Annotated in this window: 56 protein-coding genes and 2 pseudogenes (1 of these 58 running past the window's edge); 27 read left to right on the top strand and 31 right to left on the bottom strand. The window is 53.3% G+C overall.

Going from position 1 to position 56966, the window contains the following annotated elements; translation table 11 throughout:
* Positions 1-731, bottom strand: the start of a protein-coding gene (uvrC, locus tag ABSE13_RS03520; protein WP_424027108.1) for an excinuclease ABC subunit UvrC. The gene continues 859 nt to the left of window position 1, outside the view; only the first 731 of its 1590 coding nucleotides appear in the window; it begins with the start codon at positions 729-731; the stop codon falls past the left edge of the window.
* 326 nt (positions 732-1057) lie between these two features.
* Here uvrC and ABSE13_RS03515 point away from each other — a divergent pair, with 326 nt between their 5' ends.
* A complete protein-coding gene (locus ABSE13_RS03515) occupies positions 1058-1348 on the top strand; it encodes a tetratricopeptide repeat protein (RefSeq protein WP_424027107.1) in 291 nt (96 codons plus the stop codon).
* A gap of 140 nt (positions 1349-1488) precedes the next feature.
* Here the strand turns inward: ABSE13_RS03515 and uvrA are convergent, their stop codons facing one another.
* Complete coding sequence (gene uvrA, locus ABSE13_RS03510; RefSeq protein WP_424027106.1) at positions 1489-4296, bottom strand: excinuclease ABC subunit UvrA; 2808 nt, start codon at positions 4294-4296, stop codon at positions 1489-1491.
* 231 nt (positions 4297-4527) lie between these two features.
* On the opposite strand from uvrA, the gene ABSE13_RS03505 reads away from it, so the two are divergent.
* Positions 4528-6462, top strand: coding sequence for a hypothetical protein (locus ABSE13_RS03505; RefSeq protein WP_424027105.1), 1935 nt, complete (start codon positions 4528-4530; stop codon positions 6460-6462).
* A 186-nt stretch (positions 6463-6648) separates the two neighbouring features.
* Here ABSE13_RS03505 and ABSE13_RS03500 read toward each other — a convergent pair whose 3' ends face one another.
* Both ABSE13_RS03500 and ABSE13_RS03495 read right to left on the bottom strand, forming a co-directional pair.
* Positions 6649-6930, bottom strand: a complete 282-nt coding sequence (locus tag ABSE13_RS03500; RefSeq protein ID WP_424027104.1) for a hypothetical protein — start codon at positions 6928-6930, stop codon at positions 6649-6651.
* Position 6931: 1 nt separating this feature from the next.
* Positions 6932-7987 carry a hypothetical protein gene (locus ABSE13_RS03495; RefSeq protein ID WP_424027103.1) on the bottom strand — a complete coding sequence of 352 codons (1056 nt, stop codon included), beginning with the start codon at positions 7985-7987 and terminating at the stop codon, positions 6932-6934.
* Between the two features lie 383 nt (positions 7988-8370).
* On the opposite strand from ABSE13_RS03495, the gene ABSE13_RS03490 reads away from it, so the two are divergent.
* Positions 8371-9405, top strand: a complete 1035-nt coding sequence (locus ABSE13_RS03490; protein ID WP_424027102.1) for an alpha/beta fold hydrolase — start codon at positions 8371-8373, stop codon at positions 9403-9405.
* A gap of 934 nt (positions 9406-10339) precedes the next feature.
* Here ABSE13_RS03490 and ABSE13_RS03485 read toward each other — a convergent pair.
* Positions 10340-10894 (bottom strand): DUF3795 domain-containing protein, encoded by a 555-nt coding sequence (locus ABSE13_RS03485; protein ID WP_424027101.1) that lies wholly within the window; start codon positions 10892-10894, stop codon positions 10340-10342.
* Between the two features lie 522 nt (positions 10895-11416).
* Between ABSE13_RS03485 and ABSE13_RS03480 the strand changes: the two genes are divergently transcribed.
* Both ABSE13_RS03480 and ABSE13_RS03475 read left to right on the top strand, forming a co-directional pair.
* Positions 11417-11617, top strand: coding sequence for a hypothetical protein (locus ABSE13_RS03480; RefSeq protein WP_424027100.1), 201 nt, complete (start codon positions 11417-11419; stop codon positions 11615-11617).
* Positions 11614-11904: a type II toxin-antitoxin system RelE family toxin gene (locus ABSE13_RS03475; protein WP_424027099.1), complete on the top strand. Its 291-nt coding sequence runs from the start codon at positions 11614-11616 to the stop codon at positions 11902-11904. The genes ABSE13_RS03480 and ABSE13_RS03475 overlap by 4 nt, the downstream gene beginning before the upstream one ends.
* Positions 11905-12039: 135 nt before the next feature.
* On the opposite strand, the gene ABSE13_RS03470 is transcribed toward ABSE13_RS03475, so the two are convergent.
* A complete protein-coding gene (locus ABSE13_RS03470; RefSeq protein ID WP_424027098.1) occupies positions 12040-12696 on the bottom strand; it encodes a hypothetical protein in 657 nt (218 codons plus the stop codon).
* 188 nt (positions 12697-12884) lie between these two features.
* On the opposite strand from ABSE13_RS03470, the gene ABSE13_RS03465 reads away from it, so the two are divergent.
* Complete coding sequence (locus ABSE13_RS03465; RefSeq protein ID WP_424027097.1) at positions 12885-13370, top strand: winged helix-turn-helix domain-containing protein; 486 nt, start codon at positions 12885-12887, stop codon at positions 13368-13370.
* Between the two features lie 290 nt (positions 13371-13660).
* Here the strand turns inward: ABSE13_RS03465 and ABSE13_RS03460 are convergent, their stop codons facing one another.
* A complete protein-coding gene (locus tag ABSE13_RS03460) occupies positions 13661-15328 on the bottom strand; it encodes an SPFH domain-containing protein (protein WP_424027096.1) in 1668 nt (555 codons plus the stop codon).
* Between the two features lie 624 nt (positions 15329-15952).
* On the opposite strand from ABSE13_RS03460, the gene ABSE13_RS03455 reads away from it, so the two are divergent.
* Together ABSE13_RS03455 and ABSE13_RS03450 are read left to right on the top strand one after the other, a co-directional pair.
* Positions 15953-16138: a tautomerase family protein gene (locus tag ABSE13_RS03455; protein WP_424027095.1), complete on the top strand. Its 186-nt coding sequence runs from the start codon at positions 15953-15955 to the stop codon at positions 16136-16138.
* A gap of 78 nt (positions 16139-16216) precedes the next feature.
* Positions 16217-16738, top strand: coding sequence for a hypothetical protein (locus ABSE13_RS03450; protein ID WP_424027094.1), 522 nt, complete (start codon positions 16217-16219; stop codon positions 16736-16738).
* A gap of 4 nt (positions 16739-16742) precedes the next feature.
* Here the strand turns inward: ABSE13_RS03450 and ABSE13_RS03445 are convergent, their stop codons facing one another.
* Positions 16743-17936 carry a hypothetical protein gene (locus ABSE13_RS03445; protein ID WP_424027093.1) on the bottom strand — a complete coding sequence of 398 codons (1194 nt, stop codon included), beginning with the start codon at positions 17934-17936 and terminating at the stop codon, positions 16743-16745.
* A 165-nt stretch (positions 17937-18101) separates the two neighbouring features.
* Here ABSE13_RS03445 and ABSE13_RS03440 point away from each other — a divergent pair, with 165 nt between their 5' ends.
* From ABSE13_RS03440 to ABSE13_RS03430, 3 genes are all read left to right on the top strand, one after another.
* Positions 18102-18683: an RDD family protein gene (locus tag ABSE13_RS03440; protein ID WP_424027092.1), complete on the top strand. Its 582-nt coding sequence runs from the start codon at positions 18102-18104 to the stop codon at positions 18681-18683.
* Positions 18684-18771: 88 nt separating this feature from the next.
* Positions 18772-19140: a HEAT repeat domain-containing protein gene (locus tag ABSE13_RS03435; protein ID WP_424027091.1), complete on the top strand. Its 369-nt coding sequence runs from the start codon at positions 18772-18774 to the stop codon at positions 19138-19140.
* Between the two features lie 56 nt (positions 19141-19196).
* Entirely contained in the window at positions 19197-19760 is a 564-nt protein-coding gene (locus ABSE13_RS03430; RefSeq protein ID WP_424027090.1) for a hypothetical protein, read from the top strand.
* Positions 19761-19994: 234 nt separating this feature from the next.
* Here ABSE13_RS03430 and ABSE13_RS03425 read toward each other — a convergent pair whose 3' ends face one another.
* Positions 19995-20534, bottom strand: a complete 540-nt coding sequence (locus tag ABSE13_RS03425; RefSeq protein WP_424027089.1) for an archaemetzincin family Zn-dependent metalloprotease — start codon at positions 20532-20534, stop codon at positions 19995-19997.
* Positions 20535-20551: 17 nt separating this feature from the next.
* Here ABSE13_RS03425 and ABSE13_RS03420 point away from each other — a divergent pair, with 17 nt between their 5' ends.
* Complete coding sequence (locus ABSE13_RS03420; protein WP_424027088.1) at positions 20552-20971, top strand: UPF0146 family protein; 420 nt, start codon at positions 20552-20554, stop codon at positions 20969-20971.
* On the opposite strand, the gene ABSE13_RS03415 is transcribed toward ABSE13_RS03420, so the two are convergent.
* Entirely contained in the window at positions 20948-22378 is a 1431-nt protein-coding gene (locus ABSE13_RS03415; RefSeq protein ID WP_424027087.1) for a replication factor C large subunit, read from the bottom strand. The genes ABSE13_RS03420 and ABSE13_RS03415 overlap by 24 nt on opposite strands.
* 145 nt (positions 22379-22523) lie before the next feature.
* Here ABSE13_RS03415 and ABSE13_RS03410 point away from each other — a divergent pair, with 145 nt between their 5' ends.
* The 3 genes from ABSE13_RS03410 to ABSE13_RS03400 all read left to right on the top strand — a co-directional run bounded on the left by ABSE13_RS03410 (position 22524) and on the right by ABSE13_RS03400 (position 24689).
* Positions 22524-23537: a methanogenesis marker 2 protein gene (locus tag ABSE13_RS03410; protein ID WP_424027086.1), complete on the top strand. Its 1014-nt coding sequence runs from the start codon at positions 22524-22526 to the stop codon at positions 23535-23537.
* Positions 23522-24286, top strand: coding sequence for a methanogenesis marker protein Mmp4/MtxX (gene mtxX, locus ABSE13_RS03405; RefSeq protein ID WP_424027085.1), 765 nt, complete (start codon positions 23522-23524; stop codon positions 24284-24286). The genes ABSE13_RS03410 and mtxX overlap by 16 nt, the downstream gene beginning before the upstream one ends.
* A 196-nt stretch (positions 24287-24482) precedes the next feature.
* The gene (locus ABSE13_RS03400; RefSeq protein WP_292544835.1) at positions 24483-24689 is read left to right on the top strand and encodes a histone family protein; all 207 of its coding nucleotides are present in this window, start codon (positions 24483-24485) and stop codon (positions 24687-24689) included.
* An 84-nt stretch (positions 24690-24773) separates the two neighbouring features.
* Here the strand turns inward: ABSE13_RS03400 and hisB are convergent, their stop codons facing one another.
* The 20 genes and pseudogenes from hisB to ABSE13_RS03300 all read right to left on the bottom strand — a co-directional run bounded on the left by hisB (position 24774) and on the right by ABSE13_RS03300 (position 43889).
* A complete protein-coding gene (gene hisB / locus ABSE13_RS03395) occupies positions 24774-25355 on the bottom strand; it encodes an imidazoleglycerol-phosphate dehydratase HisB (RefSeq protein WP_424027084.1) in 582 nt (193 codons plus the stop codon).
* Positions 25352-26062: a 1-(5-phosphoribosyl)-5-[(5-phosphoribosylamino)methylideneamino]imidazole-4-carboxamide isomerase gene (hisA, locus tag ABSE13_RS03390; RefSeq protein WP_424027083.1), complete on the bottom strand. Its 711-nt coding sequence runs from the start codon at positions 26060-26062 to the stop codon at positions 25352-25354. The genes hisB and hisA overlap by 4 nt, the downstream gene beginning before the upstream one ends.
* Before the next feature lie 5 nt (positions 26063-26067).
* Entirely contained in the window at positions 26068-26988 is a 921-nt protein-coding gene (gene hisG / locus ABSE13_RS03385; protein ID WP_424027082.1) for an ATP phosphoribosyltransferase, read from the bottom strand.
* Positions 26989-26995: 7 nt separating this feature from the next.
* The gene (locus tag ABSE13_RS03380) at positions 26996-28198 is read right to left on the bottom strand and encodes a methionine adenosyltransferase (RefSeq protein WP_424027081.1); all 1203 of its coding nucleotides are present in this window, start codon (positions 28196-28198) and stop codon (positions 26996-26998) included.
* Positions 28199-28464: 266 nt separating this feature from the next.
* Complete coding sequence (locus ABSE13_RS03375; RefSeq protein WP_424027246.1) at positions 28465-29730, bottom strand: zinc ribbon domain-containing protein; 1266 nt, start codon at positions 29728-29730, stop codon at positions 28465-28467.
* A gap of 72 nt (positions 29731-29802) precedes the next feature.
* A pseudogene (locus ABSE13_RS03370) lies at positions 29803-29862 on the bottom strand (zinc-ribbon domain-containing protein); the annotation flags it as partial.
* Between the two features lie 126 nt (positions 29863-29988).
* Positions 29989-31362, bottom strand: a complete 1374-nt coding sequence (locus tag ABSE13_RS03365) for a hypothetical protein (protein ID WP_424027080.1) — start codon at positions 31360-31362, stop codon at positions 29989-29991.
* Between the two features lie 144 nt (positions 31363-31506).
* Positions 31507-33216, bottom strand: a complete 1710-nt coding sequence (locus tag ABSE13_RS03360) for a histidine kinase N-terminal 7TM domain-containing protein (protein WP_424027079.1) — start codon at positions 33214-33216, stop codon at positions 31507-31509.
* A gap of 437 nt (positions 33217-33653) precedes the next feature.
* Positions 33654-34532, bottom strand: a complete 879-nt coding sequence (gene sucD, locus ABSE13_RS03355) for a succinate--CoA ligase subunit alpha (protein ID WP_424027078.1) — start codon at positions 34530-34532, stop codon at positions 33654-33656.
* Positions 34529-35614: a succinate--CoA ligase subunit beta gene (locus ABSE13_RS03350; RefSeq protein WP_424027077.1), complete on the bottom strand. Its 1086-nt coding sequence runs from the start codon at positions 35612-35614 to the stop codon at positions 34529-34531. The genes sucD and ABSE13_RS03350 overlap by 4 nt, the downstream gene beginning before the upstream one ends.
* Positions 35611-36147 carry a 2-oxoacid:acceptor oxidoreductase family protein gene (locus tag ABSE13_RS03345; protein WP_424027076.1) on the bottom strand — a complete coding sequence of 179 codons (537 nt, stop codon included), beginning with the start codon at positions 36145-36147 and terminating at the stop codon, positions 35611-35613. The genes ABSE13_RS03350 and ABSE13_RS03345 overlap by 4 nt, the downstream gene beginning before the upstream one ends.
* The gene (locus tag ABSE13_RS03340; RefSeq protein ID WP_424027075.1) at positions 36144-36932 is read right to left on the bottom strand and encodes a thiamine pyrophosphate-dependent enzyme; all 789 of its coding nucleotides are present in this window, start codon (positions 36930-36932) and stop codon (positions 36144-36146) included. The genes ABSE13_RS03345 and ABSE13_RS03340 overlap by 4 nt, the downstream gene beginning before the upstream one ends.
* Entirely contained in the window at positions 36929-38029 is a 1101-nt protein-coding gene (locus ABSE13_RS03335) for a 2-oxoacid:acceptor oxidoreductase subunit alpha (protein ID WP_424027074.1), read from the bottom strand. Before ABSE13_RS03335 ends, ABSE13_RS03340 begins: the two co-directional genes overlap by 4 nt.
* Positions 38026-38298 (bottom strand): 4Fe-4S dicluster domain-containing protein, encoded by a 273-nt coding sequence (locus ABSE13_RS03330; protein ID WP_424027073.1) that lies wholly within the window; start codon positions 38296-38298, stop codon positions 38026-38028. The genes ABSE13_RS03335 and ABSE13_RS03330 overlap by 4 nt, the downstream gene beginning before the upstream one ends.
* A 66-nt stretch (positions 38299-38364) precedes the next feature.
* A complete protein-coding gene (locus ABSE13_RS03325) occupies positions 38365-38931 on the bottom strand; it encodes a FumA C-terminus/TtdB family hydratase beta subunit (protein ID WP_424027072.1) in 567 nt (188 codons plus the stop codon).
* Positions 38928-39758 carry a fumarate hydratase gene (locus ABSE13_RS03320; protein ID WP_424027071.1) on the bottom strand — a complete coding sequence of 277 codons (831 nt, stop codon included), beginning with the start codon at positions 39756-39758 and terminating at the stop codon, positions 38928-38930. Before ABSE13_RS03320 ends, ABSE13_RS03325 begins: the two co-directional genes overlap by 4 nt.
* 455 nt (positions 39759-40213) lie before the next feature.
* Positions 40214-40954: a 50S ribosomal protein L16 gene (locus tag ABSE13_RS03315; protein ID WP_424027070.1), complete on the bottom strand. Its 741-nt coding sequence runs from the start codon at positions 40952-40954 to the stop codon at positions 40214-40216.
* 121 nt (positions 40955-41075) lie between these two features.
* Positions 41076-41837 (bottom strand): ABC transporter ATP-binding protein, encoded by a 762-nt coding sequence (locus ABSE13_RS03310; protein WP_424027069.1) that lies wholly within the window; start codon positions 41835-41837, stop codon positions 41076-41078.
* Entirely contained in the window at positions 41834-42601 is a 768-nt protein-coding gene (locus tag ABSE13_RS03305) for an ABC transporter permease (protein WP_424027068.1), read from the bottom strand. Before ABSE13_RS03305 ends, ABSE13_RS03310 begins: the two co-directional genes overlap by 4 nt.
* Before the next feature lie 31 nt (positions 42602-42632).
* Positions 42633-43889: an ABC transporter substrate-binding protein gene (locus ABSE13_RS03300; protein WP_424027067.1), complete on the bottom strand. Its 1257-nt coding sequence runs from the start codon at positions 43887-43889 to the stop codon at positions 42633-42635.
* Between the two features lie 198 nt (positions 43890-44087).
* Between ABSE13_RS03300 and ABSE13_RS03295 the strand changes: the two genes are divergently transcribed.
* The 12 genes from ABSE13_RS03295 to ABSE13_RS03240 all read left to right on the top strand — a co-directional run bounded on the left by ABSE13_RS03295 (position 44088) and on the right by ABSE13_RS03240 (position 55279).
* Positions 44088-44621: a helix-turn-helix domain-containing protein gene (locus ABSE13_RS03295; RefSeq protein WP_424027066.1), complete on the top strand. Its 534-nt coding sequence runs from the start codon at positions 44088-44090 to the stop codon at positions 44619-44621.
* Between the two features lie 47 nt (positions 44622-44668).
* Positions 44669-46150 (top strand): argininosuccinate lyase, encoded by a 1482-nt coding sequence (gene argH / locus ABSE13_RS03290; RefSeq protein ID WP_424027065.1) that lies wholly within the window; start codon positions 44669-44671, stop codon positions 46148-46150.
* A complete protein-coding gene (gatD, locus tag ABSE13_RS03285; protein ID WP_424027245.1) occupies positions 46147-47385 on the top strand; it encodes a Glu-tRNA(Gln) amidotransferase subunit GatD in 1239 nt (412 codons plus the stop codon). Before argH ends, gatD begins: the two co-directional genes overlap by 4 nt.
* A complete protein-coding gene (gatE, locus tag ABSE13_RS03280; RefSeq protein ID WP_424027064.1) occupies positions 47375-49228 on the top strand; it encodes a Glu-tRNA(Gln) amidotransferase subunit GatE in 1854 nt (617 codons plus the stop codon). Before gatD ends, gatE begins: the two co-directional genes overlap by 11 nt.
* Positions 49229-49314: 86 nt before the next feature.
* Complete coding sequence (locus ABSE13_RS03275) at positions 49315-49635, top strand: DUF5350 domain-containing protein (protein WP_424027063.1); 321 nt, start codon at positions 49315-49317, stop codon at positions 49633-49635.
* 131 nt (positions 49636-49766) lie between these two features.
* On the top strand, positions 49767-50123 hold the full coding sequence (locus tag ABSE13_RS03270; RefSeq protein ID WP_424027062.1) for a hypothetical protein: 357 nt from the start codon (positions 49767-49769) through the stop codon (positions 50121-50123).
* Positions 50110-50637, top strand: coding sequence for a nitroreductase family protein (locus ABSE13_RS03265; protein WP_424027061.1), 528 nt, complete (start codon positions 50110-50112; stop codon positions 50635-50637). Before ABSE13_RS03270 ends, ABSE13_RS03265 begins: the two co-directional genes overlap by 14 nt.
* 11 nt (positions 50638-50648) lie before the next feature.
* Positions 50649-50987 (top strand): DUF555 domain-containing protein, encoded by a 339-nt coding sequence (locus ABSE13_RS03260; protein ID WP_424027060.1) that lies wholly within the window; start codon positions 50649-50651, stop codon positions 50985-50987.
* Entirely contained in the window at positions 50984-51889 is a 906-nt protein-coding gene (locus ABSE13_RS03255) for a carbohydrate kinase family protein (RefSeq protein WP_424027059.1), read from the top strand. The genes ABSE13_RS03260 and ABSE13_RS03255 overlap by 4 nt, the downstream gene beginning before the upstream one ends.
* Positions 51886-52542 (top strand): diphthine--ammonia ligase, encoded by a 657-nt coding sequence (locus ABSE13_RS03250; protein ID WP_424027058.1) that lies wholly within the window; start codon positions 51886-51888, stop codon positions 52540-52542. Before ABSE13_RS03255 ends, ABSE13_RS03250 begins: the two co-directional genes overlap by 4 nt.
* Complete coding sequence (locus ABSE13_RS03245) at positions 52542-54350, top strand: DUF2070 family protein (RefSeq protein ID WP_424027057.1); 1809 nt, start codon at positions 52542-52544, stop codon at positions 54348-54350. Before ABSE13_RS03250 ends, ABSE13_RS03245 begins: the two co-directional genes overlap by 1 nt.
* 176 nt (positions 54351-54526) lie before the next feature.
* Positions 54527-55279, top strand: a complete 753-nt coding sequence (locus ABSE13_RS03240) for a zinc ribbon domain-containing protein (protein WP_424027056.1) — start codon at positions 54527-54529, stop codon at positions 55277-55279.
* A gap of 518 nt (positions 55280-55797) precedes the next feature.
* Here the strand turns inward: ABSE13_RS03240 and ABSE13_RS03235 are convergent.
* Positions 55798-56966 (bottom strand): annotated as a pseudogene (locus tag ABSE13_RS03235) (aldo/keto reductase); the annotation flags it as partial.

The raw sequence follows: 56966 nt of genomic DNA, 5'->3' as shown, positions 1-56966 counted from the left end.
ACATCCTGATCGTTCTCTTTGGGCCGTTCGACATTCTGCCGTTCGGTAAGGTGGGATATCGCGGTGATCTGGTTGCGGAGAGCCAGGGATTTTTCAAACTCCTGGCGGGCCGAATAGTCCGCCATCTCTTCTTTCAGGGAGACGAGCAGCTCACCCGCTCTGCCTTTCAGCACTTCAGCCGCCCGCTCCACCTGCTTCTGGTAGTTCTCCTCGCTAATCTCGCCGATGCACGGGGCGCTGCAGGTATGCATGTGGTGCCGGAGGCAGGCACGTTTTGGCAGTTTCCTGCAGGAACGCAGGAGGAAGATACGTTTGATGATCCGAATGAGGGAGTCGCGCTCCGCGGCGGAGACAAACGGCCCGAAATACGTGGCATCTCCCTTGGCGCCCATGCGCCTCGCGATACCGATACGGGGGAACGGTTCACGCGTGAGTTCGATATAGGCGTACCGCTTTGCATCCTTGAGATCGATATTGTATTTCGGCTGGTGTTTTTTTATGAGATTATTTTCCAGGAGCAGCGCTTCGGTCTCGGTATTGGTCACCATCACGCTGATACGTGCGATGGCGGCAACGAGGCGACGGGTCTTGGGGTCGTGATCCTTTTTCTGGAAGTAACTGCTCACCCTTTTTTTGAGATTTTTTGCCTTGCCGATATAGATGATCGCGCCCTCCTTGTCGAGAAAGAGGTAGCAGCCAGGGTTACCTGGCAGGGTAGCGGTATCGAACATTCCTGTAGGAGAGTCTCTCCCGCCAGCTATTAAGGGATAAGCATAGCTCATACAAAGGAAATGAAGACAGGGGCCTTCATCGCCATTGGACCGTCGTTATCCTGATGATATTTGAACAGGGTATCGGGATACCTGTGATGAAGACAACGCAACCGCTACGTGGAGACTACCGGGGGGGTCCTATAAAAGGAACGAACAAAATCAGATTTGGAGGGGAGCAATGATACTGCATTTTAACGCCGTGATGCGAATAATTAAATAATTCGGAATATATCCATATTCTTCTACTGAGTTTTCCTCCACCAGATCATGGAGGGGGATGTCTTATGGAATGGCTTTATGCACGGGGAATCCCGATTGAGGCCCAGTTCTTATACCGAAAAGCGCTGGATCTTTCCAAACGGGGAAATGATGAGTCTGCGTTAAAATACCTGATGCAGGCTGTCGTTATTGCCCCTAAGTATGCAAGGGCATTTTTTGAGATGGGAAACTGCCTTGCACGCCTGGGAAGGTTCCGCGAGGCCCGGGAGAAATACGAGCGTGCAAGCCACATCGATCCCGGGCTTTCCGGATCCGAAAAAGCAGGGAGGGTGAAGGGACCGGATGCAGGTACGTGATGAGCGCAAAACCCGGGCGTACCAGTCTTTGCATCTGCGATGACTGATTTGAGAGGCCGCCAGGCTTCGAGTCGGTTTGCACGCAGGGCATCATTTTTTTTAGTGAATCATCGGCAGCAAAAACTGGGGAAAAAATTCCCTCACTTCGTGGCAAGGATCGGCTTGAGGAACTCTCCCGTGTAGCTCCCCTTCGTCCCTGCCACTTTCTCCGGTGTCCCGGCCGCGATGATCTCCCCACCGGCATCGCCGCCCTCGGGCCCGATGTCGATGAGGTGATCGGCGGATTTGACCACGTCGAGGTTGTGCTCGATCACGATCACGGTGTTGCCCTTCTCGACGAGATCGTCGAGCACCTTGATCAGTTTCTTCGTATCGTCGAAGTGGAGCCCGGTCGTCGGTTCGTCCAGGAGGTAGAGGGTCCTGCCCGTCGCACGCTTCGCAAGCTCGCGGGTGAGTTTGATCCGCTGCGCCTCGCCACCCGAGAGGGTGGTCGAACTCTGGCCGAGCTTGATGTAGTCGAGGCCGACCCTTGACAAGGTCTCGAGTTTCGTCCGGATGGACGGGATGTTCTCGAAGTGCTTCATCGCTTCTTCGACACTCATATCGAGGACGTCGGCGATCGACTTGCCCTTGTACAGTACCTCCAGCGTCTCCCGGTTGTACCGCTTGCCCTTGCACTCCTCGCACTCGATATACACATCGGGGAGGAAGTTCATCTCGATCTTGATGAGGCCGTCGCCCTCGCACGCCTCGCACCGGCCGCCCCGGATGTTGAAGGAGAACCGGCCGGGCGCAAATCCCCGCATCTTCGCCTCCTTGGTCCCGGCAAAGACCGTGCGGATCTCGTCGAAGACTTTTGTGTAGGTCGCGGGGTTGGACCGGGGGGTCTTCCCGATCGGGGACTGGTCGATCACGATCACCTTATCGATCTCGGCGTCGAAGACGATCTTGTCGTGCTTCCCGGCCTGCTCCCGGGACTTGTTGATGATCTGCATCATGCCCTTGTAGAGGGTCTCGTACACGAGCGTAGACTTCCCGCTGCCCGAGACACCGGTGACGACCGTGAGGAGGCCGATCGGGAACTTCGCGGTGATGTTCTTCAGGTTATTCTCCTTGCAGCCTTTGATCGTGATGTACTGTTTCGGGGCCCGGCGCTTTTTCGGCACATCAATCTGCTTTGCCCCGGAGAGGTACTGGCCGGTCAGGGACTTTTTGTTCTTCTCGATCTGCTTCGGGTTGCCTTCCGCAACAACGTCGCCGCCGTGCATCCCGGCCCCGGGGCCCATGTCGATGACGTGCTCTGCGGACCGGATCATGTCCTCGTCATGCTCTACCACGAGGACCGTGTTCCCGAGGTCGCGGAGCATCCGTAGGGTCTCGATCAGTTTCCGGTTGTCGCGCTGGTGGAGACCGATGGAGGGCTCGTCGAGGACGTAGAGGACGCCCATCAGGTTCGAGCCGATCTGGGTGGCGAGCCGGATCCGCTGGGCTTCCCCGCCGGAGAGGGTCCCGGCGTTCCGGGAGAGCGTGAGATACCCGAGACCGACTTTTTCCAGGAAGTCGAGCCGGGACTGGATCTCCTTGATGATCTGGTGTGCGATCTCCCGCTCCTTGTCGGTCAGTTTCAGGGTCCGGAACCAAGTGGCGCTGCCCGAGACCGGCATGTCGGTGACACCGATGATGGACTTCCCGTCGATCCGGACCGCGAGCACCTTGTCCTTGAGCCGCTTGCCGTTACAGGCCGGGCAGGGAGAGACCCGCATGTAGCCTTCGAGCTCGCGTTTCCGCCAGTCCGACTGGGTTTGGGCATAGAGCCGTGCGGTCTGGGGGAGGAGGCCTTCCCATTCCCCGGTGTGCGACCACTCGGCATCGCCGCCTTTCATGCTCATCGAGAACTTCATCCGCCGGTCCGATCCGTACATCAGGGCATTGTACTGCTCTTCCGTAAGATCCTTGATCGGCGTGAGGGCCGAGAAACCATAGTTCTTCGCGAGGGTCGCGAGGTACTGCCCCCGGAACCCGTCCATCGGGTTGCGGTACGGGGCAACGGCACCGTCGGCCAGGCACCGGTCCTTGTCCGGGATGATCAGGTCCGGGTCGAACTCCATCTTCACCCCGAGCCCGTGACACTCCTCGCAGGCCCCGAACGGGCTGTTGAACGAGAACATCCGGGGCTGGAGTTCCTCGAACGCCATCCCGCAGACCGGGCAGGCCATGAGGGACGAGTACGTGGACTCCTTCCCCTCTTCGTCCGCGACGAGCACGAGCCCCCCGGACTTCTTCAGGCAGTTCTCCACCGCCTCGGCGAGCCGGGACCGGTCTGAGGCATCGAGCCGGTCGATGACGATCTCGATGTCCTGCATCTTGTACCGGTCGAGTTTGATCTCCTCGTCGGTCCGGATGATCTTCCCGTTGACCCGGACCCGGGTGAACCCTTCCTTGTTGAGATCCTTGAGGAGCTGCTGGTACGTCCCCTTCTTCTGCCGGACAATGGGGGCGAGGACCGTGACCTGGCCCGGGTGCTCGGCCGCAATCTGGTCGGCGATCTTATCGGGCGTCTGGGCCGCGATGGGAATATTGTGCTCAGGACAGAACGGCGTCCCGATCCGGGCATAGAGGAGACGGAGGTAATCGTAGATCTCGGTGACGGTCCCGACCGTGGACCGGGGATTCTTGGAGGTAGTCTTCTGCTCGATGGAGATTGCAGGCGAGAGCCCCTCGATGGAGTCCACGTCCGGTTTCTGCATGATGCCGAGGAACTGCCGGGCGTACGAGGAGAGGGACTCCACGTACCGGCGCTGCCCTTCCGCATAGAGCGTGTCGAACGCGAGCGTGGATTTGCCGGAGCCGGAGACGCCGGTGATGACAACGAGCTTGTCCCGGGGGATCGTGACGCTGATATTTTTGAGGTTGTGCTGGCGGGCACCTTTGATGATGATATCTTTCATTGTAGGTGCTGAGACAGTTTGACGTGGGGTATTAAAGAGGTGAGGATTGTGCTATGTGAAAGTGTGAGGGACTTTCTCACGGCAATTTACTAAAGCCCGAATTTATCGACAAAAAATTCATTAACCCCTAGGCTTGCATATTTTGGGCTTTTAGCAAATAATCTGAACACTTTCACATTTAAAAAATGCATATATTTATGCTTTGATAATCCAATTTTGATTTGACCTCCGATGAAATCCATGAAACAAAGTCAAAAAGTAAGAACTGCTTTTGATTCCATATTACGTACTGATTACATTTCAATTGACAATATTGAACAAATGAAAAATTTGGATAAATATTACATCGATTTTTACAACAATATTGGAGGTTTGCTTCAAAAACAGGGCAATTTTATTTCTGGGAGAAGGGGGACTGGAAAAACTGCTTTACTTTATCGAGGATATTATGAATGCCTAAAAACAATATCCCCAAAACTGGATGAGCGAAGTCCTTTTTTTAATAATGAAGATAAAATCCTTCCAATATTTATTAACCTGACAACCTGCAATGAACTGCTTGATCCCAATAATGATCAAAAATTATTGGAGATTCATTTTATAAGACAAATTATTGAAAATTTAAAACGACAACTAAATTTTATTTTTGATGACACTTTTTTAAGGGTATTTAAAAAAGAAAATCCTGCTCTTCAAGATCTCGATTATATTGAGCAGTTATTGATAAAGGGTATACCAATTAAGCATTCTTCACTTTATTCGGTCGAAGATACAGAAACTAGTTCTAAGAATAGTTCAGTTGACGTAAGTCTTAGTATTAGTGACGCCCAATTAGGTGGAAAACAAAAAGAGACAAACAAATTAGAGAAAACAACAAAAAAGGATGAAATACGTGGTTTAAATGTCCAAGAGTTTTTAAATAAAATTAATGATATCCGAAAAAAAGCAAAAATTGACTGCATCTACATTTTTATTGATGAATTTTCAGATATGAATACTGAAACACAAGAAAAATTTTCAAATCTTTTAAAAAATTTTTTGGGATCGAAAAACGAACTTTTTTTTAAGATAGGGACCATCACTGATCGCTATACATTTGGCAATAAAATAATAACCGGTAGAGATATTTTCCCTATTTCTTTAGATTTTAATGAATATGTTGAAAGATATGGTGGCGCGGTTACAGCAGTTAAACAAACACAACGTTTTGCTGAACAAGTGGTATCAAAACGATTGGAGATTTTTTGCCCTGAATTGAAGTTTTCTGACGTATTTAGTATAAAAGAAGATCTTGTATATCAAAGAATTTCATTAGAAGTAGTGGGTGTCCCAAGAACAATCGGGCTAATTTTACAAAACGCTTGGATTCAATGTCAGAATGTTGATACTATTGATAAAAAAATCGGTATTGCCGAGCTTAATTATGGAATCAGAACTGCTCGAAAGACGTATTATAAACAATTTGAAGGAGCTGTGAAAAAGGGCCTAATACCGGAATTTTACATGGATCTTTGGAATGATCTTTTAGGGAAAGCTATAGCAGAAAAAAATAAAAATGCTGCGAGACCGTCAAGTCATTTCATGATCAATCCAGAAAAGAAACATTATTTGAATATTTATTGTGAAAATTTTTTAATTCATTTTTTGGAAGAGAACCGAACCGCAAAATATGGCGGAAAGTTTAATTTATACTGCATAGATTACGATTTTTGCACTGAATATAATATTAAATTTGCTGAGTTGAGAGATGAATTTTCATCACAGCGTTTTGTTTATGATGATATTTTGAGTAAGTATGATCCATATTTCACAAAAGATAGGATAAAATCTTACAAATGTCCAAAATGTGGCAATATTTACGATGAGAATCAACTTGGGGAATATTCAGTAAAAAGATGCATTCAAGACGATGAAAAATTAATTGAAATAATTCATAAATCCTCACCAACATTAATGGAGGAATATACTGAAGTTGAAACAAAGATTATAGGAATGATCACATCACTAAAACGAGAAGAAGCTATGACCGCAAAAGAAATTGCGGATGCTGTTGGCTGTAATAAACAAAAAGTGGCCGTTTGGGGATCACTTGTGTTAGTAAAAAAACAAATGATTAATACTTTTAAAGAAAAGGGAAAAAATCGATACTATTCTAGTGATTCATAATTTTACCTTTCGTTCGCCTTTGTGCCCACTGTTACGGTGAAACTAGACTGAAATTCCTGGCCCGTCAATCAAAATAGAGGGGCGGATCCGCAGCACTCATATGTTTCGGCCCGTCAATACAATTTCTCTACAGTGCCATCGATTCTGGAAAATTACGAGGGTCTAATCCGACCCGGGCCTGAGTTTTTAAATCAAACTTTTTTGTTTATAGATTTCAATCAAATTTTCTTCCAAAAGAGGACATTTCACCAGTTCAACAAAATCATTTTTTTCTAGTTTGAGCTGATCCGCCATTCGACCTATAAGATAATCATTAAGATCGCCAGGATTATGACTCATTTTTGTATAGATTGTGGATTTTTTCCCGTTAAAGTAAAAATAATAGAAGATGTGTTTTCTATCTCGTTCATCTTTGAACCCCTTTTTTAGGAAAGAACGATGTGCTTTTTGGCCTTTAAGGGAAACCATTTTACTCTCCAATTATTTTTTTAAGGACTTTCCTAAACTCTATTGCTGGCTTGGTTAAATTGGAAACATCTTCTTGTACGTAGCCCTTCCACAACATCCCCATTTGTTCCTGAATATCCTCAACAGCTAGATTAAAAACGCCATTAATTGCAAAAATGTTGAACACTTTGCTATCGACAATATATTTGCTTTCGATCTTATCGTAATTTACGTTGAGGACGATATCAGATTTTAAATTGACAAATTTATCATCAATTTTAATTTGTTGGATGGAAATTGTCTTGATGCCCCTTATCGCCAATTCCGATTCGAGTAAAATAGTATTTGCATCCGCCATCATGCCAGAAATGGACACAAAGTTTCCTGTATTAGATCTTACAACCTCTTCAATTTCAGGTTTATATTTACAAAAGATCTTTCCATCGGGCGTTTCAATCTGACAGGAATGTTTTTTGGTAACGTTTAATTCCACTAATCTACCAGAAATTGTTCGTTCTGATTGGGTTATCTCTCGTTCCAAAGCTTGTTTGATTTTCGGTTTTCTCTTTGGATTCAACTCACGAAGATTGTTATCCTCTATTTTACCGATGCCAATTTTGACATCATATTTTGAATTTTCGTCTGGCCATATTTCATCAACCTCTGACAGAATATGATATCGTCTACCTTCATCTGAGATTACTGGTGAAAGATCCGGATAAATATTATCCCTTTGTCGAACAATCTCAAAAACGTCATTTGTTTTTAGTATGGCTCTCTCTCCTAATGTTTTTCCTATATCAGGAAACGGAAGTGCAGTTTGGGTTTGACTAAGACCAACGATTGCATCGCTGCTGTTAATAGTCATTTTCTTTAAAACAAGTTCGCAATTTTCTACAATAAACCCGGGATATCTACCAGCATGCCGGCAATCGTCCTCATTTATATCTTCACAAATTTGATATAGAATATTTTGAAGATTTTGGAAATAAGATGCAATAAGAGTTATAGGTACATCTTTGCTGTCTTCATCTTTAGATTTGATATAAATTCTAATTTGGCGACTTTCGTTTTGCATTGGCTCGCTCGGTGAAATTAATATAAGTACGTATATTCAATACCATCATAATATAAATTGTTGCTTCCTGTGCTGGGTGAAAGTGGGTTTTCATCCATAATTACCTCTTCGAAATCGACGCGATGTTATTTTTTTTCAACAGAAGAGAATTCCCGGTTGGTTTCACATGGTTCGTCCCGACCAGTCCGCACCAGCGCTGTTCAGTGCCCAAGTACCAGCACCTGACGACGGGTCCGGTACTAAACCGGCCTCGGGTCCCCCAACCACCACAATCCCGGCCCGCCCCGCCGCACGTAATCGGCACGAAAGGCGGGGGATCACGATCCCGCTTCGGGTTTTCCCGGCCGCAACAATTTATGTGCAGCCACTCAAAAACTGCTGTTATGGTACTTCCAAACGCCCCGGCTGCTGAGGCCGGCAGCCCGGCGCTTGTCCGTAGTGATTTCCAGGTGACGACCATCGACGGGCAAACGATACACGTCCGCGAGATCAGGCCGCAGGATGGCCCGGGTGAAGAGCCCCTGATCCTGGTTCATGGCGCCCGGGTGCCGGGTATCGCATCGTTCGACCTCGATGTACCCCATGGATCGCTGGCAGGGGATCTCGCATCGCAGCTCGGCAGGATCGTATATGTAATGGATGCCCGGGGCTATGGGGGCTCATCCAGATCCGAAGCCATGAATAAACCTCCGGGAGAAAGTCACCCGCTCTCCCGTGCGTACGAAATGGTCCGCGACATCGATGCGGTCGTTCGGGAAGCGTCGCGCCGAAACGGGGGAGCCCAGGTTGGCCTGTTCGGCTGGGCAACGGGCGGGATGTGGGCTGCGTACTACGCATCGCTCTGGCCGGACCGGGTTGGGCACATCGTGATGCTCAATGCCCTGTACGGCGGCGCTTCCGAACACCCCGCTATCGGACCCGGGTCGCCGATTTCCGATCCGGGACATCCGGACCGTTTCACGCCAAAGGCGGGTGGCTACGCACTCAATGATTCAGCTTCTCTTCTGCCTTCGTGGGATCGTTCGATTCCCTCAACCGATAAGGCGGACTGGCGTGACCCCGCCGTTGCAGAAGCCTATACCGAAGCCGCACTGCGCAGCGATCCTCTGTCGGACCGGCACAGCCCGCCAGCGTTCCGGGCACCGAGGGGTGCCATGGAGGATAGTTTCTACCAGGCAGGAGGAAGGCGCCTCTTCGACGCATCCTCAATTACTTCGCCGGTGCTGATCATACGATCGGAACGGGATTTCTGGAGCCGACCTGAAGACGCCCGGGCTTTCGCGCACGATGCGGTTCACGCTGCGAACGTGAGGATAGTTACGATCCCCGACGCTACTCATTACGTGCACCTTGATCGACCGGAACATGGACGCGACCGGTTGATGAGTGAACTTGTCGGGTTTTTCGCCCACGGGTAACAGGTACTAATTGGGTCGGGGATGAGGTTTGTGGGTTCAGGTGCCGGGACTCATTTTGTGCCGGCTCTTCTCAGCCATTGGTTCCGGAGAGTGACGACGGTTCCGGTACTATATCCGGCCCCGGGTCCGCCCAACAACCACAGGCCCGGCCCCGCCCCAAACGCACGCGGCCCGACACGGAAAGCGGGTGACAACAATCCCACATCAGGTTTCCAAAAAAAATCCGGTCTAACTGATTACCTGATCAAATCATGTGGCCAGAAAAATTTTTGGATCCAAACACAATCGTACCGGAATTTTTCCGGCCGTAGCCGACACGAACAAAAAATATTTCCGGTCCGGACCCGGGCCACGAAAAAATTCCCATGATCCATGCTCCCTAACTCTTCCCGATCGCCCCATCCCGGTTTCCCACCGACGAAGCCCTCCCTTTTCTCTGATGTAAAACCCGATCCGGAAAACAGGGGTTCTTTTCTCGCACCCTATGCCCCAGCCCGTCTTTCCGAATATCTGCTGCTGTATCGTTGCTAAATGTGGTCTTTTCCGGGCACAAACAGGATGCCAGATCGCTAATCAGAGAATAAAATGGCCGTTCCCTGAAATCAGGGTGCTTCTTTTTGCTGAAAAGTTGTCTGTCGGATCCCCGGAAAGGGCAATCGGAGGTCAAAATGGCTTCTGTTGACCTCATCCCCATCCTCCTCCCCCGGACACCTCCGGTTCCGGAGATTCACGGGTCCGGTACTAAATCCGGTTCCTGGTCCGTCAATCAAAAGAGAGGCCCCGGGTCCGCACCGCCACGCGATCGCGAAGGGAGGGGTGACTCCCCCCGTGGGGTACCCCCTCTGGCGTGGGGGGTCCGGCTATCACTCATTACCACTATTGCTGGCAGACTTTGCTGGAAGGGACCTGGCGATCCCGCGCCAAAAATTTCCTTTCATTTTCTCAACTTCAGATAATAATTCCTTTGCTTGGCAATTTCATCCAATATTAAATGAAGGACTCGTGACTTCTCTTTAATTTCCAATCCATCAGAATTTTTCCTGGCTTTAGTCAATGCTACTTCCAGTTCCCTGATTTCCATAACGGTAGCTGCAATACAATAATAGCTTTTTGAACGTCCTTCATTGAATTCCCGCAACATCTCTTTTATCAGGTGTTCTCTTATTTTTTGCGACTTTTCAAACTCATTTACCCCGTTCTTTTGAATAAATGCAATATCATCTTCAAGTTTTTGATAACACTTGAATGAATCGGTTTTTTTCCCGGAATCTCTATGTTTCTTCCATTTCTCACAGGTTTCGTTTTCTTGACAATTCCAACAAAATTCGATTCCTTTTTTCTTCAGCGCACACGTGATAAACGGGCAGCCGGCACTCATTCTGGATTCGGTTTTACATCCGCCGCACTTACTTGCACCTTCAGTATGGAAATGAGGGCAAAGTCTGCAGGAAAGCCCGCAAATACCAATTTCAGGGTATTTTATTTTCATTCTTATCCCTTTACTCTAATATCACCCGGTATTTCTATAATAATGAATCATACGGGGAGTGAAAATAAGAGGAGAAAAGTGACGGAAATAAGAACGGAAAAAATCCTCACCACGTTATATCCCCATCCCGGTAATAATCCCCACAATCTCCCGCGTTGTCGCCTTTGTCCACAACCTGCGCCAGTGCCAGCCCCATCATTTCGACGAACAATGCCAGGAACACACTTCATGTGCTCATTCTTCCCGGATGCCTCGATTACCTCATCCCACCTCCGCCTTCACAAGAGACGGCACCCTCCCAATCCGGTTCCGGACCGTCAATCGAAAAGAACCGATCTGCCTCACACGCATGCGACCCGACCCGTCCGGTACCGGCGTTGCTCAGTGCCCCCGGCTCCGGAGAAGCACGACGGCCTCAGTACCTGATAGGGTTCCGTCAATCACTGATAGGACGGGGCCGCACCACGCATGAAGGAAAAATTCGCCAAAAGTATTCATACTTACAATGCTTACAACTTGCTCATGTCTGCGGTAAAACGGATACCCGTAACAGAACCGGTATGGAAGGATCTTGCGGAGATGCGGGCAGCCGGCCAGACCTATACGGATCTCCTGGCAGAAATGATCGAGGACCGGAAACGGCGCAGGCTCGAAGAAGATGTCAGGACGTGGAGCGGCCGGAAGAAAGAAGGGTACGTTTCACTTTCGGAGATTAAGGAGTGACATTCTCCCTTGTACTCTGGCACGAGTTATCTGATGAGATCAATCGCCTGCCGGACAAGACACGCAGGATCATCAAGACTGCCCTGAAACGGCTTGAAGAAGATCCATTCCCGGGAAGCCAGGGCGATAAAGAAAAACTGGTTTTACGAGGCGGGGTTGTAATTTACCGGCTTCACATTTCCCGCAGTTACACCGCATTTTACGATATCGATAAAGAGGAAAAACTGGTGATTGTCCAGGAGATCCTGCCAATCGAACAGGCTCATAAAAAATACGGATACTATTGATTTATTTTCTCACCTGTTTTGTGGGTCTCTGATTTTTTGAGGGGGGCCGAATCTTCTGTACCTGCACATCTCAGTATCCCCGGTTCCGGCAACTGACGACGGCCCCCTCCTCATCCGGCCCAAGGGTCCGCCCAATCACCATAAGCCCGGCTCCGCCCCACTCGCATACCAGGATACGGAAGGATGAGCCGAAGCTTGCGGTGGTTGCTGTGCGTGACGGGGAAAAAAACTAACGGGTTCAGCGAAGAAAATTACCGGGACATTGTCGATACCCTGTTTTTTTGATTCTGAGGCAATGAACGAATACATTTCATCGAGGGTATTCTGGTCAACAACATCTTTTTCATGAAGGCCGACCGCAACCGAACCCACTGCATTGTATCCGTAGGAGACCACCGGCCCCTTAGGATATGCATACTGGTTTTCAAAAGATCCTTTCGACGACTCATAGAGACCGTCGAGTTTCTTGTACCAGGCATCCCGTTCGACAGCGGTATAATTCGCCATGATACCCCGCGATACAATCTGATGGTCTTTCGTGAAGATCGGGACAGGGCCGTAGGATTTGATCAGGTTTTCAGAGTAACAGGATGCAAGCGACTCAAAGATTTTGTCGTCAATCACCCCTCCCGGTTCGTTCCCGAACGGGTGAAGCGGTGACGTGGGATTTACGAGATTATCGTGAGTGACCGGGCGTAATGCCGTGTTCTTATCCTCAACTCCCGCTCCCGAAGCCATTCCTACGATCAGGAGCATACTTACGATACATGCCAGTGCAATCCATCGTTTCACCAGTATCATCTCCGTTTTGAATTCTGAAGACACAGAATGTCTTCAGGGAATGCTTTGATAAGATGAGTAATATAATGAATTAAAATGTTAGATCCAAAGCTAACAATCGGGAAAAGAATCCTTTTTCATTAGGATTCGTATCAGTAAATATAGAAATATTGAAGTATTATTTTTTTACAAGATTACTTATGGAACCTGAGACCGATTATACGATTGACAAAACTACAATCGATAGTCTGTCTTCAGAAACCCGGGTACGTATCCTTTCTTCCCTTCGCAGCAGGAAAAAAACCAATGCTGAACTCGCAAAGGAACTCTCATTAGCCCCCCCGACAATTCATCACCACCTCGAACGGCTGAAAAACGCCGGCCTTGTCGAATCAACAGAAAACGACCACAAGTGGATTTACTTCAATCTGACACCCTTCGGGCGGGCACTGCTGAATCCTGACAGGAAGATGAACGTCTCAATCATTCTTTCTTCCATCCTGACATTTTTCATTGCACTCACGGCGGTCTACACCTATTTCGCCATGCCGTCTCTTGATATAAGGCCATGGATTCCCGTGGCAGGAAATCCATTCCTCCAGATGTTTATCGTAGCAATAGTTGCCGTAATCGGGCAGATAGGAATTTTATTCTATGTACTTTCCCGGAACAAAACCCCATCATAGTCCTTCTGGATTTGGTCAAACAATTTTTCATGCAGGGAACACTTGGGAATCAAACCTGCACTGAATCTGATCGGGGCACATGGAAACCGCTGGTCATGAGCAAATTTTCAGTACCATCAGTTCCGGGAATCGACGACGGGTCCGGTACTAAATCCGGTCCCGGGTCCGCCCCATCACCACAAACCCGGCCCCGCCCCACCCGGCATCACCATAACTATCACCAGTTAGTGCAGGATCTAAAACCACTGGTCCCTTCACAGAAATCAGGAAAAAAGGATAGTTCCGGGATCTTACTTCTTTTCTTCGACCGGAACTGATGCTTTCTGCTGCTTCTCCAGAAGTGTGGCGAAATATGCGGTCAGAATGTTCCCACCCTGGCCACCTTCGCCGGTCACCAGTACATTCGGCGTGATAATGATATGGCCGTCGGCGATCTTCTGGATGGCATTGAGCATAGCAACGTTTTCCGACCCGAGAGCTTCTTTCTGTGCAGTGTACGCTTTTGCCGTACCGAGCCCGACCTGCTCGTTGGCGTAACTCTGGCCGTCCGCCTCAGCTTTTGTTGCGTCCCGTGTACCGTATGAAGCCTCACGGACCGCCGATGCGTTGTCCTTCGCAATGTCGATGGACAACTTTGCTGCGATAACGTCGCCCTGCTTATTGGCGCGTGCCGTTTTTTCTGCTACCGCAATCCGCTGTTCCTGTGCTGCTGCTTCCTGGATGTACTGTTGCTGCTGCTGGACTGCGATCTGTTTCTTCGTCTGGGTCTCAAGAAGTGCTTCGTCCACTTTGATGTATGCGATGAGGAGTCCCTGGACTTCGACATGGTACTTCTTGAACTCGTCGCGGGCTTTCTCGAACGCCTTTGTCTGCAGTTCCGTGCGGCTGTGCACAAACTGGAGTGCCGCCTCGTTGCCGGCCTCGTTCCGGAACGATGCATCGATGAGAGGGTGTGCGACCTGTTCGATGAGATTGTACACGCTTCCGAACCGGGCAATCACAAACGGGGCATCGTCTGCCGGTATCCGGATGATAAGCCTGACATCGACTTCCAGCTGGAACCCATCCATTGAGGTGACTTTCAGCTGGGCGAACTTGAAAAATTCTGCAACATTTGCATTATCCCGAACGTTGCCCTGCGTAAACTGGAGGGATTCCTTGGAGCCTTCGGCAGATGCCCAGTCGATGGTCACTGCACTGGTCGGGACGATTTCAGCCCGGTATGCGGCGGTGTTAAGGTTGTATTTCCCGGGCGCAACGGGATCCCGGAGGATCCCTCGCTTTGTCTTGTCGGTGATCAGGATTTTCTCCGCATCCTCGTGCACCGGCTGGCTCAGGTCGGGTTCGGCTGGGACCGGAGGGGCCGGGTCAGGAGATTTTTCCAGCTCCTCGCCGACGCTTGAGATGATGACAGCCACGTTCCCGGGAGGGATAATGGCCATGTCGACCGGTATTACTTCAAAGAGCAGCGGGTTGATGTAATAATCACCGGGCTGGAGCGTTTCAAGCTGAGTTCCCCGGTATCCCAGACTCTTGATAAATGCCTGGCCATTCTGGAAATGGCTGTGGTCTCCCGACGGTCCCGGTGCGATGGCGAACCGCGAGGGGAGGGGAATTCCGTCAAGCGCGGTAACAATCCCGACTTTTCCCTGGGAAACTGCGATAACCGGCATTGGCTTAACGGAAAAAATCCGCGTGTTGATCCGGTAGGTTCCGGGTTTCAGGATACCGATCTGGGGCCCTTTGCAGCCACCGTTTTCGAGGAATAACCGGGCGTCCTGGAATGAATTGCTGTTCACCTCGTCGCCAAGGAGCCGGCCTGCGGGAATCGGTATGCCACCGATCGATGATACGACACCGACATGATCGGATTCTATCGTAACAACCGTTTCCCGTTCCACGTTCCAGAGGATCGGAAAATAATAGTATAATCCCGGCATCAGGATGTCTGCCTGCAATCCAACCTCCCCTTTCGTAGCAATTATCTGGCCCTGGGGTAATGTTGGTCCGAACATCTTCCTGGTTACGATGCCGACCTCATTCGCGTGTATCAGGTGAAGTCCGGATGTCAACAACCATAATACTACGATAATTACGACAATCAGAAGAAAAACCGAAAATGCATCCATTTTGTCTCAACCCATTTATCTGGATTTTTATCCTTTTTAAATTCAGAGCATCCACATAATTAAGGTTTTATGTTTCCGGATAATCTCTGCTATCCTGCCCTTGCCAGGGAACAGACGCAATTACCGGGATCGGAATTCATCTGAGGTGTCTGCGCACGGGACCGTTGCGATCGCAGAGCGCACCGAACACGATGACGGGGGCGGGACCGCTTCCCTGTTTTTCGTAGGCGATTTTCGTACCATCTTCAGAAGTTAAGGTGAGCATGCTGCGCCATATGAACGATGATCAACCCCTGTTCAAAAAAAATTTCCCTGAATTTGCTGAAAAACGGTAACCAGATCTCAATAGCCGGAAGACCGGGTGTAAGGTCCCCATCAAAACCATTGATCCGGAACCGCAAAACCGAAGCCCGTTTATCACAATCCGGCATATTAGCTGAGTGAGGTACTATCATGCCCGTCATCATCATGAAAAGCCGGAAAGGCATCTCGATCGAACAGAAGCGCAGGCTCGCTAAGGAATTTACTGATACCATAGTCAGCACCCTTGGCACAAAACGGGAACTCGTCACAATCTTCTTTGAAGAGAAGGAACTCGAGGACATCGCCAAGGCCGGCAGGCTCCGGTGCGACGAGTAAGTACCCTCTTTTTTTCCTGCTGGCAAATATGCAACATTTAAAACTCCATACGCTCACTCTCTGGTAACGGAGATTTGCATGAACGATATTTTCTGTGCATTCATGAACCGGCCGCGAGCCCCGGCGTCACAAGGACTCGTTGTTATTGCAACGATTCTTGCTCTCGCATTCCTTCTGGTAAACCCGGTTGCCGCCACCCCGCCAACCGCTGTTGATCTCGCATACAATGACGTGACCGGCCAATTGAATGTGACGATCACCCACCCGGTGCCCAATCCCGATGTCCACTACATCAAAAATGTGATGGTAAAAGTCAATGATGACGTGGTTATCAACCGCGATTATACCAGCCAGCCCACGAAGGACACGTTCACTTATACATACGCCCTTCCGCTCAAACCCGGTGACACCGTCAGGGTCACGGCGACCTGTGTTCTGGTCGGTTCGCTTACGGAGACTCTCACAATCCCAGCGCCGGTACATGCGACTGCGAGCCAGGCTGCGGCACCCGTACCAACACCGACCCCAAAGGCTGCGGCCGGACTTCTCCCCATGACGGGGGCGATCATCCTCGTCTTTGGCGTGAAAAAATTGTTATAATTTTTCAGCGATTCCCGCCACGGCGCTCACTGTACGGGATGTCCGCACTCTTCCCCTTGGATAACTTCTCCCGTTCGCGGCGGGAACTTTCGAACCGGTCTTCAAGGGGAATATCAACACTTCCCCCGCGGGAGAGCTGCTCCTTCTCGCGGGCACCTTCGAACCGCTCCTCAAGGGGGATCTCGACACTCCTCCCACGGGAGAGCTGCTCTTTCTCCCGGGAACTCTCGAATCGTTCCGCGATCGGAATCTCAACGCTCCTTCCCCGGGACAGCGGTTCTTTCTCACGCACTCCCTCAAACCGTTCCGCAATGGGGATCTCGGCACTCCTGCCCGGCGGCATCCGTACGGGATCGTTCCGGCCACGCGGCCTCCGTTCTTCATAGGAGATCTCGCGGCTGGGCCGGGCGGAGACTGCCGGCCCCCGGGCTACGGTCCCCCCGGGTGAATCGGCATCCGGAATAAAATCGATACCGGCCTCGTCAGAGGCCCGGGATGTCCGGGCCCCCGTAGTACCTCTGGTGGCCCCCCCGGCATTCCCGGGAGCAGGGCGTGCGCCGGTATACCCGTACGGGCTCCGGCCGGGAGCTCCCTTCTGCCCGCCCCGTATCTCTGCCACCTGCTCGTTCACGGCCTGCTCACGGTCACTGGCGCTCCATTCAGTGAACATCAGGAACTGGAGGAACGATTCAGGTTCCCGGAACACCGAGGCGCGAATTCCCTCGAAGACGATCGTCCGGTCGACCGTGCCAAACCATCCTCCCGGGCGTTCCGTGATGGCACTGTCACCGGATTCAAAGACATAGACCCGTTCGATCTCCCCGTTCCGGCCCCAGCCGGTCTCGGAGATCCCGCTTTCCTCGAACGTGAAGAGCTTGCCCACCGCGCCGTACTCCCCGCCTTCCCTGACGGCGATCCGCCGGGCACCATCCTCGTAGCGGAAGGTCCGCGGGCGCTCGCCGAATGCAAAGGTCTCCTCCAGCATGCCGTACGGATCGAAGACGAACCTTCGGAGGATCTTCTCCTGCCGTACCGGATCGCGTTCCGTCATCATGTTTTCGGATGGATCGAAAAGGTAGAGCCGTTTCAACTTTTTGTTGCCATCCAGTACCCGCACGCCGCCGTTCCCGTACTGGTAGTACCTGACCAGGGTCCCTTTGCGCGTGCCTGCAAATTCGGTAATGACTGCATCTGTCATGCCAGCCGATTCCTCCGCATTGATTCTTCAGGTTCACCTGAGGACTGTTTTTTAACGTTATTATCTGCGGCGGGAAATAGTTTCTTCCTCCGGGGATCCCGGCCGGGTATCCGATATGCTCAAGAGTAAACTTCATGCATTTCGGAAGACAACAGAGATCCTGAAATGGCAGATGAACCTTCGGGATCCGCAATTATTGCTGATCCAACACAGGAACCGGAATCAACCGCAACTTCATCAGGTATCCAGTATACTTCCACAATCACCCAGGATCGCGGCCAGACTCTCTATCTTGCCAGATGGAGCACCAGGTTCTGGGCATGGCTGATCGATTTCATCATGGTCATCCTCTTCCTCAATATCGTCCATGGCATATTTCTCCCATTCTGGAATATCCCGCAGTATCTGGATTTTACACGATGGGATCCCTTCGAATTCGGTTTCCAGACCCTCTTCTTCTTTGCCTACTGGACGGTCATGGAAGGGTTCCAGGGCAGGGGACAGTCCATTGGAAAGATGGTGATGAACCTCAAGGTCGTCAACCGGGACGGGACGAAGATCCATTACAGGACCGCGGCGATCGAAAGTTTCGGCAAGGCGTTCATCCTGCCGCTTGACTGCCTGGTCGGATGGCTTGGGATGCCGGGTACGAAACTCCGGATGTTCAACCGGCTCTCCAACACGCTCGTCATCAAGACCGATTACAAGGATCCCGACGGGATCATTTACGTAAAGGAAAAAGAGTAAAATTTTTCCCGTTTGTCTTTCTTCTTCTCTTTTTTTCACACAGGGTACGATCCGCAATATTTTTGTAGATACGCCCTTTCCGGTACTCATGGACGATCAGGAGCCCGCATCTCCGGAAGAACCGGAGCAGGCAGCCGGTTCAGAAGAATCCCCTGAATATCGGGAGAGGCTCGCCCATTTTATCGCGCTCCTCTCGGACGACAACGAAGGCACCCGGTGGAAAGCTGCCGAGATGCTGGGCCGGATCGGCGACACCGATGCGGTCGGTGAACTGATCGACACGCTCTGGGATGATGATCCCCGCGTGAGGCTGAAAGCTGCCTGGGCGCTCGGGCAGATCGGGGATGCCCGGGCAATTCCCCCGCTCCAGCACCTGTACCGGATGGAGAACGAGGGGGCCCAGGAGATCATAAAAGAGGCACTCGATGCGATCAACCGCCAGAGATCCCTGGGTTGAATTCCTTGCGTGAGGTTTATTGGTCTCCGAAGGCTATAGGACAAGGTAACAGGATTATGGACGATATTGAATCACTGTACCGGAAAGTCGACGGCAAGATCCTGCTCGAGATCAAACTTACCTCGATCATGCAGCTCTTCAACTCGTTCGATCCGGCACCATTCCATGAGAAAGAGCTCGATTCCGCAGCAGAGCAGTATATTGTCGAGACGGTCAAGGACTTCCCCGCAAGAACAGAATTTAAAATGATCATCTATCTGCCAAAAGATCTTGTTTCCGGAGAACAGGCCCACAAGATTGCCCCGGCAATCCACAACCATTTCCAGTACAAAATGCTGGTAGCCGAAAGAAAATACCGGGCCCGCATCCGTCACGGCAGAGCAACCCTCCTGATCGGCCTTCCCTTCCTTACCATCGCCCTGCTTGCCAGGGCATATGTCTCATCCTTCGGGGATTCCCTCATTCCCCAGATCTTTGCCGATGCCCTCCTGGTCATTGGCTGGGCAGCCATGTGGGAGCCGGTAACCGTACTTCTGTACGAGCTCTGGCCCATCCTCCAGCTGAAAGCTACGTATGAGAGGATCAGCAGGATGGAAATTGATATCCTGCCCATAACGTGAACAGCACTCATCTGAACCGTGGAGTGTGTGTGTTTATCTGAATACTCATGCTTTCCGTGCCGGGATGCAAAATACCTGTTTTGACTGTACTTTGCGAGGGGGGAAGACAGCGCTTAATGCATGCAGGAGACCGCAGCACAACAGGATGGTCCGTAACCCCCCAAGTACCGGAGCAAGGGGGCATTCCACACTATTGAGGAGATGATGTGTAAAAGAGGAAAACACATGATCGCTTTAGCAGGTTCCAAGATTCACTGCAAGATGCTCGCGGCAGGTGGGACAGAGCATCTTCTTCTTGCGATCAAGTTCATCGAGTGTATCGGGTTTGAACATGATACATTCCCTGTTCTCGCAATGATCGAGGCCAAGGAGATGCCCGATCTCATGAGCCCCCTCCTTGGTAATCCGGTCCATAAGATCATCATCGTTGTTTTGTCGCCCGTAATATTCATTGCCGAGCCGGGCTGTGGAGACAACTGCCGCACCCACCTGCTGGCGGGCGAGGCCGAAGACAAAACTGTTGCCGTTCCGGAAGAGATCCTGATGGACAACAAGAAGGACGGGTTCTGCGATCCCGTGGCGGTGCTTATAGGTCTGGATGCTGTCAAGAAGTGCCTGGGCATCGATCTGTTTCCTGCTGACCACATATCCCATCATCCTGACGTGGTTCTCGGAAACCGTAGCCGGCACGCCGAGGACCGCAGAAATCATGCGTGAAACCGGCGTCTGTAAGCCGGCCGGGGAGAGGGCATCCCAAAAAATATGGATATGCATCGCTATATTCTGTTGGAATGGACTCCTATAAACATATTGAGACGTGCGTCGGCAGGTTCATCTCGGAGAACTATACCAGCGCCGTCGAAGTGGGGGTCGGGCACAACCCGGGCGCGGCACTGCTGATCCACAAGGCAGGGATTCCCGTCCGATGTACTGACATCCACAGGAAAGACCCACTCCCCGGTATCGTTTTTACCACTGACGATATATTCGATCCCGATCTCTCTGTTTACGCAGGAACCGGGGTGATCTATGCAATTCGTCCGGCAGAAGAGATGATCCCTCCCCTGATTGCCCTTGCTAAAAAGATCGATTGCGATCTCATTGTCTATCACCTGGGATTCGAATCGTGGGGGGATGGGGGGGAGAAGATCGACTGCGGAGTGATCCTCCACCGTTATTACCGGCGATCAGAATCCGTCAAACAGGGTTGACTGGGTGTGTGACGGGATCTTTTTTTCTTCGGATTCCGTTACCGGGTCAGGTGTCTCCACAAGGGGAGCCGGGGGTTCGGGGGATAATTCCTGAACAGGGAGTGCCGGGATTTCCTCTTTTTTTGCCTTCTCTTTCTTAGATTCTTTCTTTGGCTTTTTTCGCGATTCCGCTTCCTTATCTTCCTGCACCAGGACTTTAATGACCTCCGCGGATCGGGCCCGGTCATTGAGGAAAAAGTTGAGCTGATCAGCGTCGAAAGCCAGCTCCCGGGCATACATGGCAGGGTCATTACCGACGAGCATCGAGACCGTTTCCAGATAATTTTCCCGCAGGGTGTTCTGCGGGATATGCATCATTGAGGATACTTTATTGAGGGTCGCTATCCGGATCGCCTTCTGTTTCCTGGCAGTTGACATCTTCTGCCATCGTTCAGGAGGCATGATGCGGGTATGTATGCCACACCCACCCGCCGCGTCTGCAACCCCGAGGAGCATCAGAGCCGTAGCGTACCGCCAGAGCGTATGATACTGGCGCCGGTAGGTATAGCCGAGATATTCATCCGCACGGGAGAGATGGGTATATGCCAGGGCCACCGCATGAGGATCGGGGATACTGTGAACGCTTCCCTCGACCCACTGCTCGATGGTCTCCGGAGTGTCGTCCACATCATACGAAAGGCGCATCAGGTCCTCATCCGGGGCCTTTCCGAACAGTGCTGAAATCAGGGAGAAGATGGATATCCGCTCATCTTTCTGCGATGTGTGGACCTGAACATCGTCAAGCCGGTCCCTGCCGATCGCTGAGGCATAGAGCATGTTGACCGCGGAGCGGATATCGCCTTCCGCGCTCTCGGCAATTACGTGGAGCGCGGAATCGCTGCACGCAATCTTTTCTGCTGCACAGAGAAATTTGAGCCGTGGCGCAATGGAACGTGCGGGAACTGCCTTGTACTGTACCGGTTCACACCGTGCCCGGATTTCCGGGGAGATACCGTACATGTCGTTGGCAATCAGGATCATCGGTTGCTGGGCATGACGGATACACTCAAGTATCGCCTTTGCCCCCCCACGGTCGGCTGTACCCTGAAGATTGTCTGCTTCATCCAGGACCACGAGTTTACGGGAGGCCCCGGTCAAACTTGCCGTAACGCTTCCTGCGCCGGCAATACGTTCAATGACTGCCGCCGTCCGCTGGTCGCTCGCATTGAGCTCGATCACTTCCCAGTTCATGTCGGTTGCAAGCGCGAAGGCCGTGGAGGTTTTCCCTATGCCAGGCTTGCCGTAGATCAGGAGGGGGCGGGATTTGTTCGTCCAGTTCTTCGCCCACTCTGCAATCTGGCGGACCGCAGTTGTATTGCCAACGATGTCCGCGAGATGTGCGGGGCGGTATTTTTCTGCCCAGTCCATACCAACACGTTGACCGTATATCAAATAAAATCACTTAGCCATCAGCGATGTTTCTGTTATCGGAGTCAGAGCAAATAAATTATCTCTGATGAAACGCAATTAGCATAAACGAAGATATTAGTCGTAAGTCATTCCAGGTGATGTCGTGGTCCACAGCTGCTCCACAGAGACGATTGCAAAAGTAGTCCGGGAATACGAGGGAGTCAAACGCAAGCATGCCATCGGTGAGATGGTCAAGGCCCTGCGGATTGATGCCCCTCACGTTGTTGCCGCGTTCGGCGAAGATGCAGCGGTGATCGAGCACAACGGTGAGGCGCTCCTTCTCGCTGCCGATGGGATCTGGAGCAGGCTGATGGATGCCGACCCCTACTGGGCAGGTTACTGCTCTGTGCTCGTCAACATCCATGACATTGCAGCCATGGGTGGACGACCCATTGCGATGGTCGATATCTTCTCTGTTTCGAAGACCACCGCCCTTGAGCAGGTTGTCAGGGGGATGCACGACGCATCGGCCCAGTTCGGGGTCCCGATAGTCGGCGGCCATCTCCATCCGGATGCACCGTACAGTGTCATCGATGTCTCGATTCTCGGAGCGGCGCGGCTGGATTCTATCATCTATAGTCACACTGCCAAGAGCGGGGATTGCGTAGTGGCAGCGATAGATCTGAACGGCCGCGTCCATCCCTCCTGCGCACTCAACTGGGACTCGGTAACCATGAAGACACCGGCTCAGGTCAGGGCCCAGATCAGCCTGATGGAAGAGATTGGAAGCAGGCATCTGGTGACTGCCGGCAAGGATATCAGCAACCCGGGGGTCATAGGCACCCTCGGTATGCTGCTGGAAGTAAGTGGAAAGGGGGCGGAGATCGATCTTGACCTGATCCCCAGGCCAAATCTTGCCGATAATCACATAACATTTGAGCAATGGGTGAAGATGTACCCGGGTATGGGATTCATCCTGACGGTTAACCCGGATCATGTGCAGGAACTCACAGCCCTCTTTGCCGGTGTCGGAATGACCGCAAAAGTGATTGGGGCCGTTGACAACGAGAGAACCCTCCGGATCCGGTATGATGGCGAGGAGACGCAGGTCTTTGACTTCATCAATAACGGGATCATGCACCTGACCCTCGAGGATGTCGGATGCCAGTCGCGCTGAAGCGGATCGGTATCGGAATAGGGAGTGACCCGGAGAAGGTCATCGAAAGCGTTCTTTGCGTTGCAGGGAAGTTTTCAACATTCTGTTACTGCCTCCCGGGCATCGTTGCCAGGAAACCCGATGAAAGTACCATCCACATTGTTGAACATACGCACCCTGAACAGGCAATGATCGACGATCTTGTTTCAGGGAAGATCGATGCTGCCGTGCGGGGCACCCTCCCTGCCAACGTAACCCTCAAGGCACTGAAAAAAGCTGAAGGAGTTGATCACCTTGAGCGGATTGCCCTCCTGGAAACGGTTACCGGGAAAAAATTCCTGCTCACACCTGTCGGAGTGGATGAAGGATGGACAGTTCCCGAAAAACTCGAGCTGATCAGAAAAGGGAAGGAAATTGCAAAAAAATTCGGGCTTCCTGATAAAACGGGTATTCTTTCCGGGGGAAGACTGGGGGATGTCGGACGTCATAAGCAGGTTGACGCAAGCATGGCGGAGGCGGAGCTTATTGCAAAACTTTCCGGTTCGGTGCACTGCGAGATCCTGATCGAAGATGCTGTTGAAACCTGTGGCCTGATCATTGCACCGGATGGGATTTCCGGCAATCTGGTCTTCCGGACGCTCACGCTCCTTGGAGGCGGCCACGGGCATGGTGCGCCCGTTGTAAATATCAGCAGAATTTTCGTGGATACTTCGCGCGCCTCTCCAAATTATGTGAATGCGCTATTGCTCGCAGCATCTTTGCTGGAATAAAATAAAACCCCTAAAAATACCCTTTTTTTCCTGAATAAGCAGATAATGGGATTAAAAAATATTCTGCGAAATTCTGAACCCCGATTTCCGCTTGCCTTGCAGTAAACCCTCAAATATCGTAATACTGAATAATTTGCAGTATTTTCCCAAAAAGTATTTATATATACCAATGGGATTTCTTTTTGAGGTAATTAGTATGGCAGATTTACCAATCGCAGCAGTTGTAAGGATTGCAAAGAAGAACGGAGCCGAAAGAGTAGGCAGCGATGCAGCAGAGGCACTCGTTGCAAAGGCAGAGAAGTACATTGCCCAGCTCACCAAGGAAGCCAACAAGCTTGCCGAGCACGCTGGCAGAAAGACGATCAAGAAAGAAGATGTTGACCTGGCAGCAAAGTCCAACTAATCAACACTTTTTCTCTTATAACAATTGTAAAGTATTTCTGGTTTTGTAAAATTTTCTTCCTGAAGCCGGATCCTGGCAGAGCGCTCAGAACTTCCCCTTCGTGCTCCGGATTGCCTTTTTATCCCCGGTCATAGAAAGCGCTTCTCCAAGAGCAATGCCAAACGCCTTGAACGTCACCTCGCACTGGTGATGATCGTTCTTTCCGGAGAAGGTGATATGCGCCGTGATGCCAGCCCGGGTGCTGAGTGAATAGAAGAAATGCTCGAAGATGTCGGCAGGGATCGTCCCTACGACTTTGTTGCCAAACGACCCGTGCCAGACAAGGTATCCCCTGCCGCCGCAATCAAGGGCTACCTGCGCCAGAGATTCATCCATGGGAATAATTGCATGGGAAAAACGACGGATACCTGCTCCGTCACCGATCGCCTGCTTTATTGCATCACCGAGCACAATCCCGATATCCTCGACAGTGTGGTGGCAGTCCACATGCAGGTCGCCTTTTGCCGTGCAGGTGAGATCGAAACCCCCGTGACGTGCCATTGCGGCCAGCATGTGGTCAAGGAACGGCACACCGCTGTCCACCGAGATCTTCCCGACCCCATCCGGGTTAAGTCTGATCGCGATCTTCGTCTCTTTTGTTTCACGCTTGACTTCCACGACTCTCATCGACATTCCTCCATTGCATCCTTCAGTTTGATCTTCCCGCTATACAGGGCCGAGCCAAGCACGGCACCAAAGGCACCTGCATTTCTCAGCCCGGCTACATCCGATCGGGCAGAGACACCCCCTGCCACCACGACCGGGATACCGACATGATCGATCAGGCGCTTCACCGGTTCGAACCGGACTCCCTGCTGCAGGCCCTCAACATCAACGTTTGTATAGAGGAGGGATCCGGCCCCAAGCTCTTCAAACTTCTTTGCCCACGCAAGGTAGTCGCCCGCAGTCTCCTGCCATCCATTGACCGCAATCAGGCCACCTTTGGCGTCAACACCAGCCATCACCCGGGCACTCCCGAACCGGTCCGCCAGTTCCCGGATACATGCCGGTTCCTGCGTGGCGAGTGTCGAGATGATCACCCGGAAGACGCCGGTCTCCAGCCACCTGGCGGCATCATCAACGGACCGGATGCCTCCGCCCAGTTCTATCTCCACACCGGTCTTCCGGATAAGTCCGGTTATCAGGTCTGCATTCTTTCCAGAACTGCCAAATGCTCCATCGAGATTGACCACATGGAGGGCTTCTGCTCCCTCATCAAGCCAGCGCATGGCGCAGGCAAGAGGATCGCCATAGGATATTGCACTCTCCCGCTTTCCCTGCACAAGCTGGACGCATCGCCCGCCGAGGATGTCAACAGCCGGAAAGATCTTCATAACCATCAGCGGATCATCCGTTGAATACCCATAACAAGGATGTCTTTTGCTCCTGCACGCTTCAGGGCATTGATCAACGCGTATACCCGCTCCTCGTTCACAACGGCATGAACTGCCACGAGACCCTCATTAGAAGCTACGTCCATCACCGTCGGGCCGGAGAGGCCGGGCAACACGCGTTTCACCGTCTCCAGAGATGTACGCTTTACGTTCATCATCAGGTAGCACTGTCCGCGTGCCCGGATCACGCTCTCCAGCGCAAGGTGAATCTCATCGATCTTGTCCTTCTTGGTCCTGATGGAATCCCGGTTTGCTATCAGGTGAGTAGATGTAACAAGCACTTCGTCAATCACCCGGAGCCGGTTGGTCCTCAGGGTAGTACCGGAACTGGAGAGATCGATGATCGCGTCAGCGATCCCAAGATGCGGCGTTGCCTCACAGGCTCCTCCGACAAGTACAACACTAACATTCACACCGTGGCGCCCGAAGTAATTTCGGGTTATCACCGGGAATTCTGTAGCGATCTTCTTGCCCTCAAGCTGTTTCACAGAAGTGATCCCGGAGTCCTCGTGAACCGCGAGGACCACTTTTGCCCTGCCGAACTGGAGGTCAAGCAGTTCTTCAACATCGGATTCACGTTCCACAACCATATCGTGGCCCGTGATCCCGAGATCTGCAGCTCCCGTAGCTACGTATTCCGGAATATCGACAGGTCTGGCAAAAAGGATCTCTACGTGGGGATCAAGGGTCTTGGTGATAAGGCGCCGTTCCCCGGTCTCGGCGAGGTGGAGCCCGCTCTTCTCCACGAGTTCCATAATGGGGGCAGCGATCCTGCCCTTGTTGGGAATTGCAAGCCGGACAACTTCAGAAAAGGGGAGGGGGCCGGATTCCCCGGGTTTCCGTAACGATTTTGCCGGTTTAGCCATGTTCGCTTCAGAAGGTCCTGAGTTTGCCTTCGATTACCTTCTCGGTGACAGAGGTGACATTTGCCAGCTGATCATCAACGATCTCGAGAACCTCAGCATTGATCTCCTTGAGAACGACACCACATTTCGGCAGCACCTGGATACTTGCCACGAGGGGGTAATCGATCGGCTTACCAATCTGGGAGAGCAGCCGGACATACATCTCTTCGATCCCGTCGACCTTTGTCACGCACTCGCGGGCGATCTGTGATGACAGGAGATTGTAGATCTTCCCGATATGGTTGATCGGGTTCTTGCCGCTGGTGGCTTCCATGCTCATCGGGCGGTTGGGAGTGATAAGACCGTTGCAGCGGTTGCCGCGGCCTACCGAACCGTCATCGCCCATCTCGGCAGAAGTCCCCGTTACGGTCAGGAAAACGCTCTTCTTCTTGATATCATCCGCGGTGTTTACGTGGACAACAACCTTTCGCTTTGTGCTCTTCTTTGCAACGGCCGTGATCTGCTCGTTGAGGAGCACCATGTATTCCTGGTACTCGCGGATATCCGCACAGTACTTGTCGACGATAGCGCACGCGACAGTAAGGGTAATGGTATCCCGGTCCCGAAGCCCCATGATCTTGATGTCCTGACCAATTGCAGGGTATTTCTTCCGCAGTTTCAGGTCGATGAAATCAGCGGAATTCCTGATGATGGTCTCGACTTCCGAGAAGGGAGCGTGCCCGACACCAAACGAGGTATCGTTGGAGCGCGGGGCCTTGCCCTGACTGGGCTTGAAGACATCCCGCAGGTCCGTGGATCCGATACCAAGGCGGCAGTCAACGATGACATCGCGGTTGAGGTTGAGTTCCGGGAGGATCTTGTGAATATATGTGTGTGCTGCCTCGACGGCAACGGCATCGGTCGGAATTGTGATGCCATTGAACTGCCGGGTGGCACGACCATCGAGAAGCACATAGATCGGGCGTATCATCTTCCCGCCACCGAATTTCGGGGCGGACTCCCCGGCGACTACCTCGCCCTGGTCAGTGTTGTGGTGGAGGACAAACCCGAATTCGTCGAGGTAGGCCTTGCAGAGTGCCTGGCTGATCGATTCGGCAATTCCATCGGCAATGCTGTCAGGGTGGCCGAGACATTTGCGTTCAACAAGTTCGATACGCTGCTTTTCAAGGGGGATCTGGTCCAAGGCTTCAATCTGGATATTTCTTTTCATATATTTCCTCGTGACACTTCGTAATAGTATAAGGACTGGAGTTCATATAACAATTTCCAATAACACAATAATTATCACTAAATTATTACCCCGGGAAATTTTCCGGGACGTCCACCACAATTTTAAACCATCGGGTGGATCGGATACAAAAATATCGATATTGAACTGACAGGATTTGAAAGATGTGCTGGTATGTGTACCGATGTTCCACAAAGTACGAGATGATGCACGCCAGAAACCAAAAAAAAGTCTGTTAATTGTCTATTTTATCGTCTGAGGAATTTGTGAAGGATCGTCATCTCGCTACCCTTGGGAACCTTTTTCACGGGGGGTCTTGTCGGAACCGGCTTCTCATCCTCGGCCTCCTCATCATCTGCAACGTCCGGAGGAATACGGTGTTCATGGCCTGGAGGATCGGTCCTTGTCGCACGTTTATCCGTAACCGTCGTGTGCTGCCGTGAATGCGGCAGGGTCCTTCCCTGGTTCAGTTTCGTGCCGCAACCCGGACAAAAATTTGCCGAATTGGGGAGTTTCTTGCCGCAGTTATGGCAGAACTGGGGTGTATCTGCAGGTGGTTCTTCAGGAACCGTTTGTTCCTTCACAGTTTCCTGGACAACCGGACGACGCGGGGAAGATACGAATTCCGGTTCAGGTTCCACTTCCTGCACGATACGTCGCGGGAGTTCCTGAACCGTCCTCCGTACGGGTTGCTGGGGGGGTTGCCCGAGAGGTTTTAAGGCACCCTTCATGGCGACTTTCATCGCCGACTGGACTTCCGGTTTCCTGACTGAGGGTACAACCGTTTCCGGTGCACGGGGGATTTCCCGGTCATAATCAGACGTCACAATCTGACGTTTGACCGGCTCTGCAACCTGTCTCACCTGTGTTCTCCGGGGGGGGGCAATGATTTCCGGTTCAGGTTCAGGTTCCGGCTCTTCGTCTGGAATCTTGTACGCCGACAGGAGGCGTTTTACCGGGGGTTGCTTTTCATGATCCTTGAGAGGTTTTCGTGCCGGCTGAATCTCCTGCCTCTGTACGGGCTTTACCGGCGGTCGGCGTACATCCGGTTCTTCCTCTTCTTCAGGTTCGGGAGCAGGTCGGCGGGGAGCTTTTTTCGGTCGGTCTTCTTCGTGGAGCAACGCTATCCATTCATCAATCTCACTTGAACGGTCCATCCCGTTCTGCACAAAGACCAGTTTCATGGTCTTGATCTCATCATCCTGAGAACGGATTGACAGTACAAGCACCGGATCCGAGTTCTCGGAAAACTCGATGATACTACCGGCGAGCGTATCCCGGGCCACATCTTTTGCGGTGACTTTGAGTTTCTTTTCCTGCGTATCGATTAAAAATATACGGCGATCGGTCAGATACGCATGGAAAAAGAATTTTTTGACCGATACATTCAGGGAGCCGATAAGAACCTGCTCACCAGACTGAAGGTACGCGGAGATCCCGCCTTCTTCCTCATCCCCGTCTGGTTCGGGCTCATCTGCAGGTTTTTGGGTACGTGATGCACCTCTCTGGGTCATGCCGTCTCCCGATACAGCAGACCTGCCCGTACCGGGGGCGGGTTTTTCCTGCCGCCGGGCTATTGCACCGCCACAATACATACACTCGACGGCTTCATCCCGTATATTCATCCCACAGTGAGGGCATTTCATCGATGAGCTCCGTTCCACGGTATCCGGACTAGATAACTATAATGTTCTCATAAGATAAGAAAAATTCTCTGATCGGAATCCGGTGTACCGATTGTGGCACTACGTCGGGCCAGGATGCAGTTCATCTCAAAGGACACCCAGTGTTTCTGCAACCTGCACGCGCTCCTCCTCATTCGCGATGCTGTGGATATAAATGCCGGTATCTGGTTTTTTTGCTGCCAGCAGGGCATTGATCCTGCAGCGGATGCCATCCCCGTCAAGATAGCAATCCTGCGAAGATATACGACCGAGGCGTTCACTGATCAGCTTCCCGAAACTGTCATGGCAACAGCCGCCGTGGATGATCTCTCCCCCGGAAATTACAAGGAATACCCCGTTCTTTGCGGCTTCATCATGATCCTTCATCCGGAAGGTCCCGAACCTTTCGTCCCCGTAAGGGTTGAGAAATGCCCGGTAGAACGGATCGTGCTTTTCCTTTCGTTCCCATAAGAACAATCCAATCCGGAGGGGGAGGTAGTGAGAATACCGCGCAACAACCTCGTCCTTCAGATGCCGGTAGGGCGGGGTCTCCAGCACATCTTTCAGAGGTTTCTGGGACCACGAGAACGAACCACTTTTCACGGTACCGGCAATAACCAGCTTCACGGGTTTGAAATACAATGTCCTCGGATCGCACTGGACCGCGATGGAACCGTCTTTAAGGGTAAGAAAGACACCGGACTTTACCTTTTTCCCGCATTCGTTACCAACGGGCTCTGACGATGTCTTTTGCACCCGTGGCTTCTCATCCCTCCTGTTGTGAGCGATGGCTGACCAGATCTCCGGGGAATATATCTTCTCCAGGTTGCTCTTCCAGATCGGATCGCGGATCGTTGAGATGGAAACGAGCCGGAATTCTTCACCAACCGGGATGAATTTCGCCCCGCATGACGTGCATTCAATATAGTATTCGGTATGGGGCAGGCCGAATAGTTGCTTTCCCGACACCCGGTTCAGTGTACCATTCCTGCAGATCGGGCAAAGATTCATCCAGGATGCGGACAGGGAGCCGGGACCTGTATCGGTAATATTCCTGACGGTCTTCAAGGGAACCGAGGCGCTATGCCAGGTCCATTCCTGCAGCAGCCTGATTCCCCGTGCCTTACGGTGGGAACTGCGATCCAGCACATCTGTCTTCTCGGCAATACCAGCCCGGCAGAAAAGCTCGGTGATGACCGGTGCAAGGGGAAGTCCGTCGGTATTAAGCCGCTGTCCGAGGCACCGGTCAAGACCGGCCGGAACAGGATCCGAGATGACGGCCGGTGTCAGGATCGGCAGGGTTTTGGAGAATTCCGCGTTGAGGCATTCCAGTGCTACTGCCACCTGCTCTTCAGTTACCCGTACGCCATCCCGTTCAAATGGCAGGCCGGCTCCACTCCGGCGTACGGCTTCGTACGCCAGTGCCCGGATACTATCAGGTATAGGGAAAAACTGCGGGGCGGACATGAATGTATGCGTCATATCCTTTGACCTGCGATCCGTATAACAATTCCCCCAGGGAGAGGTCTGTCTGTCTGTCTGTCTGCCCGGTCAGGATCGGGCTTGCGGATTGTAAGTAAATACGGGGAGCCGACAGCATGACAAGTGGGCAGAAGTTGTCCGGGACTATTTTTCGCTCCCACGAAACCGGAAGTTCCCGGGGGGTACCCGGATTTCAAACCGTGCCCCCCGCCCCTCAGTGCCGGTCTCCTCGATCATGATATTTGTAATAGCGAGAATTTCACGGGAGAGGAAGAGACCCAGGCCGGTATTCCTGCCAAATCCCCGCTCAAACAACCGGGTCCTGTCCTCATCCGGGATACCGGTTCCATTATCGTCGACCACCAGAACCATTTCGTTCCCACCCCGGTAATAAGATACATTCAGGGCGGTCATCCGATCACCCCCGTACTTCATTGCATTATCGAAGAGATTGTAGAACACCTTCCCAAGCATGGGATCTGCAAAAACCTCAAGATTTCCGGTGTTGTTCTCCAGCTTCACCGTTTTTAAGTCCAGCTGGGCCTGTGCCCTCCTGATCACTGCATTCAGATCCTGCCAGACAGGTGATTTGGTACCGAGCTGCTGGTACTCATAGGTAAATTCGATTTGTTCCTGCATTGCATGGACGGCTCGTTCTTCCTGATCCAGGTACTCATTCTGGATCGGATCTGTTGCAATTTCCCGGATCAGCTCGATGTAGCTGCGGACGACCATCAGCTTGTTGTTGAGGTCATGCCGTGTGATACTTGTCAGGAGACTGAGCTTTTTGTTGGCACGGGCAAGGGCCAGTTCTGCCTGCTTCCGTTCAGTCACGTCACGGAACAGGTAAAGATACCCCGATGAACCGGAACCCCATTCATCCATCGGAGTAAAAAGCACATCGAAATAATGCGGGGCGCCGTCATAGGGGAGGTGAAGCTCGATCCGTCGTTCCCCTCCCCCGCTCGCAGGATGATCGCTGACTGCTTTGAGCAGGGTGATCAATTCCGTAATGTTCCGGCCGACCGCGACATGGGAGGTAAACCCGGTGATTCGTTCTGCAGCCGGGTTGATGTCTATGACGCAGTTCTTCCTGTCGACCACGATCACTCCGTCGCGCATGGTAGCAAACACCCGGGAGTAAGCAACCGGAACCGCGGAAAAGAGCTGGTAATGGAGGAGGCCTACTGCAAGGACAATCCCGGTGATCAGGAACGCGATGGGAGTCAGGTCATATTCCGGGAACGGAGCGAGATGGAAAACATAGGCCATGTTACATAACGCGGGTATGACTGCAGCACAGAACAGGAGGATGGTCTGGTTCCGGTAGAGAGCATTCGGACCAAAGAGTCGCCCGCCTGCGAGCGTAAGAGCAATCAGGGCGATCGCGTAGCAATACGCGATGGTAATCCAGAAGAGGGGCCCGTGCTCGTATATCCAGATGACCGAACCATTGACAGTTTCCGCATGGAAGCCGGAGTAATACAGGTAGTGGTACTGATTTGTAAGTACCATAAGATAGACCAGTGCAGGAACAATGAAGAACAGGGGAACGGTTCTGCGGGTGAGATATTGTTCCCGCCCGGTATAGCACATGACAACAAAGAGCCAGGCAACCGGCACGGTCAGAAGAGCGGGATACTCGATATTGTTGAGGAAAAGGACGGTCGAGAGCTGGGTGCTCATCATCTCCATCGCGTACCCGTATATCCAGACCGTCTCTGCGGCCATCAGCAGGATGAACGGTTGAGAGATCGGGTTTGCCCGGTTGCGCCATCCGATGATCGTGAGCACGGCTGATACCGTTCCCGATATCAACATGAGGACGACGAGCGGGGTAAACTGGATGATCATGGGTCCATCTTCGGCAGGGGGTAGTTCCGGTTCCGTGTAACTGGGGTGTCCGGCGGATCGTTTCCGAACCTGTTGAACGGACCGCCGTAAAGGTAAGATCTAAGTCTTCCTGCATGAGTCTTAAATACCGCAGACTTGATTCCGTCGGCAGGAAATTCCTCACTTCTTTCACAGGCCAGGAATCGTGTTTTTATTATTCATCATCAATGAAAAAAGCAAAACGCCGATACACAACAAGGAGGATCAACCTTCAATCCCCGCTCTTTTTCGATTTCAAAACGCATCGATCCCCCCTTTACAGAAACTGATCTGATTGCCAGGCTCCAGAAGGACTATTCAGGAAAAAAGGGACGGGGGCTGATGACACGATGGATGCAACATGGCCGAAGGATTATCCTGTGAAAATCACACCGGAAAAAAGAGATGCCGGAGAACATTCAGCAATGGCAGTTGAATAGTTCCCGTACCATATCCGGTATCTCCGATACCCGGGATGCTACAGGAACGCCATGTTTTTTGAGCCGTGCAATCTTCGAGCGGGCGTCGCCTTCGCCACCCTCGACAATTGCACCAGCGTGGCCCATACGTTTGTCCGGCGGTGCTGATACGCCGGCAATATACGAAACGATGGGGAGATCCGTTGACTTTGCCCCTTCCTCTTCGAGGTTTCCTCCGACTTCCCCGATCAGGACAACAGCCTTTGTCTGGGGATCGTTCTCGAAGCGTTCCAGCACATCGACAAAGGTCTGGCCGATCACCGGGTCGCCACCTATGCCAACAACCGTACTCTGCCCGATGCCGGCCCGGGTCAGTTCGTCCACGACTTCGTACGTGAGCGTCCCCGAACGGGAGATCACGCCCACATTCCCGCGGGAGAAGAGGCCTGCCGGCATTATCCCCATCTTTACCTCGCCGGGAGAGAGAAGCCCGGGACAGTTGGGGCCGATCACCCGTACGCCTTCCATCTTTGCATACGCCAGCGCTTTCATGGTATCATGAACCGGAATGTGCTCGGTGATACAGACGATAGTTTCTATACCGGCGCTGGCCTCTTCCATGATCGCATCAGCTGCAGCACCTGCGGGGACGAAAATGACGGCAGCACCAATGTCATGCTCTCTCATCGCGTCCTTCACCGTGTTGAAAACCGGGACACCGTGGACCTCCTGCCCACCTTTGCCCGGTGTGACACCGGCCACAACACTCCTGCCACCTACCAGCTTTGCATAGGTGTTCATCAGGCCGATATGGAACTCTCCCTGCTTCCCGGTAGCTCCCTGCACGAGGATCCCGGTCTTCCTGTCACCGTATATCACGCGGTCACCGCCACTGCCTTTTTCACGACAAGATCCATCGTATCGAGCATCTCATAGCCGCTCTCCAGAAGGAGCCGGCGCCCCTCCGCCTCATTGGTCCCGGCGAGACGGACGATCACTTTCTGCGAGATAGCTGCGGCAATGATCCCTTTTGCCACTTCATCGCACTTCGTAATCCCGCCCAGCAGGTTTACGACGATGACCTTCACGGCAGGGACACTCGCCACGAGACGGACTGCATGCATCACGCGCTCGCTCTCTGCTCCGCCACCGACATCAAGGAAATTTGCTGCCTTACCTCCGTAATACTCAATCAGGTCGAGGGTCGCCATGGTGAGACCGGCCCCGTTACCGATTACACCGATTGCACCATCCAGCTCCACAAACGAGAAGCCGTACTTCTCCGCCTCGCGTTCCCGATCGGTGAGATCGCGGTTGACGGATATTCCCTGCCTTCCGAGGGCATTATCGTCCACGATGATCTTTGCATCGGCTGCAAAGACACCCTGCGGCGTTGTGACAAGGGGGTTGATCTCCGCAAGGAGCGCGTCCTTTTCAAGGAATACCCGGTAGAGTTTGCTGATGATCTGCCCGATCTCTTTTGGCGCAGTTCCGATCAGTTCGCGGAGCATGAACGGGGGGAGGTCGCGCATGAGGGGATTTGCCACCACTTTCCGGATCAGTTCCGGGTGCTCCCGGGCCGTGACCTCGATCTCAACGCCACCGGCTTCCGTGAAGAGGATGAGCGGCTGTTTTGTCGAACGGTCAACCGTGATCGAGAGATAATACTCATGCTGGATCGCAAGCCGCTGCTCGGCAAGGATCTCCTTTACGGGAATCCCCTTGATCTCTTTTTTGAAGAGTTCTTCTGCCGTAGCAGTGCCTGTTTTTTTGTCTGCCATCAGGATACCGCCAGCTTTTCCCCTGCCGCCAATATCCACCTGTGCCTTGAGCACAAATGCATTCCCGAGTTCGTCCAGGTGCGGTGCCAGTTCTCCGGCAGAAGTCAGGAGAAAACCGGCCGGTATGGGGATCCCGTACTCCCGGAGCACGTTCTTTGCCTCGTATTCCCGTAATTTCATGGTGATATTCCTGCTGCAAGCTCAATGCCTTTTTTCATTGCCCTGATGTTGAGATCCTCGGTGCCCTTGGGTACGGAGTCGAGGATCGCTTTCTCCAGTGCAGTCTCGCTCACGACATGGGTCGATCGGACAAGTGCCCCGAGCATCACGATGTTTGCGACAATATCCCGGCCGAGAGAGATTTTTGCTTCCTTCGTTGCCGGGATCTCGATACACCGGCAGGCAGGCCGGGAATGGACGAGTGTCGAGTCCACAAGCATCATGGCCGGGTTCACAGCATCTGCACCATATTTTTCGAATCCTTCCTGCGACATGATGACATAGATATCCGGTACCGCCACTTTCGGGTACAGGATCGGCGTGTCGTCGATGATCACCGCGCTCATCGATGCCCCGCCCCTGGCCTCAGGCCCGTAGACCTGGGTCTGGACGGCGTACTTGTTGTCGTACATCACCGCAGCCCGCCCGAGGATGACTGCCGAGAGGATGATCCCCTGGCCGCCAAAGCCCGAGAACCGTACCTCGTTCCTCATGGCTTCACCCCCAGAGCCGGCCGGTTCCGCCGGGCCAGCTCCCCTACGACATACATATCATCCGGAACCGTCTCGCCCTGCTCCAGCATCCGGTCGCGTTTCGCTTTCAGGAGAGAATGCGCCCGCAGGTATTCCACGTGGTCGGCAACCTGTCTGAACTTGTTCCTGCGGCCAAAGGCGGTCGGACACTGGACCAGCGCTTCGATAAAGGAGAAACCCGGAGTCTCGAGACCTACCTTCACCGCTTTCTCAAGTTCCTTGACATGGTAGGAGGTCCAGCGCGAGACATAGTTCGCCCCCGCCGCGATCGCCAGCTCGCAGAGATCGAACGGCATTTCCATACAGCCGTACGGGGTCGTGGACGAGAAGCATCCCTTCGGGGTTGTCGGGCTGCCCTGCCCACCCGTCATGCCGTAGATCTGGTTGTTCATACAGACTACGGTGAGGTCGATGTTGCGCCGGCAGGCATGGATAAAGTGGTTGCCACCAATTGCCGCCAGATCCCCATCCCCGGTGAATACAACGACATGAAGGTCCTGGTTTGCCATCTTCACACCGGTAGCAAAAGCGATGGCCCTGCCGTGTGTGGTGTGGAGCGAATCGGTCACGATATAACCGGGGGCCCGGGAGGAGCACCCGATACCGGAAACAAAGACGGTCTCCTCTTTTGTCCAGCCCATCTGGTCGACCGCAGCCAGCGTGCAGTTGATGATCGTGCCATTGCCGCAGCCGGCGCAATAGATGTGGGGGAGCCGGTCCTGCCGGTACCAGTCATCAAAGCTCATCGTTTCGCCTCCAGTGCCGCCCCGAGTTCAGCCGGCGTATGAAGCTCCCCGCCAAGTTTGGGCAGGCTGATAACCGGCACATCTGCATGCCGCTCGATCTCCCGTGCGATCTGGCCGAGGTTCATCTCGGGAACGAGGAAGCGGCGGGCGTTCCTGAACTCCATAAGCGCATTCTCCGGGAATGGCCAGACGGTACGGAGCCGGAGGAACCCCACATTCTTATCATTCCTGTCGTGCAGGACCTGCTGAACCGTACGGACGGGCCCCCCGTATGCTATAAAGACCTGCTCCGCATCGGGATTCACGACATCATAGTCAGCGATCTCGTGCCGGGCCAGTTCAACCTTGTCCACGAGCCGCTGGACAAGGTTTGCATGGAGTTTCGGGTTCGTGGCGCACGGGTACCCCCGTTCGTCATGGGTGAGCCCGGTCACGTGGACGCCGTACCCTTTGCCGAACTGCGGGAACCCGGGGACGAGGTCGCTTTCCGGCCGGAAAGGCAGTGTGCCTTTTACAAGTTCCCTGCGGGGGACCTGCTCAACGGTATCGGGAATGGTAATTTTTTCCCGCATGTGCCCAATCACTTCGTCGGCCATCAGGAAAACCGGGACACGGAACCGGTCGGCAAGATTGAACGCTTTTGCCGTGAGTTCGTACATCTCCTGTACACTCGCAGGGCAGAGTGCGATAATAGAATAATCGCCATGCGAGCCGAACCGGCACTGCATCATATCACCCTGCGCGGCCATGGTGGGCTGGCCTGTGGACGGGCCGCCCCGCTGGACGTTCACGATCACGCAGGGTGTCTCGGTCATTGCTGCATAGCCGATATTCTCCATCATGAGGGAGAAGCCGGGACCGCTCGTCGCGGTCATGGCCCGGACCCCGGTCCACGATGCGCCAATCACCGACGCAATGCCCGCGATCTCGTCTTCCATCTGGATGAAGACCCCGTTCTTCTTCGGGAGTTTTGCCGCCATGTGCTCGGCGATTTCCGTGGAGGGGGTAATCGGGTATCCCCCGAAAAACCGGCAGCCTGCCGCCAGCGCCCCCTCGGCACAGGCAGTATTTCCCTGCCAGAATTCAGTCCGCGTCAATATTCAATCGCCACCTTTCTTGGTTCGTACGGTTCTTCCTCATCCCAGTGGATTGCCTGATCAGGGCAGGTGAGCTGGCAGACGCCGCAGAGCTGCCGCCCGTAGAGGTTCCGCAAGCGGCAGTTCGTACAGCGCTCAGGACGGTCAAGCTCAGGTACTACAATACCCCGGCGGTTGGGCTTTTTGCCCTCCCTGAAGATCTTATACGGACAGACCTTCGTACAGAGATTACACCCTTTGCACCGGGTCTCGTCGATGGCGAGTTTCATGTGAGATTTAGTCCTGTCGTACTAGTTTTCCCTTGAGGTGAAAAAACCTATTTGTTTTTCGCATGATCAGGTGCGGCCTGCCTTGCGGCAATATTCCTGGAATACCTCACCCGCATGGCGCCGCACGGATTCGAAGATGTCATCGCCGTGCGAGTCTATTCCCACGATAAGCGGGAGCCGGTCAAGCGCGATCACCCAGATCGCCTCGGCCATGCCGAGATCCTCAAAAAAGACACCTTTCAGGGTCATGTGAGAGGAGGCGAGGGCCGCACACCCGCCCGTGAAGGCGAAATACACGCCCCGGCCCCTGAGTTGTTCGCGTACTGTGGCCCCCATCCCGCCTTTCCCGATCAGTCCTCGCACACCTTTGTCAAGCAGGAACCCCGAGAGCTCGTTCATCCGCGCTGATGTGGTCGGCCCGGCGGCAAGGATGCGGTTGTTCTTCACCAAGGGACCGCAGTGGTAGATCACTGCTCCCTTTGGATCGAATGGTATTCCCTGTTCCCGCATCCGAAGGTGCGCCTCGTCCCGTGCCGTGTAGACGATGCCGGAGAGCTCCACGTGATCTCCGGCCCGGAGCTTAAAGACCTCGTCCCCTATAGGTGTCCGGAGCTGGACCGGTTCCTGCGTCACCACCGTACCTCCTGCGTTGCGTGCCGGTTCGCCCAGCACTGGACATTGACCGCCACGGGCAGGGAGGCGGTGTGGCAGCCGGCAGTCTTCACTTTCACTGCAAGAGCTGTCGTATCGCCACCCTGCCCCATCGGGCCGATGCCGAGCTTGTTAACAGAGTCGCAGATCTGCTGCTCGAACGCGGTCATCGTATCAACAGGAAGGAGCAGCGCCTCCTTTGCGAGCGATGCCGCAAGATCGAACGTCCCCCCGATCCCGACACCGAGGAAGACCGGCGGGCATGGCTTCCCCTCTGCATGCAGCATCGTCTCCACGACAAAACCCTCGATACCGTAGACCTGCGAGGGGAGGAGCATAGCGATCCGGGAACTGTTCTCCGCTCCGGCACCTTTGGGGAGGATGGTCACGGTGAATTTCTCGCCCGGCCGGACATGGATCGCCGGCATCCCGGGGCCGGTATTGTCCCCGGTATTCTGGCGGGTGAGGGGATCGACGACATTCGGACGGAGCGGTACCTCCACCGTTGCCCTCCGGCATCCGATGGCTACTGCATCATAGAGGCCCTGCGTGAGCGGGACATCGGGTGGAAGCGTAAGGTATACGACCGGGACACCGGTATCCTGGCAGAGCGGCACGCCTAACTCCGCTGCCGCTTTGACATTTCTCAGGATATTGGCAAACTCCCCGCGTGCAACCGGGTTTGTCTCGGCAGCGGCGGCCCGATCGATCGCCCGGATTACATCAGGAGGGAGCGTGATAGCGGCTTCGCGGAACGCTTGGAACGTTGCCTCGGCAAGCGCGGCATGTATCGGGTCCTTATCCTTCATTATGTACACATGAGCACCGGGGAATAATATATAGGTGTGCGCGAGGGAGAGTGGAGGATAGGGAGGTAAGAGAGAGATCGGGGTCTCCTGACAAAATATGTTGGCAGGGGGAGTACCTCCCTGCCGTTTGTTCTCATTGCCTACTTTGTTCCACCAGACCCGATGTGATCGGGAGCCCGGTCCATCACCGGTCGAAGAACTCCATTCTTCTCAAGGCTCATCACTGCGGGGTTCGACTCAGGCCAGTGCCGCCACCCCATTCACCTTGGATAACCTGGGATCCAGACATAATCAGACATGAGGGGTCTCTTCCCCCCCTAATCATAGACCGGTACCATTCCGGAAACTCTCCGGTCATATAGTGAATTCCGCGGGTTCCTGAAACCATCCAATTATTGAGACCCGGACCGTGAAAGAGAACAAGTCCGAAAAAAAAGATCTGAAAAAGAAAAAAATTACTTCTTGCCACCCTTTGCGTGGGCCGGGCCTTTCTTCTCTTCGGCTGCCTTGGCGGGTGCGGCATCCTTGCCACCCTTTGCTGCCGGTGCCGCGCCCTTTGCTGCATCCTTGCCGCCCTTTGCCGGTGCTGCTCCCTTTGCGGGCTCAGCGGCTGCTACCTCTTCCACAACAACAGGTGCTGCAACAACCTTCTCACCGACAAGCTTCGGTGCCGCGACGATCCTGCCGCTGACCTTGATCACGCTCACCTTCAGGTGCGAGGGGGTCGGAAGCTTGTGGCCGGCATGGCGGAGTGCATCCTTGATCTTCTCAAGGTACTGGGGGGTGGAGTAGACCGTCAGGATCTTCTGGCCGGGGGTTACCCGGGCCGCAGTCCCGACCGCCTTGCCGAACGCAAGGCGCATTCCTTCTGAGACACGGTCCGCACCGGCACCGGTTGCCTGCTTGTTCTCGCGCAGGACATGGTGGGGGAATACGCGTACCTTGAAGTGGAAATTGGACCTGCCGACTTCTTTCATCAACCGGCGGTTGGCGGTGATGCGGGCGGCCTCGAGGGCGCTGTGCCGGATCTGGCATGCCTCTTCGACAATCAGGTCAACTTCAGTCGGGAATTCCTGCGAGAGGTTGCCCATCTCGAACTGAACAATCTTGCTCCCGGGAACACCGCCCATGTATTCGCGCCGTGTATAGGCCTTCTTGGCAACTTCCCTGTACATCTTTGCCGGTTTTCTAACCATCGCGTCCTACTCCTGTGATATATTGTCAAAAGCGGGCAAAAATACCAGAAAATGCTCAGATATTGATGCCTGTACGCTTCACAAACTGCTTTTATAAAATGGAGATGGAGGGTATTAAACCTTACTGGACTACTCCCGATTCCTCGTTGATCATGTCAAGGAGATGGCGGCGGATCTGGACGAACTCCTCGCCCGTACGTTCACGGGGTCTTTCCCCGGGTACGGTGACGATCTCACGTACACTTCCGGGTCGGCGGGTCAGGACAACGATGCGGTCAGCAAGAAATACCGCTTCATCAACACTGTGCGTGACGAACAGAATTGTCTTCTTCGTCTTCTGCCAGATATGCAGCAGTTCGTGCTGCATCCGGTTCCGGGTCTGCGCATCAAGCGCACCGAAAGGTTCGTCCATCAGGAGTATCGATGGATCGATGGCAAGCGCCCGGGCAACAGCGACCCGCTGCCGCATGCCACCGGACAATTCATAGGGAAAGCTGTTTTCGAAGCCTTTGAGTCCAACAAGTTCGAGATACTTTTTCGCGTTCTCCTCGCGCTCTGTCTTTTTCATACCCCTGAGTTCGAGCCCGAGCGTCACGTTTTCCTGCACATTCCGCCACGGGTACAGCGAATACTCCTGGAAGATCATGGCCATCTGGGGGCTGGGTCTCGTTATTGTTGTGCCATCGATGGAGATGGTTCCCGACGTCGCAGATTCAAGGCCGGCAATGATGCGGAGGATCGTGGTCTTCCCGCACCCTGACGGGCCGAGGATGCAGATGAACTCCTGGTCCCGGATATCAAGTGAGATGCGGGAAAGCGCCTCGATCATCTCGCCTTTTTCCGTAGTGAATGTGCGGGATACGTCCCTGAGCTGGAGGGTCATCGGTCAAGCCCCCTCCAGCTGAAAAGGCGGCTCTCTACGATCTTGAAGAGCATATCTATCGCAAGCCCGATCACCCCGATGGTTATCATGCCGGCAACGATCACGTTCATTTGCCCCTGATTATACGCGTACATAATCAGGTAGCCGAGACCGGATGTAGGACCGGGGAGGATCTCTGCTGCAACCACGCACATCCACGCGATCCCGAAACCGACACGGAGCCCGGTCCAGATGGTTGGGGCCGCACCGGGAACTATGATCCTGGAAAGGACCTGCCGTTCGCTCGCTCCCAGTGTTGTTCCCACTTCGATCCAAGTCTTCTTTACACCGCGAACGCCGTCAATCGTGTTGAGGAGGATCGGGAAGACAGAGCCGATGAAGATAATGAAAACGATAGAGGCAATGCCGAGCTTAAACCAGGCAAGTGCGAGGGGGACCCACGCGAGGGGGGGGACAGGCCTGAGCATCTCGATTGTTGTGTCGAAGAAATCGTTGATCCGGGTGGATCTGCCCATGCCGATCCCGAGAGGGATGGCAACAGCAGCCGCAAGGCCAAACCCGATGGCTACCCGCTCGATACTGACGAGAGAGTTGTCAACGAGGCTTCCCGTGCCGAGCGTATACGCCGTGCTGAAAGGGTTGAGCAGCACCGGGATGACCGACTCAAGTCTCGGCAGGTAAAAAGGGTTGTTGATGATGATCGCCACGGCCTCCCATCCGATGATGAGGAGGAGGGGCAATACAAGGCCGAGGCGTCGCGTCATCGTTCTTTATGATAATGTCCCGTTATCCTGATTAAATTTTTACTTCGGTTGTTGTAAACCCGCTTTCCTGCAGGGACGAGCGGAGCATGACGTCCTGGATAGAGCCTTTGCCGGGTGCAGCGATGACGAGTGGTTTGCCGGCGTCCGATCGCTGCTTTGCCCATGCTGCAAAGCTCTGCCAGTCCTGCACAGGTGCTCCCTTTGTCACGACGAGGCCTGTTCCGAGGTTATCAATCGGGTAGGTGATCCTGATCGGTATACCCTGGTCGATTGCAGCGATTGCCGGTGGTGCACCAACATAGGACATCTGGATCCCGTTGGTTGCTGCAAGCTGCATGAGGGCCGGGCCCGCTGATGCAGATACGAGGTGCACTTCAGCAACTTTCTGGCCGTTTACGATGAAGTCTGCGACATCCGGTTTGGCCTTGGTCGGGTCCTCGGGTTTGAGCGCGATGCCGTACGTGTCGTTGAAGTACTGGTAGTTCTTGACCGCGACAAAGAGCGCCGAGTGATCCACTGCCATCAGGTAACCGACAGTGACAGGCTCTTTTACTGCGGGCGGTGTCGTTACCGTCTTTGTTGCAATAATTGCCTGTGCATTCTGGTACGGGGTGAAGTTGTAGAGCAGCGATTCCTTGTCCCCGGCTGAACCGTTCTTTAAGTAACCGTTGACAGAGCCGAGATCGATCTGTGCCTGGATGAAATCGTTCATACTGCTCTTCCATGCATCTGAAGGTTCATTGGTGAATTTGATTGTCGGAAGAGAATTGTTGACAGCAGTGACAGATGAGACACTTACGTTGCCGTAGGTGAAATTCTGCTTGCCTGCAAGCCAGTCTGCGACAATCGCCGAAGATTCCTGGGGGTGGTCGGTGATATACTGGCTCGATGCGAGGTTGAGTGCACTGAACGCATTTACGAAATCGGGATTGTTGTCATAGAAATCCTGGCGGACAACGAACACGTTCTGGGGGTGATCGCTCCACTTCCCTGCAGGAGGGAGATCCTTTGAATAGGAAGCAACCTGCCCGATCCCGCTCTCCACACCGGCCTCAACAACAGGCTGCCAGGCAATGTACCCGTCAACCTGGTTGGTAGCGAGGAGGCCGGGCATCGGACCAACACCCTGCGTGTAGAGGATTTCTACGGTTCCCGAAGATGCCAATGCTGATGCCGGACCTGTAGTTGTTGTGCTTGCCGGTGTCGCCGCAGGCTGGGTGCAACCGGCAGAGAACAATAAGAGTGCCATGACGAAGAGCGCAATTACCGTAATCTTCATAGAGTTCATGTAGGAAATGTTGCCTTGACAATAATAAATAATGTACTCTTTGGATGTTTTTACTGCCGTTCTGTCCAATTTTTACGAATAATTTTTACAATTGGATAACTATTGTAACATTAGTGTCCACAATCATCTTTTAAGATCCAATTGATTAAGGACAAAAAGGAAATAATTTTCTTTATTCGATCTGTTTGTATCTGCAATATGATGCAGGCTGACCCCATAGACCGGCTCACGCGCGTCGCTCTCATCTCGGACGAGGAATTCGTCGCTTCCTTAAATGAACTCCACGGGTATGATCACCGTATCAGATTGAGGGAAATTTCGGAGAAGAGCGGGATCGCCCAGAGTTCACTCTATAAGATTTATCACGGGGAACGGTCATCTTGTCTCCAGACAATGCATTCGATCATCAGGGCCATGCACCAGCTCTACCACGTTGTATCCGAGGACTTCATCAGATTGATCGCTGCCCGGCCTGTACTCAAACACGTAGTGGAGCGGATGGTGGAGATTGATGGTCACCGTATACGGGCCAGGGAATATCCCGTGCATACGATGAAGGATGCTATGGTTGCTGCTGACAGGGCCGGGCGGGAGGGGGCGATTGCCATTATCTGTGCACCGATTGTATCGAGTGCTATCGAACAACCGGTGCATGTTCCGGTGGCCGCGATTATCCCGCGCAATTCGGTCCGGCAGACGATAGAACCGGCCGCACGCAAGGCGTTGTTTTAATCAATTGACAGCCAATAGATAAACGATAAAACCGGATGGTGAAACGGATGCGAAACGATGTTGTAAGGCTGGGGCGCCTTTCCGGTGAGAGGTCCGGGGACATGATGCACTTCCTCTCATCGATGCGTGCAGACCGGTACATAGCCGGCGCGGATATCCTTGTTGATATCGCCCATGTGCTGATGCTCGACAGGCAGAAGATCAACGATCGTGCTACAACACGTCAGCTCCTCCCTGCATTGCTCAGGCTCCATGACAAAGGAATACCAGAAGAGGTATTCGATGACCGGTTCGAGGATGTGCATGCCGGGATCGAGTCGCTTCTGATCGAATCTCTTGGTGTTGAGGCCGGAGGCCGGATGCACATGGGGCGGTCACGGAACGATGAGGTTGTAACCTGCATCCGGATCCGGCTGCGCGAAGATCTGATTGCGCAGATGACCGCACTGCTCAAAGTCCGGGAAGTGCTCCTTACCCTCTCAGAGAACCATACGGAAAGCACAATGCCCGGGTTCACTCACCTGCAGCACGCCCAGCCGACAACCCTCGCCCACCACCTCCTTGCGTATGAACAGGCATTTTCCCGTGATTTTGACCGGTTGAAGGAGGCATATGCCCGGGTCAACCAGTCCCCGCTTGGTGCAGCCGCGTTCGCTTCCACCGGCTATCCCATAGACCGCGAATTCACCGCCACGCTTCTGGGTTTCGATGGCCTTGTCACCAATACTATGGATGCAGTGGCAACCCGGGACTTCGCCCTTGAAACCCTTGCAGACCTCACGATCATGATGGCCAACGCGAGCAGGCTCTGCGAGGAATTGATCTTCTGGAGCACCTCGTTTGTGAAGTTCGTGATCTTTGATGATGCGTTCTGCTCTACATCATCGATCATGCCCCAGAAGAAGAACCCGGATACCGCCGAGATTATGCGGGCAAAATCCGGATCGGTCTTTGGGGCATTCAGCGGGGCGTTGGTAACGGTCAAGGGTCTGCCGATGAGTTACAATCGCGATCTCCAGGAACTCACGCCCAACATCTGGCGCGGGATGGATGATGCCGGTGAGAGCCTGCGGTTGCTTGCCGACATGCTCGCCAGCGCATCGTTCGATACAAAACGGATGAGCGAGGAGGCAGGCAAGGGATTCTCAACGGCAACCGAACTTGCCGATTCCCTTGTGAGGTCCTGTGGGATTCCCTTCCGTACCGCTCACAACATTGTTGGCAGGGCAGTCCAGAAAGGGGATCTCTCCCTTGCCACGCTTGAGAAAGCAGCAGGGGAAGTCGGCGGGGGAATCTCGCTTGCAGGAAAAGGCCTGACGCAGAAGGATATCGACAGGATGCTCGAGGTCAGGTACTCTCTTGAACTCCGGAAGGCTCCCGGCGGTCCGGCACCTGAGGCAGTTATTGCTGCGCTGGGTGAGCGCAGGAAACAGCATCACCACGATGCGGAACTCACTCGCAAAAAGCAGGCAAAACTTGCAAAGGCAAAAGAGCATCTCATAGCAGAAGCGCGGAGGCTGGTAGCATAACGACACGATTTGTTTCCGGGGATCTCGTCCAGTGCAACCATGGCGGGAAGATCAGGAAAGGCGTTTACATCACCGAACGGGACGGCATGGCTGTACTCAAGATGGATTCCGGCTACAACATTGGTGTTGCCCCAAGATCCTGTTCGGTTATCGGACACCCGGAGCCAGTTCCTGGTAAGAATCTCGAAGTTAAGCAGAACAGTAAGCTCCCCAACCTGTCAATCGTCTCTACCGGAGGGACCATTGCAAGCAGGATTGATTACCGGACCGGTTCGGTCACCAGCCAGTTCAATGCAAACGATATCCTGATCGCCATTCCCGAACTGGCGGAAATTGCCAATTACCGGACCATCCCCCTCGCGACAATCCTTTCCGAGAATATGACCCCGACGATATGGCAGGATCTCGCCCGTGCCGTGTATGATGAGATCCGTGGCGGTGCACGGGGCATCATTGTGACCCACGGGACAGATACCATGGCATACAGTGCCGCCGCTCTCAGTTTCATGATCGACACCCCGGTACCAATCATATTCACGGGTTCCCAGCGTTCGGCGGACAGGCCATCGAGCGATAACGCAATGAACGCGATCTGTGCTGCTGCTGCAGCAACAAGCGAACTTGGCGAGGTCGCCGTTGTAATGCATGCAACCACCAGCGATGATATCTGTTCCATCCACCGGGGCACCCGGGTCAGGAAGATGCATACTTCCCGGCGGGACGCCTTCCGGAGCCTGGGTATTTCACCCATTGGCGAGATTGAATTCCCCTCCCGTAAGGTGACGCTGGAAGAATCCGCGGTACGACGGGATGCGCATACGCTCGCACTTCATAATAAAATCGAATCTCACTGCGCTCTTGTCCAGTTCTACCCGGGAATGTCCCCGGAGATCCTGAAGGCGTACAACGGGTACAAGGGTCTTGTTATTGCGGGAACCGGGCTGGGGCATGTCAGCACAGCACTCATTCCCGCTCTCGCGCGCCTCATAAACGCGGGAACCATGGTCGTCATGACCTCCCAATGCATGCACGGCAGGGTGTGCGACCGTGTCTACGATACCGGCCGCGATCTTCTGGCCGCAGGAGTCATTGAAGCTGGTGATACACTACCGGAAGCGGCGCTGGTCAAGCTGATGTGGGTGCTCGCAAACGAAAACAACAGGGAAAACGCCGCAGGCCTGATGCAGAGCGATCTCAAAGGGGAATGCACGAGGAGGAGCGCCTATGGATTATAAGACCCTCGGTCTCGTAGCCGGTATCGAGATCCACCAGCAACTCGATACCGCAGAGAAGCTCTTCTGCCACTGCCCCACCACACTCCGGGAGATACCGGAACACAACGGGGAGTTCTTCCGTTACCTCCGGGCAACGGTTAGCGAGATGGGAGGGATCGATCGCGCAGCACTGGAAGAGATGAAGGACCACCGGAAATTCCAGTATTATACGTACGACACAACCTGCCTTGTCGAGAATGATGAGGAACCACCAGCCCCGATAAATGATGAAGCGCTTGCAATCTGCCTGACAATTGGCAAGATGTTCGGCATGACCCCCGTCCCTCAGGTGCACATCATGCGCAAACTCGTAATCGATGGATCGAATACCAGCGGTTTCCAGCGCACGGCGCTTGTGGCATTCAACGGTGCGCTCCCGGACGGCGGCCAGATAGAAACTATTTGTCTCGAAGAGGAAGCGGCACAGCGGGTGAAAGATGAGGTCTTCTCGCTGGACCGGCTCGGGATTCCGCTCATCGAGATTACCACATCCCCGTGCTTGCACACACCGGAAGACGTACAGAAAGTCGCCGAATATATCGGCATGGTGCTCCGGTCCACCGGCACGGTGAAACGCGGTCTTGGTACTATCCGGCAGGATGTAAACATCTCAATTGCCAACGGCGCACGGGTCGAGATCAAAGGTGTTCAGGAGCTCGACCTCATCGCCGAAGTGGTCAGGCGCGAGGTGCAGCGGCAGCAGAACCTTCTTGCGATACGCGATGAGCTCCGTTCGAGAGGAGCTTCCGTTTCTCATGGGGGAGAAGACGTTACAGATCTCTTCAGGAATACCAAATCCGCAGTGCTTAAAAAAGCAAAGAAGATCCGTGCGCTTTCCCTGAAAGGTTTTGCCGGTCTCATAGGCCGGGAAATACAACCAGAGCGACGCCTCGGAAGTGAAATGTCAGATTATGCAAAAAAATGCGGCGTAGGTGGCATCTTCCATACGGACGAACTTCCGGCGTACGGGGTTACCGAGGAAGAAGTTGCCGATCTGCGTTCACATATCAGTGCAGAGGAACATGACTGTGTAATCCTCGTCTCTGGTGCAAATGAAAAACAAGCTATGTGTGCGATTGCACAGGTTATCCTACGTGCCAAAATAGCAATTTCCGATAAACCGGTGCCTGAAGAAACGCGCAAGATGCTCGAGACCGGGAGCACGGCCTATATGCGCCCGCTGCCGGGGGCTGAGCGCATGTACCCGGAGACCGACGTGCTGCCGGTACTCATCGACGATGCCCGGTGGGCCTCGGTCACCGTACCCGAACTGCTGACAGCAAAGGCAGAACGGTTTGTCCAGGCATTCGCCATTGAGAGAAATTACGCCCTCCAGCTGGCGGCATCGGAGAAACTCCCCCTCTTTGACCGCGCGGTACAGGAAGGCATCAAACCGAAACTCGCTGCATTTACCCTCCTGTCCACAATTACAGAACTCAGGCGGGATGGCGTCGATACAAGAAAGATCACAGATGCTGCCTATCTTGGAACATTGCATGCAGTGGACAAGGGGCAGGCCGCAAAGGAGGCAATCCCGGAAATCTTCCGGAGCATTGCAGCGGGGAACAGCTTTGAGGAAGCCCTCCGTAAAATAGCACCGTCCGTGTCCCGGGAAGAGCTGGAAACAATTGTCCGGAAGATCATCGCTGAACGCTCTGATTTCATCGCACAGAAAGGAAAAGCCGCACTCGGCCCACTCATGGGGGTTGTCATGGCAGAAGTCCGTGGATCTGTTGATGGGAAGATCGTAAGTGAGATCCTGAAAAAAGAGATCGATGCCGCGACCTCGTCCAAGGTTACCTGACTTAAAAGATACACAACGGCATATCCTCGGCCAGCCTGCGCGAACATTTATGAGTGGGGCAGCAGAATTACATAAGGAGTTTAATTATGGGAAAGACAGGAACAACCATCTGGGCACAGGTAAAAGGCGTTAAAGGACAGATACGGCTCGTCCCGAAAAAGGAAGGCGAGGCAAAAACCCCGGGTCCCAACCAGCGCTTCAAGGCTGGTGCCAATGTTAAGCAGATCGACCAGGCCGCAGAAGCCGCAGGTGGGCGCGGAGGCGCACGGCGCGGGGGTAGGCGCGGGGGCGGGGACCGATCAGGCGGCTCCGGTATGAACGAGTCAACAGCAAACCCCATGATTCGCCGCCACATGAAGAGACCAAAGGTCTCTGCACTCGGTGCCAAGGCAAAGTCTTCCCGGTAAATACCGATATATTTTGAGGCCCGCAAAGGGGTGAGAGGTGATCGCACCTCTTTTTTATTATAACAGGATCACATTGTGAGACCCATTCCGTCAAGGATAACTATCTTTTATCCCTAACAACTATGGTGACTATGGATCTTCCAACAGCAGTAAAAAGTTACCAGTTCGGGGAGCGGGCAAAGTCCGAACTGATTATGACGTCCCAGCTCTGTCTTGCCCTTACCGGGTTTCCAGACGGAGAGAAGGGCGGGGGGCGCCGCATGCTCATCATGGTGATGGAATCCGTCCGGAGCGAACTCCAGTTTGCGGCAAACAGTACCGGCCAGCACGAGTTCCAGAAGGCAATACAGGCAGTGAATGACGCCATCTCCCTCATGGAAAGCAACCAACCGGAACAGGCATCCCTGAAAGTGGCAGCTGCAATCAGTGCATCGACAACCCCGGCGCAGGAAGCATGGCAGGTCCTCTCGGAACATGGACTCCTTTGATATCCTTGGGTTCCTGACAAGGCGCTCCTCGGTCCGTAACTACGACAACGAGCAGGTTTCCGAAGAGGACATCGATTATATCCTGAAATGTGCTGGTACTGCACCAAGTGCCGGCAATCTCGAAGCCTGGGATGTCATCGTTGTCAGGGAAGAAGATACACGGTTTGCGCTTGCTGAAGCAGCATTTGGGCAGGTGCATCTCGAGCAGGCGCCGGTTATATTCGCGGTCTGTTCCAATTACATCAGATCTATGTCCCGATACGGGGAACGGGGGATCCTTTACGCGCTCGAAGACGCAAGCATAGCTTGTACCTACATGATGCTTGCGGCCCATGCGAAAAACCTCCACTCCTGCTGGACAGGCGCATTTGATGATGAACTCGTGCGCGAGATCCTCGATCTCCCCCAGCATATCCGTCCGGTTGCCCTGCTCGCAGTGGGAAAGGGCCATCCATCCGGCCAACTTACGGAGCGTATGGCGATTGGAGAACATGTGCACAAAGAAACCTGGTAAACGGAGAGAACATGCCTGATTATATCGTAACCCTCGAATCTGCCTGGCTGGTCCGGGACGTAAAATCGCTTGACGACGCAATCGGAATTGCCATCAGCGAGGCAGGAAAGCGGCTGAACCCTGCTGCAAAATTTGTAGAAGTCGAAGCAGGATTTCTGACCTGCCCGTACTGTGAGGAGACCCTTTCAAGTGCGATCGTTGTAGCAGATACAGGACTGGTCGGACTGGTCCTCGAGATGAAAGTGTTCCGTGCCGATTCGAGCGAACATGCCGGGCGGATTGCCAAATCCGTGATCGGTAAGGCTCTGCGCGATGTACCGCTCAAGATTGTGGATGTGCAGGAACAATGATCCATATTGTAGGACATACAGCCATTGATCATATCTCTAAGGTACCTCACCTTCCTGAGAAGAACTGCTCCACGCACATCTCAGATCGCCGGATCTATTATGGCGGGGGGGCATCCAATATCGCGGCTGGCATCGCCACCCTGGGGGAGCAGGTTACGCTCCACTCCTGCGTAGGTGGCGATTTTGCCGGGAGTGATTACGATCAGTGGATGACCCGGCTCGGAATACAGCAGCAGTTTTTTGTTGTTCCGGGAGCCCATACGCCTACTGCATTCATGTTCACCGATGACAATGGCGACCAGATGACCTTCTTCGAGTGGGGTGCATCAAAGGCATTTGCAACATCTGAGGCTCCATCTCTCCCTTTGGTGCACATGGCAACTGCTGACCCGGACTTCAATTGCAGGGTAGCGGAGCGGAGCGAATTCGTTTCCTTTGATCCGGGTCAGGATGTGTTCTGGTATACAAAGGAGCAGCTCGAGTTAATTATCGTAAACACTGATATTCTGTTCGCCAACCAGCATGAAGTGAAGCAGATGTGCATAACCATGGGCATCACGCGTGAAGTACTGATCCGTCAGGTAGATATGGCAATCTTTACGATGAGCAGTGACGGAAGTACGCTATATAACAAAGGGAGGGAAGAGTTCGTGCCGGTTGTTCCGGTAACACTTGCCGATCCCACGGGTGCCGGGGATGCATACCGTGCCGGTTTCCTCTCCGCGTACGTGCGTGGGTATCCCCCGCTCACGTGCTGCAGGATCGGTACGGTGACTGCTTCATTCGTTGTGGAACACATTGGATGCCAGACGCATCTTCCGGACTGGGAGACTATGTTAACGCGGTACAGGCAGCATTTTGGAACACTCGATCCTCATCGGAAAGGAAGTGTCAACACATGACCTGGGCAGCACTCACATCAGGAGGGAAAGACTCGATCCTGTCCTGCCAGAAAGCGCTCGACAGCGGGAAAACGGTGGAATATCTGGTTACGGCACGGCCAAAAAACCGGGACTCATATATGTTCCATTCTGCCAACCTTGACGTAGTGCCGGTCATCGCAGACGTTGCCGGAATGGAGTACGTTGAGATCCTGACTGAGGGAAACAAGGAGGAGGAACTTGCCGATCTGGAATCCGGTCTTGGGGCGCTCGATGTCGAAGGTGTAATTGCAGGGGCGGTAGCTTCGCAATATCAGGCAGATCGTGTGAAGGCAATCACCGATCGTCTCGGTATGGAACTCTTCACCCCCCTCTGGCACATGGACACGGAACTTCTCCTGAAGGAAGTGGCACAACGTATGGATGCTCGTATTATCGTTACCGCAGCGGAGGGTCTCGATGCGAGTTTCCTGGGTGCCCGCATCGATAATGAGTTAATCCAGCGGCTGAAGCGGGTTGCGACAACCAGAAGGATCAATCTTGCCGGTGAGGGTGGGGAGTACGAGAGCATTACCCTGAATGCACCGTTTTACTCACGCCCGATCACCTATTCATCTTCCGAGATCCACTCGAAATCCGACCGTCATGAACTGGTTCTCGGAGGGTTCGCATAATGGCACAGGGTAGTGATGTCAAACTGGGTCAGCTGACCCGGTATATCTTCACTGCTCCCAACTGGAAACGATCGCTTATTCTCATCGTACTTCTTGGCCTGATCATTGACGGGGCGAATGCCCGGGCATGGCTGAACCTGCCATTTTCCGGCAGCGTCGGACTCATTCTTCCAGCAGTAGTCAGCAATTACCTGTCATTACCCGAGAAATTCCTTTTCTCGGGCACCATCGCATTCACAATTCCGGCAATTGCAGCGCTGGTTCTCACCAAACCGATCATCGAGTACACCGGAAAAACGATGACATGGAACCGGTCCGCACTGCTGGCCCTTGCCTGCACGGTCTTTGGTGTCATCATCACCCTCGCACCGCTGACCGTTTCCCTCAAACTGATTCCTTTGTTCTATGCGATCTCGCTGGGATTTATGTTCGGGCTCCGCCTGTTCGTTCTTGTCGCAATCGCTGATTATCGCGTCCCTCGCATGATTGTTCCCGCGCTCACCCAGAGCGGGTTTGGTATCCTCGCAGGTATGCTTCTCTTCTCCCCGTCATTTGCAATCTTTGCCCTGGTACTCCACATCGTCTTCGGGCTGGGTTTTGCAATCCTTATCTGGATGATCGAACGTCCGCTCCAGAGGGCCTTTAAAATCCGGGGACTGGCATTCATCAATGCATTCATCGCCCACATGACAGACGGGTCAAAAGGGATGGAGGACTTCTTCCGGTCGATCGGCGAGGAGATCTTCGTGCCGCAGGTCAGTTTCTTTTTCCGCAGGAAAGATAAAATGCCGGTGATCTTTACGGTCCCGAACCTGCACCCCGGGCCCATGGGTGAGATTGGCGGAGGGAACCTCCCCAAGATCCTCCACGACAACTTCGATGATGAAACACTGGTAGCTCACGGATGCGCCACGCATGACTTCAATCTTGTCTCAGAATCAGAGAGCGAGAAAGTAATAGATGCAATCAACAAATCACGACAGGATCTCACGTATTCTGAGGGTGCCAGCAAATCAGCCCGTATTATGGTGGGAACCGTCAAGGTGCTCTGCCAGCGGTTCGGGGATTCGGTTCTTCTTGTTACAACACGGTCACCCCATAAGACCGAGGACCTGGATTTCGCGATCGGTTCCACAATCATGGCAGAGGGGCACCGGTTCTTCCCACATGTTGCCATGGTCGATGCCCACAACTGCATGACCGACCTGTCTTCACCGGTCCTTCTTGCTACGTTGACCGCAAAGGAATACCAGCAGGCATCTGCCGATTCAATAGATGAATGCTGCAGTATGCCCCTGAACCCGTTCCGGACCGGTGTATCTCACCTGACCCTTCCGTTCAGCCGGGAACAGGGGTTCGGTGACCTGGGAATACAGGTTCTGGTAGTGGATGTGGCCGGACAGCGGACCGCGTATGTCCTGATCGATGGCAACAATATGGCGGAGGGAGTAAGGGATACATTGCTGGCCGGCATTCTCACGCTGGTAGACCACGCGGAAGTGATGACAACCGATTCTCATGTTGTGAATACCATAACCGGAAAAAATCCTGTCGGCATGAAGGTTCCGGTATCCGAATTCCTTCCTTTTGTAATGAAAGCGGTCAGAGAGGCTGCAGATGATGTTGCTCCGACAGAATCTGCGGCAAGTACAGCTCAGTGCGATCATATAGTCGTCTTTGGTTCCAACCGGATCTCCCAGCTGGCAAGTACCGTGAACGCGATGCTCGTATTTGTTGCCCCACTCTCCCTTGCAATGCTTCTCCTCGCGTTCCTCCTATCGCTCATCGCGTATGGGGTAATGGTCTAGAGACTGATTTTCTGCCGGGATAGGTATGGTTAACCATTTTTTAGCAGGGTCGCAGGACCACAACCTATATTCACCATCAGAAGTTTATTCTCAATTAACAGAGGAGGACACTTCACCAGGACATGCATAAACTTCCCGGCATTTCGTAGAGCGGTTGAACTAACAAGAGGGAAAAGGTGATCAGATTTCATCCAGCCACACTCCTGACAACCCGTTGGATCGGTGTCGACCTGAACACGACCGGCCACGTGGCCGTTGCAGCCGACCCGGACAGCGGAAAAGTAATGAAACTGGGGAAAAACATCCACTATGTTCACAGCCATTCACTAAAAAACTGTACCAAATTATTCAGGGAAGGCAAACTCTGGAAACTTAAAAAATTCAAGTCCCGCGAACGAAAGAAATTCAAATCCGCACTTCATACTATCTGTCGTCAGATAGTGTTTTTCGCTGAAACACTTGGTTCCGGGATCAAATTCGAACGACTCTTTTCTACACGTTATTCGCATCCGAAGGATCGTTCAGATCCATTTGTCTTCTCCTTTGAGAACGGCTCGTTCTTTTCGCTGCAGAAATCTGTGGAGAAGCAGGCACATGAACGGGGGATTCCGGTTATGTATGTCAACCCTGCATATACATCGAAGCGGTGCAGCCGGTGCGGGGGATTTGGCCGCAGAATGCGCAAGCGGTTCGAATGCCCTCATTGCGGTTTTGTGGCACATGCAGATGTGAATGCAGCATTCAATATCGCTACTGCATCCTTGCAGCATACAGTACCGGATAGTATCTCCGAAATGGAAACTGAAACAATCCGGATATCCAAGAAGCAGATGCGAAAACTGATGAGAGCCCGGCCCGGCCCGGATCTGATCACATCAGATCCTACAACAAACCAGATGGGCGATAATCTGCTTGCAGTACTGGAATAATTTCCCACTTTATTGATGGGGATGAATTTAAAAAAATTATGAAACGATTATGGATGCACTCACATCGAAGGGATTCTGGCGTATGGCAGCTGCCGCAATCATAAGAGAAGATACCCCCGACCAGATTCCTGACAAATAGTTAGAATCTTATTCAATCCGGGACCGTGACGCGCTCTTTTACAGTCTTCCGGACCGCCCCGCCCCTACCCCTCCCCACCACGCCGAGGGGAGGGAGAGCGCATTGTTGAGCCGGTCCGCGGAGCAGGTGCGAGTGCGCCGAAGGTGCACGAAGCGTGCGGAGCGGGGCGGCGATCCTCCCTCAGCTGATCAATAGACATGAAGATCGGTCGGTCATGTTCGTCTCCACGGGCTCGCCCCCGTTCCGCTTACATCACCTCCCTTGTTTTCTGGAGTTTTCTGTTGATAGGATGACGCCCTTGGCTTGTCGCGCTGCTCCGGCGCCAGCGGCTGCCCCGGCCCACTCCTCACATACCGCTTCGCGGAATGCTCGTCGCTGTTTATGTCTGCTTGAACATCTGCTTTGCCATGGCAACTCTCTGCTCAAGATCCGGTCCTTCGAGTTCTTCCACCACGGATTCGAGAACCGTCGGTATGTCAATGTGCTGGGGGCATTTTTCAGCACACTGCCCGCACTGTACGCACAGGGATGCAAACGAGGGCGTTCCGAGGGCGACAGCGCCACCCAGACGTGCAGCATACATGAATTTCTCCCCGTCGGGATTGTCAGCCAGTGTCAGATTGTTGTAATGTTCGAAACACAACGGAAACACAACGGGATGTTTACCCCGGAAGGGCACGGCATACAGTACTGGCAACCGGTACAGGCCACTTTCATCAGCTCGCGGTACTTCTTCTCCACTTTTTTTACCAGCTGCAGTTCCGCTTTCGTCAGCGAATGAGGATATGCCTGGCCTGCCACCTTGAGATTCTCCCGGATATGCGCCTCGTCATTCATCCCGGAGAGGACAACTGTCACCTCGGGATGGTTCCATATCCAGCGGAAGGCCCATTCTGCCGGGGTCCTTTTGGTTGGTGCCTCGTTCCAGATCTCTCTCACTGCAGGAGGCACGGTACGGGTGAGGTTCCCTCCCCGGAGGGGTTCCATGATGATAACGCCAAGTCCTTTGGAAGCAGCGTATTCAAGACCCGCTGTACCCGCCTGGTTCTTCTCGTCCAGGAAGTTGTACTGGATCTGACAGAAATCCCAGTCGTAGGCATCAACGATCCGGCTGAAATCCTCTCCTGCTCCATGGAAGGAGAAACCTGCATTTTTAATGCGGCCGTCAGCCTTGGCTTTGTCAAGGAAATCAGCAACGCCGAGCTTCTCGACCGAGTCCCAAAGTTCACCAACGAGGGCATGGATGAGATAAAAGTCGATATGATCAGTCTGGAGTTTCTCGAGCTGGGCGTTCAGGAATTGATCCATATCCTCCCGTTTTTCGATGAGCCAGGAGGGGAGTTTTGTTGCGAGTTTTACTTTCTCGCGGTATCCGCCGGCAAGGGCACGACCAACGAAAGGCTCGCTCTGTCCCATATGATAGGGCCAGGCAGTATCAACATAATTTACTCCGTGATCGATGGCGTACCGCAGCTGCTTTGTTGCCCTCTCTTCATCGATTGAGCCATCCGGTTTTAAGGCAAGACGCATGCAGCCGAACCCGAGGAT

Origin of the sequence: Methanoregula sp., assembly GCF_049518935.1 — an archaeon.
Classification (GTDB): Archaea; Halobacteriota; Methanomicrobia; order Methanomicrobiales; family Methanospirillaceae; genus Methanoregula.
Note: the sequence above shows the minus strand (reverse complement) of the source record. Positions and strands in the feature narration are given on the sequence as shown.

What these genes read in the sequence shown, in the direction of transcription:
- ABSE13_RS03515 (WP_424027107.1), top strand. Translation starts at nt 1,058, where the DNA reads ATGGAATGGCTTTATGCACGGGGAATCCCGATTGAGGCCCAGTTCTTA.
- uvrA (WP_424027106.1), bottom strand. Translation starts at nt 4,296, where the DNA reads ATGAAAGATATCATCATCAAAGGTGCCCGCCAGCACAACCTCAAAAAT.
- ABSE13_RS03505 (WP_424027105.1), top strand. Translation starts at nt 4,528, where the DNA reads ATGAAATCCATGAAACAAAGTCAAAAAGTAAGAACTGCTTTTGATTCC.
- ABSE13_RS03500 (WP_424027104.1), bottom strand. Translation starts at nt 6,930, where the DNA reads ATGGTTTCCCTTAAAGGCCAAAAAGCACATCGTTCTTTCCTAAAAAAG.
- ABSE13_RS03495 (WP_424027103.1), bottom strand. Translation starts at nt 7,987, where the DNA reads ATGCAAAACGAAAGTCGCCAAATTAGAATTTATATCAAATCTAAAGAT.
- ABSE13_RS03490 (WP_424027102.1), top strand. Translation starts at nt 8,371, where the DNA reads ATGGTACTTCCAAACGCCCCGGCTGCTGAGGCCGGCAGCCCGGCGCTT.
- ABSE13_RS03485 (WP_424027101.1), bottom strand. Translation starts at nt 10,894, where the DNA reads ATGAAAATAAAATACCCTGAAATTGGTATTTGCGGGCTTTCCTGCAGA.
- ABSE13_RS03480 (WP_424027100.1), top strand. Translation starts at nt 11,417, where the DNA reads ATGTCTGCGGTAAAACGGATACCCGTAACAGAACCGGTATGGAAGGAT.
- ABSE13_RS03465 (WP_424027097.1), top strand. Translation starts at nt 12,885, where the DNA reads ATGGAACCTGAGACCGATTATACGATTGACAAAACTACAATCGATAGT.
- ABSE13_RS03455 (WP_424027095.1), top strand. Translation starts at nt 15,953, where the DNA reads ATGCCCGTCATCATCATGAAAAGCCGGAAAGGCATCTCGATCGAACAG.
- ABSE13_RS03450 (WP_424027094.1), top strand. Translation starts at nt 16,217, where the DNA reads ATGAACGATATTTTCTGTGCATTCATGAACCGGCCGCGAGCCCCGGCG.
- ABSE13_RS03445 (WP_424027093.1), bottom strand. Translation starts at nt 17,936, where the DNA reads ATGACAGATGCAGTCATTACCGAATTTGCAGGCACGCGCAAAGGGACC.
- ABSE13_RS03440 (WP_424027092.1), top strand. Translation starts at nt 18,102, where the DNA reads ATGGCAGATGAACCTTCGGGATCCGCAATTATTGCTGATCCAACACAG.
- ABSE13_RS03435 (WP_424027091.1), top strand. Translation starts at nt 18,772, where the DNA reads ATGGACGATCAGGAGCCCGCATCTCCGGAAGAACCGGAGCAGGCAGCC.
- ABSE13_RS03430 (WP_424027090.1), top strand. Translation starts at nt 19,197, where the DNA reads ATGGACGATATTGAATCACTGTACCGGAAAGTCGACGGCAAGATCCTG.
- ABSE13_RS03425 (WP_424027089.1), bottom strand. Translation starts at nt 20,534, where the DNA reads ATGCATATCCATATTTTTTGGGATGCCCTCTCCCCGGCCGGCTTACAG.
- ABSE13_RS03420 (WP_424027088.1), top strand. Translation starts at nt 20,552, where the DNA reads ATGGACTCCTATAAACATATTGAGACGTGCGTCGGCAGGTTCATCTCG.
- ABSE13_RS03415 (WP_424027087.1), bottom strand. Translation starts at nt 22,378, where the DNA reads ATGGACTGGGCAGAAAAATACCGCCCCGCACATCTCGCGGACATCGTT.
- mtxX (WP_424027085.1), top strand. Translation starts at nt 23,522, where the DNA reads ATGCCAGTCGCGCTGAAGCGGATCGGTATCGGAATAGGGAGTGACCCG.
- ABSE13_RS03400 (WP_292544835.1), top strand. Translation starts at nt 24,483, where the DNA reads ATGGCAGATTTACCAATCGCAGCAGTTGTAAGGATTGCAAAGAAGAAC.
- hisB (WP_424027084.1), bottom strand. Translation starts at nt 25,355, where the DNA reads ATGAGAGTCGTGGAAGTCAAGCGTGAAACAAAAGAGACGAAGATCGCG.
- hisA (WP_424027083.1), bottom strand. Translation starts at nt 26,062, where the DNA reads ATGAAGATCTTTCCGGCTGTTGACATCCTCGGCGGGCGATGCGTCCAG.
- hisG (WP_424027082.1), bottom strand. Translation starts at nt 26,988, where the DNA reads ATGGCTAAACCGGCAAAATCGTTACGGAAACCCGGGGAATCCGGCCCC.
- ABSE13_RS03380 (WP_424027081.1), bottom strand. Translation starts at nt 28,198, where the DNA reads ATGAAAAGAAATATCCAGATTGAAGCCTTGGACCAGATCCCCCTTGAA.
- ABSE13_RS03375 (WP_424027246.1), bottom strand. Translation starts at nt 29,730, where the DNA reads ATGACCCAGAGAGGTGCATCACGTACCCAAAAACCTGCAGATGAGCCC.
- ABSE13_RS03365 (WP_424027080.1), bottom strand. Translation starts at nt 31,362, where the DNA reads ATGACGCATACATTCATGTCCGCCCCGCAGTTTTTCCCTATACCTGAT.
- ABSE13_RS03360 (WP_424027079.1), bottom strand. Translation starts at nt 33,216, where the DNA reads ATGATCATCCAGTTTACCCCGCTCGTCGTCCTCATGTTGATATCGGGA.
- ABSE13_RS03350 (WP_424027077.1), bottom strand. Translation starts at nt 35,614, where the DNA reads ATGAAATTACGGGAATACGAGGCAAAGAACGTGCTCCGGGAGTACGGG.
- ABSE13_RS03345 (WP_424027076.1), bottom strand. Translation starts at nt 36,147, where the DNA reads ATGAGGAACGAGGTACGGTTCTCGGGCTTTGGCGGCCAGGGGATCATC.
- ABSE13_RS03340 (WP_424027075.1), bottom strand. Translation starts at nt 36,932, where the DNA reads ATGAGCTTTGATGACTGGTACCGGCAGGACCGGCTCCCCCACATCTAT.
- ABSE13_RS03330 (WP_424027073.1), bottom strand. Translation starts at nt 38,298, where the DNA reads ATGAAACTCGCCATCGACGAGACCCGGTGCAAAGGGTGTAATCTCTGT.
- ABSE13_RS03320 (WP_424027071.1), bottom strand. Translation starts at nt 39,758, where the DNA reads ATGAAGGATAAGGACCCGATACATGCCGCGCTTGCCGAGGCAACGTTC.
- ABSE13_RS03315 (WP_424027070.1), bottom strand. Translation starts at nt 40,954, where the DNA reads ATGGTTAGAAAACCGGCAAAGATGTACAGGGAAGTTGCCAAGAAGGCC.
- ABSE13_RS03310 (WP_424027069.1), bottom strand. Translation starts at nt 41,837, where the DNA reads ATGACCCTCCAGCTCAGGGACGTATCCCGCACATTCACTACGGAAAAA.
- ABSE13_RS03305 (WP_424027068.1), bottom strand. Translation starts at nt 42,601, where the DNA reads ATGACGCGACGCCTCGGCCTTGTATTGCCCCTCCTCCTCATCATCGGA.
- ABSE13_RS03300 (WP_424027067.1), bottom strand. Translation starts at nt 43,889, where the DNA reads ATGAACTCTATGAAGATTACGGTAATTGCGCTCTTCGTCATGGCACTC.
- ABSE13_RS03295 (WP_424027066.1), top strand. Translation starts at nt 44,088, where the DNA reads ATGATGCAGGCTGACCCCATAGACCGGCTCACGCGCGTCGCTCTCATC.
- argH (WP_424027065.1), top strand. Translation starts at nt 44,669, where the DNA reads ATGCGAAACGATGTTGTAAGGCTGGGGCGCCTTTCCGGTGAGAGGTCC.
- gatE (WP_424027064.1), top strand. Translation starts at nt 47,375, where the DNA reads ATGGATTATAAGACCCTCGGTCTCGTAGCCGGTATCGAGATCCACCAG.
- ABSE13_RS03275 (WP_424027063.1), top strand. Translation starts at nt 49,315, where the DNA reads ATGGGAAAGACAGGAACAACCATCTGGGCACAGGTAAAAGGCGTTAAA.
- ABSE13_RS03270 (WP_424027062.1), top strand. Translation starts at nt 49,767, where the DNA reads ATGGATCTTCCAACAGCAGTAAAAAGTTACCAGTTCGGGGAGCGGGCA.
- ABSE13_RS03265 (WP_424027061.1), top strand. Translation starts at nt 50,110, where the DNA reads ATGGACTCCTTTGATATCCTTGGGTTCCTGACAAGGCGCTCCTCGGTC.
- ABSE13_RS03260 (WP_424027060.1), top strand. Translation starts at nt 50,649, where the DNA reads ATGCCTGATTATATCGTAACCCTCGAATCTGCCTGGCTGGTCCGGGAC.
- ABSE13_RS03255 (WP_424027059.1), top strand. Translation starts at nt 50,984, where the DNA reads ATGATCCATATTGTAGGACATACAGCCATTGATCATATCTCTAAGGTA.
- ABSE13_RS03250 (WP_424027058.1), top strand. Translation starts at nt 51,886, where the DNA reads ATGACCTGGGCAGCACTCACATCAGGAGGGAAAGACTCGATCCTGTCC.
- ABSE13_RS03245 (WP_424027057.1), top strand. Translation starts at nt 52,542, where the DNA reads ATGGCACAGGGTAGTGATGTCAAACTGGGTCAGCTGACCCGGTATATC.